Here is a 57671-nt window from a genome sequence, read left to right as displayed (position 1 = left end):
GCGCGGCGCACTTCGCCAATGGCTTCGAAATAGCGCAAAAGGATCACGGTGTCGGCCAGGTAGGTAATGTCCACGGGTGCCTGCATATCGCCCACCAGCCCGTGTTGGGCCACCGTCATGAAGGTGGCAGCGCCTCGGCGATTGAGGTACAGCAACAACTCGTGCATATGCAGGATCAGCGCGTTTTCTTCCGGCATTGCCGCCTGGTAACCGTTAATGCTGTCGATCACCACGGTCTTGATGCCCCGTTCGTCCACGCAACGACGTACACGGTGCGAAAACTCACCGGGGGTCAGTTCGGCGGCGTCTACTTGTTCAATGAACAAATTACCGGTGGCCTGCAAGGCGGCAAGGTCGATGCCCATGTTTTTCATGCGCTCGAACAACAGGCCCAACTCTTCATCAAAGATAAACAGCGCGGCCTTCTCGCCCCGCGCCACGGCGGCAGCGGCGAAGATCATCGAGATAAGCGATTTGCCGGTACCCGCAGGCCCCAGGATCAGGCTGCTGGAGCCGGTCTCGATCCCGCCGCCCAGCAACGCATCCAACTCGCGGATGCCGCTGGTGAGGGTCTGGCGGTTGTAGCCGCCACGGTGTTCGGCGGCCACCAGGCGCGGGAACACATGCACACCGCCCTGCATGATGGTGAAGTCATGGAAGCCACCCCGGTATTTCTGGCCACGGTACTTCACCACGCGCACGCGGCGGCGTTCAGCGCCGTAGTTGGGGGTCAGTTCCTCCAGGCGGATCACGCCATGGGCGACGCTGTGCACGGTTTTATCGAGAGACTCGGTGGTCAGGTCGTCGAGCAGCAAGACAGTCGCGTCATAACGCACGAAGTAGTGTTTGATTGCCAGGATCTGCCGGCGGTAGCGCAAGGAGCTTTGCGCCAACAGACGGATCTCGGAGAGGCTGTCGACGACCACGCGGGTTGGCTTGACCCGTTCCACCACCTCGAAAATCTGTCGCGTCGCTTCGCCCAGTTCCAGGTCGGAGGAATACAGCAAGCTCTGCTGGTGCTCGGCGTTGAGCAGACTCTCCGGCGGGGTCAGTTCGAAGATATGAATATTGTCATCGAGGTCCCAACCATGGGACGTGGCGCCCTGGCGCAACTCACGCTCGGTCTCGGACAGGGTGATATATAACGAGGTCTCACCATTTTTCGCGCCGGCCTGCAAAAAATGTAGCGCAACGGTAGTCTTACCGGTACCCGGTTCGCCTTCCAGCAGGAACAGGTGGCTGCGCGACAGGCCGCCGGCAAGAATGTCGTCAAGACCTTCGATGCCGGTAGCGGCTTTTTCACTCAACAGCTCGTTGGATGTAGACAAGGAGTGCCCTCGGTCACGTTCAAATAGAGGCGCGCGCCGGCTCGGCGTGCGCCATATTCACTTGACCGTAGTGGCTTCTGGCGGTTCAACGTTTCGTAGAATTTGTACAACAAGGGCCTGGGTTTACACGTGTTTAACCTGAACCTACAGACCTTGTTGCAGCGCGGGATCATCCGGATTCTGTTGCTCAAGCTGTGCGAGCAGAACCTGGACGTTCTGCAACTGGCCGCTTTCCTTCCAGTAATTGATCAGCAGCACCCGTGCCTTGCGATTGGCAGGGTGACGCTGGACGACTTCTTCCAGTTGCCGCTGGGCCGCCTCCAGTTCCTGCTGGGCATGCAGGGTGGTGGCGAGGTCGTAGCGATAATCCTGATTGTCCGGTTCCAACTCTACGGCTTTAGACAGACCGAGCAGGGCATAGGGCCTCTCGCCGTGGTGCAACAGCCACATGCCCAAGGCGTGCTGCAGGTAGGCCGACTCAGGGTGCGCCGCCAATTGGCGTGCCAATAACTGGCGGGACTCGTCGGTCTTGCCTTGTTTATCCAGTAACTCTATCTGCGCCACAACGGCTTGCAAGTTGTCCGGTTGCAAGCGCATGGCCTGCTCCAGGGCATTTTGCGCTTCCGGCAACAGAGCGCTGTGGATGTACAGGCGCGCCAGTTGAATCCAACCTTCGGCCGTTTCGGGCTGGGCCTTGAGCTTTTTCACGAACTCATCGAGGACCTGCTGCAATGGCCCGAAGTACAGACCCAGCGTGTCAGGTGACAGGCCCAGCAAGGCATTGGCGGCAGCAAATCGAACTGCTTGTTCGGGGTCGTCGAGCACCGGCCCGAGCAACAACGTGCGCTGGCCGGTCGGCACCAGGCCGACAATGCTGTGAATGGCCGCCTCGCGCACCAGGGGCGACTCGCTGGCCAGGTCTTTGTCCGCCAGCTTCAGGGCTTGCGGGCTGGGGTAGTTGGGCAGTTCTGCATGCAACGCAGCACGGCGCTCGGGGGACAGGTCCGGCCGGCCCAGTTGTTGGTACAACACGCGCGCTGCGCCAGGTTCGCCATTACGCGCCTGTTTCAGGGCCTTGGAGTAACCATGGGCAATGGTGGGCGGTACGGCCACCGGGGTGGCACGGGAGAAATACCAAGTGATCAGCACAATCAACAGCAGGGCGCACAGGCCGACGATGGAGTAACGGCGTGACTTTGACATGCAGGCGTCCGAAAGCGTGGGCAGCAAAGCCGTCAGCTTCGGTCAGACCACGGCAGGTGTCAAACCCGCATCAGGTCAACACGTATTCCACCGGTTCCAATGGCAGTGGCAGATCGGTTTCACCAAGGGCGGCCAATACTTCGCGCTCCAGCGTGCGCAGGAGGGCATTGCAGGGCAGATCGTTTTCGTCAAAGCCGAATGGGTCCTCCAGGTCATCACCGATTTCATCGAGGCCGAAAAACGTGTAGCTGACGATGGCAGTGAACACTGGCGTCAACCAACCCAACGGCTCGGCCATGGCAAACGGCAGCAGGATGCAGAACAGGTAAATAGTGCGATGCAGCAACAAGGTATAGGGAAAGGGCAGCGGCGTGCTCTTGATCCGCTCGCAGGACGCCTGCACCTGGCTGAGGCTGACCAGGCGCGCCTCCAACTGTGTGTAGCGCCATTCGCTGATCACGCCTTGTTCAGCCAATGCGCTAAACCGTGCGCCGACCTGTTGCAGCAGGTTGTCGGGCAGGTTGGGATGGTTGGCCTGGAACTGGCTCCACGGCTTAATGGCCTGGGCTTCATCTTCATGCCGCAGCCGTGCAACCAGGCCATGGGCGAAGCCGCACACGCTTCGCAGCAAACCCGCACGTTCGGCCGGATCCCGCAGCACTTGGGTTTCGCGGATCAACGAGCGCACATCGATGATCATCTGCCCCAGCTGCTTGCGACCCTCCCACCAGCGGTCATAGCAGGCGTTGTTGCGAAAGCTCATGAAAATCGACAGCGACAGCCCGAGCAAGGTGAATGGCGTGGCATTGACCTTGGAGAAATACGCCGGATGCAGGGTTTCCACCAGCACGATCACCGAGGCCAGCAAGGTGACTAACAGGCTGCGCAAGGCGATGCGCTTGGCTATTGACCCCTTGAGGGAAAACAGGATGCCCAGGAGGTTGGGTTTGGGTCGGACTATCATTCAGGGGCGGGCTTCTGTGTCGGTGCAGCCCATCAGGTTAGAAGCACGCACTGCGCCCGTCCAATCGATTGAGCTGACGGGCTGATCGGCGGGGTCGATGACTGGCCAAACCAGTCAGGCAGGTTGAGGGCTTTGACCATTGCCGCAGTGGCGCTCTGGGGCGACTATTTCGACGATTCGGACTGTTAAAGAGAATAACAATGCAGATTGAAAACAAGATCTTCCTGGTCAGTGGCGGTGCCTCGGGCCTCGGCGCGGCCACTGCTGAAATGTTGGTAGCGGCAGGTGCCAAGGTGATGCTGGTGGACCTCAACGCCGATGCCGTGGCGGCCAAGGCCCAGCAGCTGGGTGAGAATGCCCGCAGCGCCGTGGCGGACATCAGCCAGGAAGCGGCCGCCGAAGCCGCCGTGCAGGCCACAGTTGCGGCGTTTGGCGGGTTGCATGGGCTGGTGAACTGCGCCGGTGTGGTGCGTGGCGAGAAAATCCTCGGCAAGGACGGCCCTCACGGGCTGGCCAGCTTCGCCCAGGTGATCAACGTCAACCTGATCGGCAGCTTCAACCTGTTACGCCTGGCGGCCGCCGCCATTGCCGAAACCGAGGCGAATGCCGACGGCGAGCGCGGTGTGATCATCAATACCGCCTCCGTCGCCGCGTTTGACGGGCAGATCGGCCAGGCGGCGTATGCTGCGTCCAAGGGCGCCATCGCCAGCCTCACATTGCCTGCCGCGCGAGAACTGGCGCGGTTTGGTATCCGCGTCATGACCATCGCCCCCGGTATCTTTGAAACGCCGATGATGGCCGGCATGACGGAGCAAGTGCGCGAGTCCCTGGCTGCGGGCGTGCCGTTTCCGCCACGCCTGGGCAAACCCGCCGAATACGCCGCGCTGGTGCGGCACATCATCGAGAACAGCATGCTCAATGGCGAGGTGATCCGTCTCGACGGTGCTTTGCGCATGGCGGCCAAATAAGGAGGAGTTCCCATGACCGACCCCATCGTTATTGTCAGCGCCGTGCGCACGCCCATGGGCGGGTTCCAGGGTGATCTCAAGGGCCTGACAGCGCCGCAGCTGGGTTCCGCCGCCATTCGTGCGGCGGTCGAGCGTGCCGGTATCGCCACCGATGCCGTGGATGAAGTGCTGTTCGGCTGCGTACTGCCCGCTGGCCTCGGCCAGGCACCCGCACGCCAGGCGGCGTTGGGCGCGGGCCTGGACAAGGCCACGCGCTGCACCACCCTCAACAAGATGTGCGGCTCGGGCATGGAAGCCGCGATCCTGGCGCATGATTCGCTGCTGGCCGGCAGCGTTGATGTGGTCATCGCCGGTGGCATGGAAAGCATGTCCAACGCACCGTACCTGCTGGACCGCGCCCGCAGCGGCTACCGCATGGGGCACGGCAAGGTGCTCGACCACATGTTCCTTGACGGTTTGGAAGACGCCTACGACAAGGGCCGCCTGATGGGCACCTTTGCCGAGGACTGCGCGCTGCACAACGGCTTCACCCGCGAGGCCCAGGACGCGTTTGCCATCGCGTCCCTGACCCGTGCGCAAGAGGCGATCTCCCATGGCAACTTTGCCGCCGAGATAGTCCCGGTGCAGGTCACCGTAGGCAAAGAGCAGAAAACCATCCTGCATGACGAACAGCCCCCCAAGGCCAAGCTGGACAAGATCAGCAGCCTGAAGCCGGCGTTCCGCGACGGCGGCACAGTGACGGCGGCCAACGCCAGTTCGATTTCCGATGGTGCGGCAGCCTTGCTGCTGATGCGCCAGTCCGAGGCCCAGAAGCGCGGCCTCAAGCCCTTGGCCGTGATTCATGGGCACGCAGCGTTTGCTGATGAACCGGGATTATTCCCGGTGGCGCCGGTGGGCGCTATCCGCAAGTTGATGACCAAGACCGGCTGGAACGTGGGTGAAGTCGATCTGTTCGAGATCAACGAAGCCTTTGCCGTGGTCAGCCTGGTGACCATGAGCAAGCTGGACATCCCCCACGCCAAGGTCAATATCCACGGCGGCGCCTGTGCCCTGGGGCATCCGATCGGTGCATCGGGTGCGCGGATCCTGGTGACGCTGCTCTCGGCCTTGCGACAGAACGGCCTCAAGCGTGGCGTTGCAGCCATTTGCATCGGCGGTGGTGAAGCCACGGCCATGGCCGTCGAATGCCTGTACTAAGGACTGACCATGTTGCCCAATGAAGAACAACTGCAAATCAGCGACGCGGCCCGGCAATTTGCCCAGGAACGCCTGAAACCCTTTGCCGCCGAATGGGACCGCGAGCACCGCTTTCCCAAGGAAGCCATCGGTGAAATGGCCGAGCTGGGTTTCTTCGGCATGCTGGTGCCGGAACAGTGGGGCGGTTGCGACACCGGCTACCTGGCCTACGCCATGGCCCTGGAAGAAATCGCTGCGGGTGACGGCGCCTGCTCCACCATTATGAGCGTGCACAACTCGGTCGGTTGCGTGCCGATCCTGAAGTTCGGTAACGACCAGCAGAAAGAGCAGTTCCTCAAGCCCCTGGCCAGCGGCGCTATGCTCGGCGCCTTTGCGCTCACCGAACCCCAGGCAGGTTCCGACGCCAGTAGTTTGAAAACCCGTGCGCGTCTGGAAGGTGACCATTACGTACTGAATGGCTGCAAACAGTTCATCACCTCCGGGCAGAACGCCGGGGTGGTGATTGTGTTCGCCGTGACTGACCCGGCGGCGGGCAAACGGGGGATCAGCGCGTTTATCGTGCCGACCGATTCGCCGGGCTACAGCGTGGCACGGGTCGAAGACAAGCTCGGGCAGCATGCGTCCGACACCTGCCAGATCCTGTTCGAGGACGTAAAGGTGCCGGTCGCCAACCGCCTAGGGGAAGAGGGCGAAGGCTACAAGATTGCCCTGGCCAACCTTGAGGGCGGCCGCGTCGGCATCGCCTCGCAAGCGGTGGGCATGGCCCGCGCCGCCTTTGAAGCGGCCCGCGACTATGCCCGCGAGCGTGAAAGCTTCGGCAAGCCGATCATTGAACATCAGGCCGTGGCCTTCCGCCTGGCGGACATGGCCACGCAAATTGCGGTCGCCCGGCAGATGGTGCATTACGCGGCCGCGCTGCGTGACAGCGGCAAGCCGGCCCTGGTGGAAGCCTCGATGGCCAAGCTGTTCGCCTCGGAAATGGCCGAGAAAGTCTGTTCGGCCGCCTTGCAAACCCTGGGCGGTTACGGTTACCTGAGCGACTTCCCGCTGGAGCGGATCTACCGCGACGTGCGGGTCTGCCAGATTTACGAAGGCACCAGCGATATCCAGCGCATGGTCATCTCACGCAACCTCTAAGGAGCCGATACATGAGTTACGAAACCATTTTGCTCGAAGTCCAAGGCCGCGTTGGGCTGATTACCCTCAATCGCCCGCAAGCCTTGAACGCCCTGAACGCGCAGCTGGTCAGTGAATTGAACCAGGCGCTGGATGGCCTGGAAGCCGACCCGCAAATCGGCTGCATTGTGCTGACCGGTTCCAGGAAGGCCTTCGCCGCCGGTGCCGATATCAAGGAAATGGCCGAGCTGACCTACCCGCAGATCTATCTTGACGACCTGTTCAGCGACAGCGACCGCGTCGCCAACCGCCGTAAGCCGATCATTGCCGCGGTGAACGGTTTTGCCTTGGGCGGGGGCTGTGAGCTGGCGTTGATGTGCGACTTCATCCTGGCAGGCGATGGTGCCAAGTTCGGTCAGCCGGAAATCAACCTGGGCGTACTGCCGGGCATGGGTGGCACCCAGCGCCTGACCCGCGCGGTGGGCAAGGCCAAGGCCATGGAAATGTGCCTGACCGGGCGTTTTATCGACGCGGTGGAAGCCGAACGCTGCGGGATTGTCGCGCGCATCGTGCCGGCGGATGAGCTGTTGGAAGAGGCGCTGAAAGTCGCCACTTTGATTGCTGGCAAGTCAGTGCCTATCAGCATGATGGTCAAGGAAAGCGTGAACCGCGCGTTTGAAGTGAGCCTGTCGGAAGGCGTGCGGTTTGAGCGCCGGGTGTTCCATGCAGCATTTGCAACGCAGGATCAGAAGGAAGGCATGGCGGCGTTTGTGGCCAAGCGAGCACCGGACTTTAAAGACAGATAACCCGGTCTCCCACCTGCCACAAACCTGTAGGAGCTGGCAAGCCGGCTCCTACAGGTCGGGTTTACAGTTGGTAGTGCTTGAGCTCCCTGGCAATCACCATCCGCTGAATCTCGCTGGTCCCCTCGTAAATCTGCGTGATCCGCGCATCCCGGTAGTAACGCTCCACCGGATAATCCTCCAAATACCCATAGCCGCCATGAATCTGCATGGCTGACGAGCAGACCTTCTCCGCCATTTCCGAGGCAAACAGCTTGGCCTGGGAGGCTTCCGACAGGCACGGTTTGCCGGCACTGCGCAGTCGCGCAGCGTGCAGGATCAGCAAGCGGGCGGCATTGAGCTGGGTTTGCATGTCGGCCAACAGGTTGGCCACGCTCTGGTGCTCGATGATTGCTTTGTCGAACTGCACGCGATCACGGGCGTAAGCCAACGCCGCCTCAAACGCCGCCCGGGCGATTCCCAGTGCCTGGGCGGCAATGCCGATGCGTCCGCCTTCTAGGTTGGACAGGGCGATCGCCAGGCCTTTGCCACGCTCACCCAGCAGGTTGGCTTCGGGCACTGTGCATTGGTTGAGGGTGACGGCGCAGGTGTCAGAAGCGCGAATGCCCATTTTGTGTTCGGTGCGGTCCACCACGAAGCCTGGTGTTGCGGTGGGCACCAGGAACGCCGAGATGCCTTTCTTGCCCAGTTCAGGGTCGGTGATGGCAAACACGATCGCCACTTTGGCGCGCTTGCCATTGCTGACGAATTGCTTGGCGCCTGTGATCACCCAGTGACCGTCGCGCAGTTCTGCTCGGGTGCGCAGGTTGTGGGCTTCGGAACCGGCCTGGGGCTCGGTCAGGCAAAAGCAGCCAATCGCTTGGCCGCTGGCGAGGTCAGCCAGCCAAGTCTGCTTCTGCGACTCTGTGCCGTAATTGAGGATTGGCCCGCAACCCACTGAATTATGGATACTCATCAGCGCACCGGTGGCGCCGTCGCCAGCGGAGATCTCTTCCACGGCGAGGGCGTAGGCGACGTAATCGACATAGGTGCCGCCCCATTCTTCCGGCACTACCATGCCCAGCAGGCCCAGTTCGCCCATCTTGGCGACCAGGGCATCGTCGATCCAGCCAGCTTTTTCCCAGGCTTGGGCGTAGGGCGCGATTTCACCACGGGCAAAGTCGCGTGCCATGTCGCGGATCATCACCTGTTCTTCAGTATATTCAATATCTTGCATGACTTAGTTCGCAACCTTCTTGAAGTTATGAAAGAAGCTTTCTACATGGCTGAGGGCCAGTCCGTGCAGAGTCGGTGGGTTCCAGCGCGGGGCCTTGTCCTTGTCGATGATCAGCGCACGCACGCCCTCGATCAGGTCGCCGCGTTCGAACCATTGGCGGTCCAGGTGCAGCTCCAGGGCAAAACATTGCTCAAGGGGCAGGCGACGCCCGCGGCGTAGCATTTCAAGGGTGACGGCCATGGCCAGGGGTGAGCGGGTCTGCATCAGGTGGGCGGTGGTCAGGGCCCATTCGTGGCTGTCGGCCACGGTGACTTGTTGCAGTTGTTCAACAATGCTCGGCACATCCGGCAACGCGAAGAAGTGGTCAATGGCGGGGCGCAAGACGGCCAGGGGCGCGTCGGGGAGTTGCTGCACCGCCAGTTTGGCGAGCACACCTTGCAGGTCCTTGAGTGGCGAGTCGTGCCATTGCAGGCGGTCAAGCTTATTGTCCAGGTCGGCAAGCTTGCTGCTCTCAAGATACCAATCCGCCAGCCCGCAGTAGAGCGCATCGGCCGCACGGATCTGCACCCCGGTAACCCCCAGGTAAATCCCCAGCTCACCCGGAATACGCGGCAGGAAGTAGCTGCCGCCCACATCAGGAAAGTAACCGATGGCCACTTCCGGCATTGCCAGGCGGCTGCGCTCGGTGACGACGCGCAAGTCGGCGCCTTGCACCAGGCCCATGCCGCCCCCCAGGACAAACCCGTCCATGAGTGCCAGGACCGGTTTGCGGTAATGGTGGATGGCCAGGTCCAGTGCGTATTCCTCGACGAAGAAGTCCTGGTGCAGGGTGTCGCCATTCTTGAAGCTGTCGTAAAGCGAACGGATGTCGCCGCCGGCACAGAAGGCTTTTTCACCGGCGCCGCGCAGGACCACGGCGTACACCTGCGGGTCATCGGCCCAGGCTTTTAGCTGGGACGCCAGCCTGCGCACCATGTTCAGGGTAATGGCGTTCAAGCCGGCGGGGCGATTGAGGGTGAGGTGGCCGATATGGTTACGGACCTCGGCGAGGACTTCGTCCTGAAGTGTTTCTGCGTGGCTTGCCTCGGATGAAACCTGAGCAGTCATCGATAACTCCCTGCTTTTATTGTTCTTTATCAAGATGTTCGCGGACGAACCATCTCGCGATCGTACCAGTGCAAATTTGCCCAGTACAACCGTCAATCATGCAGGTTGTTTTTGCATTTATGCAGTGAATGGATGAGTGCCTCACGGCACCCGACTGGCCAGTACCTCACCGATGCTGCGGCGTCGGGCGTGGGTTTCTGCGGCGTGGATCAACGCTTCCAGCTCCGTGGGCTCTACATCGTAGAATTGTTCCATTTCGGACAGCGCCAGCTTCAGATCGTCGGCAGTAATCGCTGGGTCTCGAGCGGCCTTGGGGTTGCCCAAGATAGGCGCGGGTGTTTCAACGGCGCCTTTTGGGTAGCGCGTGCGTGTCGCGTTGTTGTAAACCAGCGCGCAGGCCAGCAAGGCGCCGGCACCGAGCAGCACGGCGCCCAATTCATACCAGCCCAGGGCGGCGGAAGCCGGGTCCGCCAACACCAGTGTCATCGCCAATCCGCCGGCTGGCGGATGCAGGCAACGCAGCCAGCACATCAGCACCACCGTCATGCCGGCCGCCAGGCAGGCGCCGCCCAGGGAGGGACCCAGGACGCGGGCCACCAGCAACGCAATCACGCCCGCGCACAGGTAGCTGCCAATGATCGACCAGGGTTGCGCCAGTGCACCGGACGACACGGCGAACAACAACACCGCCGAGGCGCCGAGGGGGCCGAGCAGGTGCAACGCCACCTCCATGCCAAACACTTGGGCACACAGCCAGACGCTGAGGAGGGTGCCCAAGGCCATGCCGATGGCGGCACGGCTCCATTCAGTGGGGCGGGTGTTGATAGCAGCGGGGAACCAGCGAGCGAACATTGAAGGGGGTCCATAAACAGCGGGCAAAAAAAAGGCTTGTCTGGTTGCCCGGAAAAGCCCTTTGAAGGTTCCAACATTTGGGGGAAGGAACCCGTGCAGTGTGCCCACCTTGGAAGAACCGCGCCAATGCATATTGATGCAGGTTGAGTGCAAAAATAATGAATTGAAGGCCGGCGCAGTCTTTAAGGTTGCGGCGGTTTGGCCAAGTGCAGCAGTACGTAAGGGTTGCGGTCAAACTCACCGACCAGGGTGGGCGTGATGCTGCGAAAGCGCGGGTCCTGCAAGCCTTCGTAATCCGCTTGACTCATCACCAGCCAGGCTGGCGCCTGGATGGGCTTCAGCTCGGCCGCTTGCTGAGTGAATAACGGTACTTGGTCGCAGTCGAGGTTGACCATGTATTTGATCGCCTTGGCGTCTTTGCCCAGGCCGTGCAACACCACGGGAGCACGCTGCTGCATCACCTGTTCATGCACCTGCAGGGTAAAGGTGCGTGTGTCATAGACACTGCGTTCCAGCGGTTCGACCACCAGGATATAAGTGGCCCATACCGCCAGTACCGCGGCAAAAGCCGGTCCGACCTGGCGCAGTTGCGACTTGAACAGCGCCAGCAGCGCCACTCCCTGCAGCCCCCCAAGCACGCCGTACACCCAGCCCAAATGACTCAAATGTTCCGGGTAGCGCGGCCGCGCGAAGAGCAATCCGGCGATCAACAGCGTCGGCAACAACGTCCAGATGCCCAGCATCAACCCACGCAACCAGGCAAACAACCGCCCGTGCGCCACTTGGAACGGATACGCCGCAATCATCGCCGCCATGGGCAACATCGGCAGTACATACCGCGCCTTTTTCGCCTGTGGGATCGACAAGCCCAGCATCACCAGCAAGCCTGCGGCAGCGCAGTACCACACCAACTGCAAGGCCGGCCCCGGCGCCCGGCGCCCGCTGATCACCATGGCCAGCAGCACAAGCACGGCCATCGGATACGCCAGGGCATAGTTGCCCAGGGAACTGGTGAAGTAATACAGCACGCCGCTGGAACCTTCGCTGCCATCCATGCGCCCGAGGAACTGCATGCGAATCACGTCCTGCATGAAGCGCTCGCCGCCACTCAGCTTGGCCATCAACAACAGCAAGCCGACACAGGCCACCAGCAACGCCAGCGCAAGCAATCCGAAGCTGAACAGTGGGCGCCATTGGCGGTTGATCAGGTAATAGCTGCACAACACGCCAGTGGGAACGACCAGCCCAATCGGCCCACGCACTGCAAAGCCGACAATCAGCAGCAGGTACAGCCAATGCAGGCGCTTACCTGCACCGAAGTGGTCGTGGGCGTACCCCAGATAGAACACCGCCAGGGCGATTGCGGCCAACATCTGGTCGAGGGACACCGCGCGGGTTTCGCTGATGAAGCTGCTGCTCAGCAACAGCATCGCAATGCTCAACAGTCCCCAGCGCTGGGAGTAAGGGGCCGTCAGGCGATACACCAGGGTGACGATCAACGCCGAGGCAATGGCCGTAGGCAGCCAGGCGGTAAAGCGGGTGACCTCGCCAAACGGCAAAGACACCAGCCACGTCATCAACGTCGAGGTAGCCAGGTAATCCGCGTAAGGCTGGCCATAGGTGGTCGGAAAGAAACCGGGCCCATGACGCAGCATCTCCTGGGCAAACAGCACGAAGCGTGAGTCGAAGCCGATGATTGCCTGATGCCAGTTGCCGGCGATGAACAGCAGCAACGCCAGCAATCCCAAGCCGAGGGATTGACGGCGGATCGCGGGGCTTAACAGGGACGGTTGGGCAGTGTTCACGTCTTAGGCTTCCACGACCTGCGGCAACCATTGCTGCTGCGGAATCGGCAACTGGCAGGAGTCGCCACGGCCGATCGGGTAGTACTGGAAGCCTTTGCGCGCCAGGCGCTCGCCGTCATAGAGGTTGCGGCCGTCGAAGATCACCGGGGTTTTCAGGCGCTGGTGGATCAGGTCGAAGTCCGGCGCCTTGAACTGCTGCCATTCAGTGCAGACGATCAGCGCGTCGGCGCCGCCCAGGGTGGATTCCGGGGTACCCATCAGCATCAGCCGTGGATCGTCGCCATAGATGCGCTGGGTTTCCTGCATGGCTTCCGGATCGAAAGCACGCACGTTGGCGCCAGCCGCCCACAAGGCTTCCATCAACACCCGGCTGGGCGCGTCACGCATGTCGTCGGTGTTCGGCTTGAACGCCAGGCCCCACAGGGCAAAGGTCTTGCCGCGCAGGTTGCCCTTGAAGAATGCATTGATGCGTTCGAATAATTTGCTCTTCTGGCGCTGGTTGATGGCTTCCACGGCTTCCAGCAGGTCGCTGGAGCAGTTGGCTTGCTTGGCGCTGTGGATCAGGGCGCGCATGTCCTTGGGGAAGCACGACCCCCCATAGCCGCAGCCGGGGTAGATGAAGTGGTAACCGATGCGCGAGTCGGCACCGATGCCAAGGCGCACGGCTTCGATGTCTGCGCCCAGGTGCTCGGCCAGCTCGGCGATCTGGTTGATGAAGCTGATCTTGGTGGCCAACATGCAGTTGGCGGCGTATTTGGTCAGCTCGGCGCTGCGCAGGTCCATGAAAATGATGCGGTCATGGTTGCGATTGAAAGGAGCGTACAGGTCGCGCATCACCTCGCGCACGTCTTCGCGCTCGCAGCCGATGATGATACGGTCCGGGCGGCGGCAGTCGGCCACGGCCGAGCCTTCCTTGAGGAATTCCGGGTTGGAGACGATATCGAACTCCAGGTGCCGACCGGCCAAGTGCAGGGCTTTTTCGATATGCGCACGCAGGGTGTCGCCAGTACCGACGGGCACGGTGGATTTTTCCACCAGGATCACCGGTTCCTTGCGATGACGGGCCACGGCATCGCCCACCGACAGCACGTACTTCAAGTCCGCCGAACCGTCTTCGTCCGACGGCGTGCCCACGGCGATAAACAGCACTTCGCCATGCTCGACCGCGAGTTTCTCGTCATGGGTAAAGTGCAGCCGCCCGCTTTCCAGGTTTTCCTTGACCATCGCCGCCAGCCCCGGCTCGAAGATCGTCACATGGCCCTTCTGCAAAGACTCGACCTTGTTCTTGTCAACGTCCATGCAGATGACATCGTGACCGACTTCGGCCAACACAGTGGCCTGCACCAGACCGACGTAACCACTACCAAATACACTGATTTTCATGGGGCATTCCTGGGACTTGTAGCGCTAGCACGACGAGAGTTGATAACCAGCACACCGAGGATGACCAAAGCCACCCCCAGGGTTTTTGAAATGGAGAAGTCTTCGTTGAACACCGGCAGGCTGGCCGCCAGCAGGTACACCAGGGCGTAGCTGATGCTCAACAGTGAATAGGCACGGCCCAGTGGCAGGTGCTTGAGCGCGCCGAGCCAGCAGAGCATCGACAGCGCGTAGGCCAGAATCGCCAGGAGCACCACGCCGAGGGCGTCGAGATTAATCTGGACGCTCAGCCACTGGTTGGGCAGCGGCAAGCGCGTCATGCTCCAGCGCATGCCCAATTGGGCGGCGCTGACCAGGCCGACACTGCCCAGGGCCAGGGCAAACCCTTGAACCCGGCTCATACGTGACGCCCCAGCAGCACGACACCGCCGATCACCAGCGCCACGCCCAACCAGTGACGGCCGTCGATGGGCTCATCAAAGACAAACCGCGCCACCAGTGTGACCAGCACGAAATTCAGGCTGAGCATGGGGTAGGCAATGCCCACCTCAAGGCGCTGCAACACCAGCAGCCACACCAACAGGCCCAGACCCAGGCACATCAGCGCCGACCACAACCACGGCGAACGCAGTTTCAGTGCCCAGCCGTCCGGCAGGTCACGCCAGCTTTCCACGGCGAATTTCTGCGACACCTGGCCCATGCAGGTCAGCAGGCACGCGGCCACTAACAGCAGCAAGGTGATCACGGCGTCACCTGCGGGAAGATCAGGATCACTATATTGCCTTGCTCATAGCGCTGGCCGTCGCTGGGCAACAAAGCGATTTCGGCTCGCTCATCGTCACCTTTGACGCGCATCACCACACCGACCGTGCCTTTTTTACGCGCATCGCTCATCCACTGCTGAACCTGAGGCATATCCACCTTGTGATGCCCGGCATCCGGGTAGGCGAGGCCGTATTTGACTTCACCGACGGTGTTGTAGAGCGTCACGTCCGGCCGTGCCAGGCGCCACGACAAGGCCGATGCGGCGCCGAGGTCATTGCTCAACAGTGCAGTGGCCGGTTGCAGTTCCTGCAGGTGATCGATGATGAATTGGTCGGGGGTCTTGTTGTAAACCACTGAGTGCGGCAGCGCGGCTGGCAACAGGGCGACCATCAGCCAGCTGCCAAGCACTGGCATCGCCCACAAGCGAAGCGGCTGTGCGGCCTGCAGCAGGTTGACCAGGATCCAGCCGAACAGGAATGTGAACACCAGTACCAGGCTGAGTGTTTCCTGACCGTGTTCATACACCGGTTTTTTCAGTTGGAACCAGCTCAGCGCCAGCAGCATCACCACGCCGATGATCAGGTTCAACCAGCCATTGATACGCACTGCGCGGTAACGACCCTGGGCCAGTTTGTCGGCCAGGGTGCTTCCCATCAGCAACGCCAAGGGCAGCAGGCACGGCATGATGTAGGAGGGCAGCTTGCCCTTGGCCAGGCTGAAGAACGCCAGGGGCATCAGCAGCCACAGCAACACAAAGCCGACTTTTGCGCTGCGTTTGTCCTGCCATGCCTGTTTAAGGGTGGACGGCAACAACGCCACCCATGGCAGGCAGAACGCAACCAGCAACGGCAGGTAATACCAGAACGGCTCGGCATGCTGGGCGTCGTCACCGGCAAAGCGCTGGATATGCTCGTGCCAGAAGAAGAAGTGCCAGTAGTCGGGCTCTTGCAGGTGCACAGCCAGCGCCCACGGCAAGCTGATGACAATCGCCACCACCACCGCCACCAGGCCGTAACCGAGCAGCTCGCGGAAACGCTGTTGCCAGATCGCATAGGGCAGGGCGATCAACACCGGGAGCAGCCACGCCAGAAAGCCCTTGGTCATGAAACCCATGCCGCAGGCAAACCCCAACAGCGCCCAGGCGCCGAGTCGTCCATTGCGGGTCGTGCTGTCAAAGCAAAACCACAAGGCCACGCCCGTCAGGTTCACCCAGAACGTGAACTGCGGATCGAGGTTGGCATAACCGCCCAGGGCCGCCACGCTGACAAAACTCATGTACAGCACAGTGCTGATCAGGCTCTTCTGCGGGTCATTCCACAACCGGCGTGACACCAGGTACACCAGCAGGATGCTCAATCCGGTGCTCAACGCCGACGCAAACCGCACGCCGAACAGGTTCTGCCCGAAGATCGCCTGGCCCAGCGCGATCATCCAGTAACCGGCCGCCGGTTTCTCGAAGTAACGGATACCCATGAAGTGCGGCGACGCCCATTTTCCGGTCAGCAGCATTTCCTGGCTGATTTGCGCATAACGGGTTTCATCCGGAATCCACAGGCCGTGGGTGGCCAGCGGCAGCAGGTAAAACACGCCAAACGCCAGCAGGAGCAGGGGCAGGGCCCAACGGCGAATCATGCCTGCTGCACTCCAAGCCAACCCTCGCGACCGGGCAAGGCGCCGCGCACCAGCTGTTGCTGGGGCAGGGTGGTCAGGTCCGCCGGCAACAACTCGCCCAACGGTTTGAAATCGATGCCGCGCTGCCCTGCCTGGGCGAGCAACTGGCGGAATTCATTGGCCATCAGAATCCCTTCTACCTCTGCGTGGATCGTGTAGACGTTGAGCTTCGACTCGGCAAAGCGGTCGAGGATGAACGTATTGAAGTCCTTGGCAGCCACTACCGGCCCGACGACTTCGTCGAAGGTCGGTAGGTCCACCGGAATCTGTGGGGTGCCCGCACTGCCATCGGCCAGGGTGGGACGAAACAGGCTAGTGCCGCGGCAATCGCTGTTGTAGCGAAAGTTGAACCCTTGCTTGGCTTGCACCACGCGTTCATCGGCGCGCCAACCGGCGGCCGCTGAACAGTCAATGCGCTCACCAAGGATGTCGCTCAGGCTCTCCACGCCGCGTCGAATTTGCTCGACCAACTGCGCTTCGCTCCAGCGCCCGGTGTTGGCCTGCCAGCCGTGGTGATCCCAGGCGTGCAGGCCGACCTCATGCCCGGCCGCCTTGGCTTGGCGCATCAGGTGCCCCAGGTCGCGACCGATCGGCTTGCCTGGCCAGGCTGTACCAGCCAGCAGGATATCCAGGCCATACAGCCCGACGGCGTTGGAACGCAGCATCTTCCACAGGAACTGCGGCCGGATGAGGCGCCACAGGTGGCGCCCCATGTTGTCCGGCCCGACACTGAAGAAAAACGTCGCTTTTACCGAGGCTTCGTCCAGGGATTCGAGCAACCGTGGCACACCTTCACGGGTGCCGCGGTAGGTGTCGACGTCGATGCGAAGACCTGCATCCATTACTTTTTGTCCGCGATTTCGAGCATCGCTTCACGCAGGAAGAAATCCAGCGTGTTGCCGATGGTTTCACTCATCTCTACGGTCGGCTCCCAGTTCAGCAGACGCTTGGCGTTTTCGATGCTTGGCTTGCGATGTGCCACGTCCTGGTAACCGGTGCCGTAGAACGCCTTGCTTTCCACGTCACGGAAACCGGCGAACGGCGGGAAGTTGCCACGCAGCGGGTGCGCTTCGAACTGGCGCAGCAGCTCTTCGCCCAATTGGCGGATGCTGGCTTCGTTTTCCGGGTTGCCGATGTTGATGATCTGGCCGTTGCACGCGTCGTTGTCGTTATCAATGATGCGCGCCAGGGCTTCGATACCGTCGGCGATGTCAGTGAAGCAACGTTTCTGCTCACCACCGTCGAACAGACGGATCGGCGTACCTTCCACCAGGTTCAGGATCAGTTGGGTGATCGCACGGGAGCTGCCGATGCGCGCGGAGTCCAGGCGGTCGAGACGCGGGCCCATCCAGTTGAACGGACGGAACAGGGTGAAGTTCAGGCCCTTGGCGCCGTAGGCCCAGATCACGCGGTCGAGCAGTTGTTTGGAGACCGAGTAGATCCAGCGTTGCTTGTTGACCGGGCCGACCACCAGGTTGGAGGTGTCTTCATCGAAGTACTGGTCCTGGCACATGCCATAGACTTCGGAGGTCGACGGGAAGATCACGCGCTTGTTGTACTTGACGCAATAGCGCACCAGCTTGAGGTTTTCCTCGAAGTCCAGCTCGAACACGCGCAGCGGGTTGCGGGTGTATTCGATCGGCGTGGCGATGGCTACCAACGGCAGGACCACGTCGCACTTCTTGATGTGGTACTCGATCCACTCGGTGTGGATGCTGATGTCGCCTTCCACGTAATGGAAGTTCGGGTGGCTGCGCAGGCGCTCGATGGCGTCGGAGCCGATGTCCAGGCCATAGACTTCGTAACGGTCGTCACGCAGCAGACGCTCGGACAGGTGGTTACCGATAAAGCCATTCACGCCCAGGATCAGCACACGGGTACGCCGTGTCTTGCGGCCGGACTCGGCGCCGCGCAGCACGGAACCGTCCACCAGGCCCAATTCGTTGGCCAGGGAAGGACCGGCCAGGTACAGGCCGTTGTCATTGCGTTGGCCGAACTTGATCACCAGGGAGTCTTCACCGCAGGCAATGCGCAGCGGGTTGACGCTGATCACGCGGCCCGGCGCCTGGCCATCGTTGCCCTTGACCACTTCGGCTTGCCACACGATCAGCTTGTGCTCGCCGACCGCGCAGAAAGCGCCCGGATACGGTTGAGTCACGGCGCGAACCAGGTTGAACAATGCTTCAGCCGGTTTTTTCCATTCCAGCTTGCCATCGGCGGCGGTGCGGCGACCGAAGTAAGTGGCCTGGCTTTCGTCCTGGGCGGTCTCCGCCAGCTTGCCTTGAGCCAGTTGCGGCAGGGCGTCACGCAGCAGGTTGCTGGCGGCGTCGCGCAGTTTGGCGTGCAGGGTCAGGCCGGTATCAGTGCGATCGATCACGACTTTCTGTTGGGCCATGATCGCGCCGGCATCGGCACGCTTGACCATGCGGTGCAGGGTTACGCCGGTTTCGCTTTCGCCATTGACCAGCACCCAGTTGGCCGGGGCGCGGCCACGGTATTTGGGCAGCAGCGAGCCGTGAAGATTGAATGCGCCGTTGCGTGCGGTTGCCAGCAATGGCTCGCTCAGCAGGTTGCGGTAGTAGAACGAGAAAATGTAGTCCGGGTTCAGCTTGGCGATGCGCTCGACCCACAGCGGGTGGTTCGCGTCTTCCGGAGCGTGCACTGGAATACCGTTGCGTGCGCACAGTTGAGCAACGGAACCGTAGAAGTTGTTTTCCTTCGGGTCGTCGGCATGGGTGAATACAGCAGCAATTTCGTAACCCGTGTTGAGCAGCGCTTCAAGGCCTGCACAACCAATGTCGTGGTACGCGAATACAACAGCTTTTGAACTCATGATTGGACCTGATCAGCAGAAGAAGTAGAAGTATGGGAAGACACCAGGCCGTCAACGACGACCACGGGAGCCGGTGCTGCCGGTTGGTTGCGCAGCACCTTTTCGATAAAGAAGCGCGGACGGGCGCGCACATCGCTGTACATGCGGCCCAGGTATTCACCCAAGAGGCCCATGCCGATGAACTGGCCACCGGTGAACACGAACAGCACGGCGAACAGTACGAACAAGCCATCACCGGCCCAGTCGGCACCAAAGGCCAGGCGCATGACGATCAACGCCAGGGCAAACAGCATGCCGAGCGCCGCCAGGCTGAAGCCGACGATGGACAGCAGGCGCAGCGGGGTGGTGGTCATGCAGGTCAGCAAGTCGAACATCAGGCTGATCAGGCGCATGGCGCTGTATTTGGATTCGCCATGTTCACGCTCGGCGTGGTGCACCAGGATCTCGGTGGTGTGGCGGGCAAAGCCGTTGGCCAGGATCGGGATAAAGGTGCTGCGCTCGCGGCAGGCCAGCATCGCGTCGACAATGGTGCGGCGGTAGGCGCGCAACATGCAGCCGTAATCGGTCATGGCCACGCCGGTGGAGCGCTGCACGGCCAGGTTGATCAAGCGCGAAGGCCAGCGGCGGAAGGCCGAGTCCTGGCGATTATTGCGTACGGTCGCAACCACGTCGTAACCGAGGGCGGCTTGGTCCACCAGGCGCGGGATTTCTTCGGGCGGGTTTTGCAGGTCGGCGTCAAGGGTGATTACCACCTCGCCCCGGCACTGCTCGAAACCGGCCATGATCGCCGCATGCTGGCCGTAGTTGCGGTTGAGGATCACCGCCACCACGTTGCTGCCGTCTTCAGCCGCAGCGTCTTCCAGCAGTTGGGCCGAATTGTCGCGGCTACCGTCATCCACCAGGATGATTTCGTATTCGTAGGCCAGCTGCTTGCAGGCCGCAGTGGTGCGACGCAGCAATTCAGGCAGGCTCTCTTGTTCGTTGTAGACCGGGATAACGATCGACACGCAATGAATAGGGTAGGGTTTCAAAGATTCATGACCTCGGGGTTAGAGCATCTTGGAGCGTGGAAACAGCAGCAATCATTGGGGCGAACGTCCAGGCCGCAGGTTAAGAAACGGCACCAAAGGTGAAGCGTAATCAATAGGTTAGACGATATAGCGCGGCTTGCCGTGAAGTACTGTGTTTAAGATTAAGCGTAAAAATGTGGAACAGATATGAAAGGCGGATGAAAAACTCGTTTATTTGACAGGTAGACAGCTAGGGTTCAGCTAAGCAACTAACGGGCTGTCGACTTTAGTTAGTGGGCGAAATAAGAACTGTTTGTAGGACGTTTGGTTCAACTTGAGCGCCTACGCTCAGCCAACGAATTTTAGTGAAGAATCTTCTCTGCAATGCGCCCCAAGTGCCGGTAAAGTAAGCCGTCTCTTGCCAGGGTGATCGGATGAATAGCGTGCAGCTTTTACGCGGCCAATTGCGGCCTGCTTTGATGGGATCATTGATGGCGTTGTTGATGAGCGTGGCCAGTGTCACGACAGTCCAGGCCGATGACGGCGTGGCGCTGACCAGCATCGATCAAGTGCCGGACGGCGTGGAAGTGCGCGGCAAGCAGATCGCCGCCTACACCTGGGACGATAAACAAGGCAAGAACCTGCTGGTGCTCGCCGAGCAAGTCAGCGAGCGTGACGACGACGGCACCCAGTCGGGGTTCGTGTATGCGGCGCAATACCTGATCGACGGCAACCGCCCCAAGCGTGTGTGGATGCTCTACGACGACGTGCAGCATTGCGAATTCGACGCCGCCCTGCATTTTGACAGGGCGGCGACCAAGGTCACCGACCTCACCGGCGACGGCATCACCCAGGCTACCGTGGGCTATTCGCGAACCTGCACCAGCGATGTCAGCCCCAACGAATTCAAGCTGATCATGCATGTCGGCAAGTCGCAAAAATTCCGTCTGCGCGGCCTGGACCGCGTGGGGGCTGCCTGGTGGGACGAAGAGGCTGGCGCCTTGCGCGGCATGCCGTTGCCCAAGGATTGCAGCGTGGCCGGACAGCAGGCGCTCGTCAGCCAGTACAAGGAGCAGGGCACCGAGTTGCCGTTGCCGGGTTGTTATGGCGATGAAAAGGATTTTGCCAAGGCCCCTGAGGCTTACTTGACGTTCATGCGTCAACACTGGTTCGCGCTGATGCAGAAGCAGGACAGCGACTGGAGCCAGACCCAGGTCCAGCCGCAGGACCCTACCGAAGATGACGACACGGCCCCGTGATTTTGTGCCTGGGCCGGTCCTGGGTTAGACTCGGCCTTCGCCAATTCACTAAATACCTCGATTAATCAAAGGCTTGTTCGAGGTATTTAATCCAAAGGCTGATCTACCTTGACTGAGTCTATCCGCAACCCGCTGACCCTTTACCTCACCCGCCTGGCACCCTCCAGCCAACTGACCATGCGCTACGTGTTGCAAGACGCGGCCGACCGCCTGGGCTTCGAGGACATTAACCTTGAAGACATCGACTGGCATCTGCTGCAGCCCGAACACGTGATCGCCCTGGTCGCTGCCTTGCGTGAGGACGGCTACGCGCCGAATACCTCATCGTTATATGTCAACGCGGTACGCGGTGTGATGAACGAAGCCTGGCGGCTGAACCTGATCAGCCAGGAACACCTGTTGCGCATGCGCACCGTCAAGGCTGCACCGGGCACGCGCCTGAGCCAGGGCCGCAACCTGCGGCGCAGCCTGATCCGCGAAATGATGGAAGTCTGCGCTGCCGACCCTCGGCCCCAGGGCCTGCGGGATGCCGCGGTGATCGGCATTCTGTATGGCTCCGGCATGCGCAAGTCGGAGTCGGTCAACCTCGACCTGGCGCAGATCAACTTCGAAGAGCGCAGCCTGCGGGTGATCGGCAAGGGTAACAAGGAGTTGATCAAGTACGCGCCGGACTGGGCATTCGCCAAGTTGCAGGCGTGGCTGGCGTTTCGCCGCGAGCAACTCAAGGAAGGCGAGCAGGACGACAGTTTCCTGTTCAACCGCATCCGCCGCGGCAGCCATATCACCCGCGAGCGCATCACCAAGCATGCGATCTACTACATCGCCCGCCAGCGCGGCCAGCAGGTAGGCGTGAAAATCATGCCCCATGACTTCCGCCGCTCGTTCATTACTCGGGTGATTGAAGAACATGACCTGTCGATTGCACAGAAACTGGCGCACCACACCAATATCCAGACCACCGCCAGCTATGACGTGCGTGACGACAACGAGCGGCGGCGAGCGGTGGATCGGTTTGATCTGTAACGTCCGGCATGATGAAGATCAAAATGTGGGAGCGGGCTTGCTCGCGAAGGCGGTTTGTCAGTCAAAGTCCAGTGACTGATACGCCGTATTCGCGAGCAAGCCCGCTCCCACAAGGGTTAGGTGTAAAGGTTAGAGGATAGGCTTGCCGCCCGTGACCGCATAACGCGACCCAGAGATATAGCTGCCTTCATCCGAGGCCAGCAGCACATAGATCGGCGCGACTTCCACCGGTTGGCCCGGACGGCCCAGCGGGGTTTCGCTGCCGAAGTTCTTCACGTCTTCATCGGTCATGGTCGCCACAATCAGCGGCGTCCAGATCGGTCCCGGCGCTACGCTGTTGACGCGAATGCCCTTGCTGCCGAGCAACTGCGCCAGACCACCCGTGAAGTTCGCGATCGCACCCTTGGTGGCGGCGTAGGGCATCAACGTCGGCTTGGGCATGTCCGAGTTGACCGACGATGTATTGATGATCGAACTGCCCGCCTTCATATGCGGCACGGCAGCCTTGCAGATACGAAACATGGCTGTGATGTTGATATCGAAGGTTTTCACCCATTCCTCGTCTGAGATCTCTTCAAGCGTTTCATGGCTCATCTGGAATGCTGCATTGTTGACCAGCACATCGATACGGCCGAATTGCTCGACCGTCTTGTCGACCAGCGACTGGCATACGCTTTTCTGCGCGATATCACCGGGCAGCAACAGGCATTGGCGTCCGGCTTCCTCGACCCAGCGTGCAGTTTCCCTGGCGTCCTCATGTTCATCCAGATAAGCGATAGCCACATCCGCGCCTTCGCGTGCAAAAGCGATCGCAACGGCGCGGCCGATGCCACTGTCGGCGCCGGTGATCAGCGCGATCTTGTTGGCGAGCCGGCCGGAGCCCTTGTAGCTTTGCTCGCCGCAATCCGGGTAAGGGTCCATTTTTTTCTGCGAACCTGGCACGTTCTGAGCTTGCGGCGCGAAGGGTGGGCGAGGGTAGTCAGCCATTTCAATCTCCATAGGTTTCCAAAGGTGCTATGGGATTAGTAGTTTTGCGCCGGACGATAGTTGTAATGGATGCCATTGAAGCCCGACGAGTGGTTGGCTTCAGACTTATGCATACAGGGTATTTCCACGCGTTGATGTTGCCCCATAGGCGCAGTCAAGATTCGAGATCCGAACCTGCTGCGCAGACGGGCAGCGATCAGGAGGAGGGCGGGGCACTGGCCAGGTGAATGGGCAGGCGGCGCAAGGTCCACAGCGTGGTGAGCATCGCTGCGATGGCGCATAGCGCAATGCCTATCAGCATCGGCGCGGGTGTGTGATCGGCGAACACACCGACCACCGTCATTGACAGGGCTGCCGTGATCATCTGGATCGCCCCGAGCAGGGCCGAGGCAGAACCGGCCACCGCGCCATGATCCTCCAACGACAACACACCGGCTGCCGGCAGCAGCAGGCCGAGAAAGCCGAAGCCGATAAACAGCAGCGTCATCATCAAGGCCAGGCTATCGACCCATAGCGTGGTGGCCGCCAGCAAGGCCATGACCGCCGCCACGGCCACCACCGACCAGCGGATCAACGGCGCCAGGCCAAAGCGTGCAGTGAGGCGCGCGGTCAGTTGGCTCATGGCGAAAAACGAGGCGGCATTCAGGGCAAAACCCAGGCTGAACTGGGTCGGCGTCAGGCCGTAATACTCGATGTACACGAACGGTGCGCTGCCGATGAACACGAAGAAGGTCGCCAAGCCAAAACCACACACCACCGACAAACCGATAAAGACCGGGTCGCGCAACAACGCGCCATAGCTGCTGAACGCATTGCCCAGGGTTTTGCCCAATCGACGTTCGGCCGGATGGGTCTCGGGCAGTTGCACGATGGTCATCACCAGGCAGGCCACGGCAACGACGGCCAGCACGGCAAACACTTCACGCCAGCTCCACAACGCGATCACCAGGCTGCCGGCGAGCGGCGCAAGGATCGGCGAGACGCTCATCACCAGCATCAGCAACGCCATGAGCTTCGCCGCTTCATGCCCGGTGTACAAGTCACGCACGATGGCCCGCGGAATCACCATGCCCGCGCACGCACCAAACGCCTGCAGGGCACGAAAGGCAATCAGTGTTTCGATGGTCGGCGCCAGCGCACACCCGACACTTGCCACGGCAAAAATTACCAGGCCTGCGTAAATCGGCGGTTTGCGCCCAAACACGTCACTGATCGGCCCGTAGAACAGCTGGCACACCCCAACGATGACGAAAAACACAGTGAGGCTCATCTGCACCAGCGCGGGTGAGGCATGCAGGCTTGCGCCCAGAGTCGGCAAGGCTGGCAAGTAAATATCGATGGCGAAGGGGCCGACTGCGGTGATCAAACCCAGCAGCAAGGCGAGGTGGGCGATACGTCGAGACATGGGGCAGTTCCGGGCGAAGCAAAGGTCGGTCAGCTTAAGGGATCTGCGCAGATCCGCAAACTTAGGCTTCAATAAGCAGTATGGTTGGCCGATAACATGACCAGCGAGGCTTCTGCGGTTGGGTTCCCAACCGACTGACCAGGCACGGGGATATATCAGCATGACGATCAAACTACGCCTGATGCTGTTGATAGCGACCGGACTGCTTACGGCCTTGATCATGAGCCTGGCCGGCTACCTGGGAAATACTCGGATGGGCACTGCCGTGCAGGACAGCGAGCTCAGCATGACGGCGCTGCGCAACCATATGGAAGCCGACATGATGCACGACGCCCTGCGCGCGGATGTGCTGTCGGCCATGCTGGTGGGCCTGGGTAAAAGTACCAGCACGAAGGCGCAGGTCAGCGATTCGCTCAAGGAACATGCCGAGCACTTTCGCCAGGTGTTGGCGGATAACCTCAAGCTGCCGCTGGACAACACGCTCAAGGCAAACCTGGAAAAAATCAAACCCAGCCTGGACAACTATATAAGTACCGGCGAGCGCATCGTCACCCTGGCGCTGGATGACCCCGACGCCGCTCGGGGCGAACTGGGTACGTTCAACGCTGCCTTCAGCCAGCTTGAAGATCAGATGGCGACGCTCAGTGAGCTGATCGAAAACAACACCCAGCAGGCCAGTGTCGGCACTCGGCAGAGCATCAGCGCCGCCAACTTCACCCTTGGCGTGGTATTGATCGCCAGCCTTATACTGCTGTTGGCCCAGGGCCGCTGGGTCATCCTCAGCATCATGGGACCGCTGCAAACGGCCAGCCGGATTGCCGACAGCATTGCTCATGGCAACTTGAGCGAACCGATTGTCGAACCCGTGCGCAAAGATGAAGCCAGTGCATTGATTCGCAGCCTCGCCACCATGCAACGGGATTTGCGCGGCATGATCGACGTGGTGCGCAGCAACGCCCATGGCGTCAATACCACGAGCGAGCAACTGAGCCACGGCTGTCATGAAGTGGCTGGCAGCAGCCAGCAACAAAGCGCGGCGGCAAGCGCCATGGCCGCTGCCGCGAGTGAAATGACCGCGAGCATTGAGGAAATCACTCGGCATGCCGAGCGAGCATTGGCCATGGCCAACCAGGCTGAAACACTGGCCAAGGACGGTGGCCAGGTGATTCATCAGGTGGTCAGCGACATGGACGGCATTGCCCGCTCCGCGCAACAGTCCGCCCAGGTAATCCGCACGCTGGACAAGGAGTCCGAGGCGATTTACAGCATTATCCAGGTGATCAAGGGAATCGCCGACCAGACCAATTTGCTGGCCCTGAATGCCGCGATCGAGGCCGCCCGTGCCGGTGAACAGGGGCGCGGTTTCGCCGTGGTCGCCGATGAAGTACGCAACCTCGCCGGGCGCACCAGTGCCTCGACCCAGGAAATTGCCAGCATGGTAGGGCGTATCCAGCAAAGCACGCGCGAAGCCGTCGCCAGCATGGAGGAGGGCGTTGCTCAGGTCGATAAGGGCATGGCGGTGACCGCTGATGTGGAGCGCTCAATTCGTGAGATTCTCCAGGCCACCTTGAATACCACCGAGATGGTCAACGATATCTCCCGAACCATCGGGGAGCAGAGCCTGGCCAGCAATGAAATTGCCCATCAGGTGGAGATGATTGCGCAGATGTCGGAGAGTAACAGTCGCGTAATCGGCCAGACGGCGTCGACGACGGACGAATTGTCTAGCTTGGCAGGCCAGCTGTCACAGTCCGTCGATCGATTCAGGCTCTAACTTATTGATTTAACTCAACTAAATAGTCATTTAGTTGAGTTGGATATCGGGCAGGGGCTCAGGACCGGGAGAGGGCAGACGTGCGTCGTTCGGCGATGCGCTCGACCGTTTGCATATGCTGCGTACCCCATTGGCACAACCCGCCCAGCGCCGTAGCCAAGGACTGGCCAAAGGGCGTGAGGGAGTACTCGACCTTCGGCGGTATCTCGTGAAAGTCCACACGAGCAATGATCTCGTCGCGCTCCAACTCCTTGAGTTGCTGAATCAACACTTTGTCAGTCACGCCGCCAATCGCGCGCCTTAATTCGCCATATCGATGAACATTCTGCGCCAGGTTGAACAGAACCAGGGGTTTCCATTTGCCGCCAATCACGGCCAGCGCAGCTTCCAGGCCACAGTTGAATGAGTTGTTAGCCATGATGATGAAGGCTCCGAGGGGGTACTTACTAAAAGGTGCATACTATTCAAAAGAATAGCGCAGATCTACAGTTGGGCCTCAACCTTATTCATTGGAGCTCACCATGAGCAGGCTCAACGGCAAAATTGCAGTAGTTACCGGCGGCAACAGCGGCATCGGCCTGGCAACCGCCATTCGCTTTGCAACTGAAGGCGCGCAGGTCGTGATCGTAGGACGTCGGCAGGATGAACTGGACAAGGCCCTTGCACTGATTGGCCATGAGGCCATCGCCATCCAGGGTGACATTTCAAAACTCGACGACCTGGCGCGCATTTTCACTCAAATCAAAGCCGACAAGGGCCGCGTTGACGTGCTGTTCGCCAACGCGGGCCTGGGGGATTTCCAGCCGATCGGATCGATCACCGAGGAATCGTTTGACCGGACATTCGGCATCAACGTCAAAGGCACGCTGTTCACCGTGCAAAACGCGTTGCCACTGATGCACGCTGGCAGCTCAGTGATCCTGACCGGTTCAACCACCGGCACCATGGGCACACCGGCATTCAGCGTGTACAGCGCCACCAAGGCTGCGCTGCGTAATTTCGCCAGAAGCTGGGCGCTCGATCTGAAAGGCAGCGGCATTCGCGTCAACGTGCTGTCACCAGGCCCGATCTCGACACCAGGCCTGGACCTGGCGCTGTCAGGCACGGGACAAAAGGAAGCCATCATCGACGACATGACGGCGCAGGTTCCGTTGGGTCGTATCGGCAAGCCGGAAGAAGTCGCAGCCGCCGCATTGTTCCTGGCGTCGGATGAGAGCAGCTTCATGACGGGCAGTGAAATGTTTGTCGATGGTGGCTTTGCTCAGGTTTGAGCAAGACAGGGGTTTTGCCTGCTGAAATCTCACGGGCACTGCCCCTGAATACGCAATGCGACATTACGCATAATGTATATTATGTTAAACCAGGTGCTATGTCAGATATGTTCATAAGCCACGTAAGTCATTGATTCGACCAATTCGTATTTGACGTCTACTCTCTCAACGGGCCATGTGTTTCGTGTTCATGGCGAGTCCTTGAATGAGGTGGCTGTCGATGAAACTGATTCAATGCAGGTTCTCTTCAGGTCAACGACTACCGCTGCTTGTACAAGCTGGTGATGCGACGCCGTTGCCCATACTGATTCCGTTCATCTACGTCCAACTCAAACTCAGGCACCGCGCTTACAACACGGCTGCGGCGCACCTGCGCGCGATCCAGGCTTTCTACGCCTATGCCAAAAGCCGAGATCTGGATATCGATGAGGCCATATTGGCCTGCCACTTTGAGGCGATTCTGGCTTTGCTGGACGGTTACGCTATTTGGCTCCAAAGTGGCCGTCATGCCGATAATCTGATCGCCCGAATCGGCAAAGCTGGCACTGTACTTTTTCAGCAGATCAGTTCACGAACACGTGATCAATACCTGCGCCTGCTGAAGAAATACCTGTCTTGGTGCGTCACCCGTTACATCCCGCGCGCCCGTCAGAGTTCAGCCACACAGGCTGACATCAACGTGGTATTTGCCGATGTTGCCGACGTCATTGAGCGGCGCTTTGAGAGCCATATCATCAATGCTCGTCCCGATCGCACTCGATACCGCAGCCTGACAGATACGCAACTACAGATCGTTCGCACACTGATTCGCCCTGGCGCTGCGGCGAATCCGTTCCCGGAACGTTTGCAACTGCGTAACTGGCTATTGATTGAATTGCTCTTGGAGACCGGAATCCGTCGCGGAGAGCTTCTGAAGCTCTACACCACGGATATCAATAAAGGTTCTCAGCACGCCTATGTCAGCATCAATGATCGCGAACATGATCCCCGCGACCCGCGCGTTGAAGAGCCTGCGCTCAAAACACATGGGCGGACCGTAGGCATCTCCGCACAGTTGTATGAGGTCTACGAGCGCTATATCCAGCGCGACCGGCGCCCTCTGCGTGACGGTAAACCGATGAAATTGCTGTATCGCTATTTGTTCATCTCGGATCGTGGCCGCCCGCTGTCGATCCGCGGGTTGTCTAACGTTCTTGATCGGCTGTTTCTGACCATTGAGCTGGCTCATCCAGGGAGGCACTTTCGCTTTATCTCTCCTAGAGGGATCTGCAAAGCCCGGCAACGATCGGGCTTTTGCCTTTTTGCTTTTTAGCTCCAACGCAGCCGTGGTTATTAATCCCTCAAACCCTCAACGACTAAGGAGTTCTTGCGGCTAAGAACAGCTCTGAGCAGGGGGTATGGATTGACTATTGGTCATCTGCGCGTAGAACCATAGGGTGGTTACAGGGATCTTGGGATCGCACCCCTCTTCTGATGCAAGTCAGATGGCCCAGTGCCAGGTGACAGAGTCCTGCCCCGTCGAATGCATGCAGTCGACGGCTGAGAATCCCGCCTAGAGCGGGATTCGTCGTTTGTGGTACGTCTGAGCAAGGTGTCTAAAGAGCCCGGGGCGATTCAATCCGGACGTCAAGCCCGTGTGTGAAAACCCAGATACTCATTACTACTGGGATGAATGGCACCCGACCCGCAAAGTCCACACCCTGGCCGCCGAGGCAATGCTTGAAACGCTAAAGGCTAGCCGTTGAGGTACTCTATCGGGTCATAGCTGGTGAGCGCGCTCAGAGCTGTGCGCGCAAATCATTATCAAGGCAGTTACGCGGACATCATTGACCTTATCGCTGGGATCAGAAGGTGTGTTCGCCGGATGATTGCCTTGCCGCAATACTACGCGGACGCCCATTGAGGATGGATCACGCCGCTAACCATTGCAGTAGAGCATCAGCTGACATCGGGCGCGCGCAGAGATAGCCTTGACCAATCCGCACCCCCTTCTGCGCCAGACAATGCCGCTGTTCTTCCGTTTCTATGCCTTCAACAACCAATCGCATGCCTGATTCTCTAGCCAGCATGACAGTTGCACGCGCGACGCTGCGGTGCATTGATGATCGGAGAAGTTGCTGCGTAAATTCACCGGCCAGCTTGATTTCATCGAATGGTAGTTGGCACAGGCGAAACAACGAAGAATGGCCAGTCCCATAATCGTCGAGCGAGAGGCGCACACCAAGCTGGCGAAGGCGGATGGCGTTCTGCACACATATTTCATCCGCAACCGCTGGGCCGTCCTCGGTAATTTCAAGTGTTACCGACGAAAGAGGCAAAGGATGTTTTTTCAGGCGCGTCATCAGATGGCTGACCAGCTCTGGATTAGCTAACTGCATCAGACTGAGATTGAAGGCAACGCCTAATTCACGCCCGCCAGCATGCAATTGAATTTGCCCTGCCAAACCTTGATCAAGAAGTTCGCACAGCAGGTCATCGAGCAACTGCTCGCGGATCATCGTTGGAATGAACGCTGCCGGTGCCAGCAATCCGAGTTCTGGATGCCGCCAACGGGCGAGAACCTCTAGGGAATCGACAGCATTATTGCTCAATTGGAATTTCGGTTGAACGTACGCCTTAAACTCCCCTAATAGAAGTCCTCTACGGATCTCTGAGGCATCGACCGTATCTGCTTTGGCTGGTGTAGTTAGACGTCGCCCGCTGCTGACGGCGCTTTGTAAAGAGAGTGCAGTGTGCATGGGACAAAACCTAGTTTGAATCATGCGTAAAGGGTATGTGAATGGCCCAGCGCAGCCTTTAGGGCGGATCTGAAATCAGCCCAAGAAACGTCTCGAATATATCAACCATATTTTCATGTACTGCTTCATATCGTGCGCAGCGTCTTGCTGATGCTGTCCAGGCAGTCGAGCAGGGAGAGCCCTGTCTTTTGCAAGGCCTCACTAAATCCTTGCGCGGCATACTCCTCAATCTCTACACAAAGCGCGAGCAGCGTCTTGTCATTAAGTAGATAAGCCGTACCCTTAAGCTTGTGGGCGATACGTTTCATGGCAAGATCATCCCCCGTTTCCAAAGCGTGGCGCAATGCATCGCTTTCATTTTGATTGCTCAGACTGACTTGCTCAGCCATCCTCGCACGAATGTCGCTCCTCCATGATGGTCGTTCGCGGGTGGATGTCTGGCTGTGTCCAAGTTTGGGGATCATTTGATTGAGTACTGCCAGATTCGTCGGCTTGGCCAGTACGCGATCCATTCCTGCCCTCTCGCAGTCACGCTGCACACCAGGCTGCGCATCGGCTGTCAGACCAATGATCTGGCACGGTTTCACCCCCCTGCCCTGCTCCAACCGGCGGATGGCGCGAGTCAATTCAACGCCATCCATTTCCGGCATATTGCAATCGGTAATGACGATATCGATGTCGTGTTCGCTCCAGGCTGCAAGCCCCTCAAGGCCGTTACTGGCCGTCAGCGGACGATGGCCTAGATAACTAATCTGCTGAACCAACAAGTACTGGCTGGGCAAGTGATCCTCGACGATCAGAACAGTGAGCAACTCATCCGCCACGCGAACAACTGCTGTGCTCGAACGAGGTAACGCCGCCGCATCCACGATTACTCGCTCAAGCTCTAGCGTAAAAATCATCGTGGTGCCTTTACCCACATTGCTTTCCACCTGCAAAGTGCATTGCATCAGTTGACAAAGAGCTTGGCTGATCGCCAAACCGAGTCCCGCGCCGGAGTTGGCGTCACTGACCGCACCCTCCGCCAAATAAAATGGCTTGAACACCTCATCCAGATGGGCCGCCGGTATTCCCGCTCCGGTATCGCTGACACTGATGCGAAAGTTCAGTGTTGAAGGCTTACTGGCGTGTACTGAACACCGCAGGTCGATGCCGCCGTTGCAGGTGAACTTGATGGCGTTGCTCAACAGGTTGGAAACGATCTGCTTGATCTTCACCGCATCTGCCCAAACCTGCTCCACCGCCCGTGCATCGATGTCCAGTGTCAGGCGCAAATGCTTCTGTCGTGCGAGCCCGGAAAAAACATTGCCTACCGACTCCAGCAACGCCTTCATATTTGTGGGCTCTGGCGTCAGAACCAGCTTGCCCGACTCGATGCGTGAAATATCAAGTATGTCGCCAATCAATGCGAGCAGACCTATCGCCGACTCATAGGCAATGTGCAGCGACTGGTCATTGAGTTGAGTGTCGCTCTTGCGTGTCAGCACCAATTCCAGCATGCCGATGATTGCATTGAGGGGTGTACGAATTTCATGACTCATGGTCGCCAGAAATACGGTTTTTGCGCGGCTGGCCCGATCTGCCGATTCTTTGGCAACCTGAAGCTCGTCCAGCAGTATTTGCCGTTGTTGTAGATCAAAACGCTTGCGCCGAATGCGCCGACGTTGAGCCACTATCAATAATCCTGCGACAACGAGCAACACTCCCAGCGCCTCAAAAGAGTGCCGAACATACGACGCGATGCCCTCCCAGTATCTATCGTCAGTCGCCGAGTTGGCCCGCCACCGGCCAATAATCTGTAGGTACATGCGCGGCGAGATGTCCAGCATCGCCTTGTCCAGAATGGAGATGAACAAAGCCTGATCCTGCGGTGCAGCGAACACGATCCGGGCATCAGAGCCAGTGAAGACGCCGCCAATCTTAAGGCTGTTTTCATATTTGTATGACAGGTAATAACGAGCCACATTGGCTGGCGCCAGTACCATATCGGCGTTCCCTTCACGCACAAGTTTAAAAGCCTCACCCATGGTTTCGGTCTTTTTGAAAACCAGATTCGGATACTCAGTGTCGAGCACTCGGGGGGCGATATATCCGTTCGCGATCGCAACAACTGGTAGGGTTTGCGCGTCGGATTCGTGATTTTTCGCGCCCTGACGCTGCACGAACAGATAAGGTGCAGATGTCAGCGGGCGAGTATGCAGATAAGGCCATGAGGGCGGTGGAAGTTCCGGTAGAATACTCAGGGTAACTTCCCCTTGCCTGAGAAGTTTATTCGCCTCACTGATAGAGCTGACGCGCTGGATCTCGAAATGAATCCCGGCCTTGCGCCGAATGATATCGAGGATGTCCGAGGCGATTCCATTAAAGCGCCCGCGACTGTTGAAAAAGGCATAGGGCGCCAAATCTTCACTAATCGCCAGCCTTACAGTAGTGGAATTATCCAGCCACTCTCGTTCAGCAGCTGTCAGCCGATTGCGAAACTCATTGGGATTGCACTCTTCGATATCGCCCCAAAAGTGCTGGGCGTCAATGATTCTGCAGCGGGTCAGCCCTCCAAGTGCACGATCGAGCATTCCCTTCAATAGATTGTCGCCAGGATTAAGGCCGAAACCCACCTCGATATCAGGCAACGTTGCGCTTTGGTTGAGCACTAACTGGCTACTGAATAACTGGCTGGACAGGTAATGAGTGGCTAACGTATCCCCGAGAAAGACATCGTTTTCTCCGGTCATTACTGATGCCATCGCCTGAAACTCCGATGGATAATGTTGAAATCGTCCTCGGCCGCCTATTTTTATATACAGCTCCAGAACCATTGGATTGGATACAGCAATCCGCGTCTGCCCATCAGTGGAACTGTATTCACGTAAATCGCCGGCCTCTGAAAACAGCGCCAGCTCCGTCAGGATGTAAGGAGCGCTAAGACTCAATTGTTGATTTTTCGCCATCAACCGACTGACATTGTTGACCATGTCGATTGTGCCGTCACGCAAAGCTGCATACATGGCGTCCCGCGTTGCATAGGATCGTAACCGAATGGGCACACCCAGCTCTCGCTGCAGCGCAGCCATATAATCGGCCATCAGTCCTTCGAACTGCTGATTTTCGGCGAATATACGATATGGCGGCAGCGGTTCTTCAGAAACCCCGACTACCAGAAATTTCTTCTGCACCAGCCATTGTCGCTCGGGTTCGGAAAGCGTGATTTTCATATCATTGAAGGATTGGCGGGCGACAGGCTGCAGATCCCGCGCTTGCGGCATACTGCTCCAGAGGCAAAGCAGGAGCAGGATAATCGGAACGGAGTTGCGCATACGCGGGCCTGAATTCACGGCGAGAAATCAAATAAAATTGTGACGACGCGCAATGTCAGCCAACTCGATCACAGAGGCCACGCCAAGCTTGCTCTGAATATTGATCTTGTGACCGCTCACAGTCTTGTTGCTCAAGTTGAGACGGGTGGCAATTTCACTATTGGAAAAGCCCTCGACGAGCATTTTGAATATCTGCAATTCCCTGTCGGTAAGGTCTTCTAAATCCGCCTTCGTCTGGACGTTGCCAAGCAGTGGCATAGCGTCTTTCGGGAAAAAGATGTAGCCATCCGCGATTGTCTCGACAGCTTTTACCAGTTTGCCAATAGACTCATTTTTGCTGACAAAACCACTCGCACCGGCTTGTAGACACCGCGAGGCATAGTTTTCCTTTGCCTGCGAGGTATACACAAGAACACGTGTATCAAGCTTATCCCGCCTGATCCGTTTGAGTACGGTCAGGCCATCTAGCCTCTCCAGTCCGATATCCAGAATGACGATGTCAGGGCTCAACGACTCAATCATCCGAACAGCGTCTGCACCATCAGCGGTCTCTCCTACTGGTACGAAGCCGATGGTCGCCAGCGCCTGGCGAATGGCATGACAAATAAGAGGGTGATCATCGACGATCAGGACTTTTTTACTCATGGATTCACCGATGTGAGATTCATATTCCGATTTTAGCTAGGAATGCTTTCGTCACAATGATATCGCCCTATGATAGTCATCACACTACTGTCCTGTCGCACTTCCTACCTTCCAGGTTATTCCTGATAGCAAACAAGACGTTTCTTGTGCCTAGCGAGCGCGCAGCTGCTTAGACTTCGCTCATTTGCAGACGATTTCGACGAGGCTGAACGATCAACAGAGTGGCGTTGATCGGTAAGCGCTTTGACGGCTTGCTCGAGTTTTCCCGCCAGTTAAACGACTTGGGCATTTTTCACATGACACTTCGAAAAACCTCGACAGAAATTGTCGAGCTTCTTGAGGCCGGAAAGCGCTTCAATACGCTGCTCTTCGATAATTTCGAAATGCCCAGAGACAGCTACTGCCTGCGCTCTATCGCGTGCTATCGGACGGTGGAGCTGATCATCATCACCGCTGATGTAAATTTTCAACAACGCCGTGAAATACATGAATGGGCGAAAAAACGCCCCCTGCCATCATTGCAGGTTTTACCACTGCCTGTTCGCGGGGAAGATTTCAAGCGAGTGATGAATATCCACTCTATCGCCCAGGAGAAAGCGTTCTGATCTTAAAATGTGCTGAAGGCAATCCCGTCAGAACACCCCAAGGCCGAGCGTGGCTGTCCCTAACAATGCGCTATTGATCAGCAGGTCGAATAGATCAATAGCATGTTGGTTCGAAGCTAGTAGCTTGCAGACCGCTAGAAGCTCTTTTCAGAAGTGGCACGCGCTTCCAACCAACGCGCTCTACCGAGCTCAAGTGCGCACTTGATCACCGCCGCACTCCGCGGGTCATGGCCCAGCCCTCTGACGAACTCCCTCTCCAGCTTGATCTCGTTAAAAGGCAATTGGCACAAACGCACAGCCTATAAGCAACACTAGAGGGAGGATACATCCAGAAAGCTTGAACAACGACACAGGGCATTAGCCTTGTGTCGATATAGATAGCGGCCAGGCTGCAAGGGTGCAGCCTGGTCGTTCGGTACTAAGTCACGCGCTCACTCACCACTGGTAACCTACGCCAACGCCCATACCCGCATCACCTTGGGTACTAGTAATAGCCTGAAGTTTGCCGACCCAATGGCCATTCTTGGAGATGGTCGACACACCAAACGAGACTGCCGATTGCCCACGATAATTGGCTGCACCGATAGACATCATGCTCGCTCCAGGTGAGTAGGGCTGTGGCAAGCTCGCCATGGCCATGGCACCGGCGATTCCAGCGCTCAAGGTGTCGTCCTGCTTCTTCAGGTCACGCTTGAGTTCGGAGTAACGCTGGTCAGTGTAGGCGTTAACGTTGTTAGTGATGTTCGACACGCTTTTATTGAGCTGATCGAAGTTTACCGCATCAGTGCCCTGAGTTGCGGCCGCCACATTAGTAATCTGCCGTTCATTGCCCTTCGTACCCACCGAAACACTGTTATTACGATCTGCCATCGAGTTGGCGCCCAGGGCCGTACTGTTGCTGCCCGTGGCACTGGCACCGTTACCCACGGCCACGGAGTTGGCCCCGGACGCCTTGGCATTGGTGCCGACTGCTGCGCTGTTATTGCCGGAAGCAACCGAGCCTGCACCACCGGCTACAGCATTGTTACCGGTGGCAGAAGGTTTGGCGCCGGCACTTGTGTTGTTCACCTGGAACATGCCGTCGATGCCGTTCTGCACCTTGGTGACGTTGCTCTCTACCTGGGTGACTCGGTTATCCACGGCTGTGATGGCACCCGTAACATTCCCGAGGTTGGTGTTCACGGTTTTCAGCGAATCGTCGGTGTACTGCTTAGACACGGCTACGGCGCCATCGAGTTGGCGCACGTTGACGGCATCGGTCTCCAGCCGACCATCGGCAACGTTGCTGATCGTGCGGGTCTGGCCTGTGGCGGCATTGCCCACCGAAACCGTACCCACACTGGTGTTGCTGGCACTGGAGTATTTGCCTGCGTAGTTCTCGGCACCGCGGCCGTTGTCGCTGGCACCTTGGCCGACGGATACGCTGCCGTCGGCACTCGCCCTGGCGCCGTTGCCCATCGCCACCGCACCGACGCCGCTTGCTTGCGCACCATTACCTGAGGCCACCGCCCTGCCCCCCGAGGCATTTGCATTGCCACCGATGGCGAGAGAGTCGGCGCCACTGGCCACCGAATCAGGTTGAGTGGAGTTGGCGTGGAAATACTTCACCCCACCGCCGTTGGTAATGTTGTTGATGTTGCCCTCAATGGTGGTGACCCGCCCGCCGAGGTTAGTGATGCTTAGGGTATTCTGTGTCACCCGGTCACCGACGGAGGTGAGTTGGGCCACATTCACCGCATCGTTCAGTGCGGATCCGCCCGCCACGCCGGTGATTTTGCGATCACCCAGGGCAGTACCAATACCCAATTCGCCAACCGACGTCTGCGGAGCGCTGAGGCCATAAGCGGTGTAGCCACTTTGGGCCCCGGTCGTGGTAACTGAGCTTGAGCCGAGCGCAATGCTGGTAGCCTGACTGGCCACGGCGCCAGCGCCGAGTGCCAATGACTGTTCCCCCCGAGCCTCAGCCTGGGAACCGATGGCAATACCGGAGACGAGCAATACCTGGCTGTTACGCCCCACCGCGATACCGCCAGTAGCAGCCTGACCGACGGTGGCCTGGTTACCGATACCGATACCTTTATCGCCATTGACCACGGTGGCCGGGCCTACGGCAATCGATTCCTGCCCCAGCGACAGCGAGTCTTGCGCGTTGGTAACGTTAGCGTGGAAATACATCGTACCGGTGGTGCTGATCGAGCCAATCGCGCCGGTCAGTTGGCGCAACGTCACGGCATCCTGGGAGCTAGTACCGTCCGCTACGTTCGTGAGCTGCCGGTACTGGCCGGATTTACCCAGCGACACGGCCCCCAACAAGGTCGCATCGGACGTGTCGTAGCGAATGGCACCAATGCCCACCGGAATCAAACCGGCTGAGGGCGCGATGGCACGGTCAGAGATCGAGCCCTGCCCCAGCGCTACACCGCCCAGCACTTGTACGCTGCTTAGGTTACCAAGGGCGACGCTACCTGTGGCATTCGCCGAAGCACCTGCACCTGCAGCCAGAGATTGCGCGGCACCGGACACTGATTGCGGACCAATCGCCACGCTATCAATGCCCGTCGCGGTGCTATCGGCCAAGGTTGAATTAGCGTGGAAATACTTGATACCAGAGCCGCTTACGATGTTGTTGAGCGTAGTGCCGACGCCATTGACTGCCGTGTTGGTCGCGAACAATTGACTGCCGTTGACGGCGTCGGTACTGGTGCCATTAACCTGACCAGCCGCGACATTAGTGATCTGCCGTTCGCTGCCAGTGGTGCCCAGGCTGAGGACACCTATCGGTGCGCCGCCGGCGTAGGTGTAAACCTTGCCGTTGATGGTGGCGCCAGTGGTGACGGAGGCAGCTGCGGTAGAGGCGCCGCTGCCGAGCGCGATGCTATTGGCGGTGCTGACATTGGCGCCATTACCTACCGCGATCCCTTTGACTGCAGTGACAATGGTCCCAGGACCGAGCGCTAACGAATTGTCGGAATGCGCCAACGCGCTAGTGCCAAAGGCCGCTGCGTTGAGACCTAACGCTTCGGAGTTGTAACCCACAGCAGTGGAGTTATCACCATTGGCCCACGAATCACGCCCGATCGAAACCGCCCGCAGGCCAAAGGCCTGAGTATTGCTGGCACCAATGGCAATGGCATCCGAGCCGCTTGCTGTAGGCTTAAAGCTGCTGTTTGCCGATCCCCTACTACCGATCGCAATGCTGCCGGCGCCCGCCGCCAAGGTATTGCCGACTGAGATTGATCGTATGCCTGTCGCTGAAGAATTGGCGCCCAGAGCTGAGCTATCCGCAGCCGCGGCCGAGGCATTGTTGCCGACTGCGATGGATGTGGCGCCGCTGGAGACCGCCAATGGACCTACCGCCACACTGCCGGAGCCGATTGCACTTAAGTCGGCAGAGGTCGAGTTGGAATGGAAATACTTTACTCCCGTACCGCTGTTCACGATGCTGTTGAGCGTGATACCGATGCGGCTGCCTGCTGTGGTGGTGTCGAACAATTGGCTGCCGTTGACGGCATCGGTACTGGTGCCCGTGACGTTGCCCACCGCCACGTAGGTGGCCTGTCGCTCGCTGCCCGGAACGCCGACGCCGAGCAACCCACCAGTCGCAGGCGACGCGCCTGCACGGTTGTATGTTACGTCATTGGTTATGGCATTCGCGGTAGGCGCCGACGCCGCTACGGTGGAGTTGTTGCTTAGAACAACGGCGCCATCCAACCGCTTAGGTATCGCGACTGTGCCAGTACTGGGCGTCAGTGCTCGGAAACCTAGCCCGGTAATGCCGTTACCAGTCGCCGTACTCGAAAGCTCAAATGCTGATGTCCACGTGCCCGCTAACGAGTCAAAGCCATACACGGAGGCCCCCTCTCCAGCTCCCTGGTCATCAGTGCCGCTAACGGAAACAGCACTTTGTCCGTTACCACTGGCGTTGCATCCTAAGACGGGGTTAGCCGTTGTCCCGACAGCAGTTACTTGATCCATTAAGGCTATGCCTGATGAAGCGCAGTTCGTAGAAGCATAAGTAGCGGCCTCGGCCCCTAGAAAGCCACCAGCCACAAGGAAAGCTAAAGCCAACTTGGAAATGATGCACTCTTTTACTGGTACTGCTTTTTTATTTTCTTCCCGACGTCTACTCAGCACAAGGAAGTCGAACGAACGATATAAGTGAGTAATAAAAGCTTTTATTCCTTCCATTTTACGCACCCTCTTCTGTTTTCTCCAATAAACCTTGCACATCCTGCAAGGCAGTCCATTATTGAGAGCTATACGCAATCGTTCCTCGTATGATATTTTAGTGCTGCGCGTGAAAATCTTATAATGCGCACGGGCTCTCATTAGATTTACGGCCTTGAATAGAACTCATACCGATAAGCTAAGTTGACTGGGCGTTGGCGATATATCATTAGTACTACGGGTGGTAGAATTACGCTTGCCGCCTGTCGCCATCCCTTCAAAATCGAAAAATCTCCGGGTACAGAAAAGTAATCTCGTCATGCCAAAAGATTTTTCAGGGGCGACAACTCTTTACTGCACGATTTCTCGACAGCCGGAATTCTTTCGCCCGCTAAGGTCATATTCAATAGCCGCCGGCAACCTTGGATACTGCTGTAGCCTGTATCAGTCCAGTAATACTATTAGGGCTGGAAACGAATTGAGCGATTATAGTAGCCCCCCACCTTTAAGGGATTGACCACTAATACCGTTAAATATTGAAGCTCTCCACCACCCAAAAAGCGATTTTTTTGATGAAGACGAATCTGGACCGGGTTGCAACACCCCCCCCTTCTGGAGCCATGTAGACACGAACTGGCGACGCAAGCGGAGCCTATCTTACGAGCAGGCCAGACAGCCCTGAAGGTCTCTTATAGGGGTGTCGACTATGGCTGAAATCTCTCCCTCTAATATGTGACTGAATTAGGTAGATATCTAGGATTCCGTGAGGAACCTAATAATGAAAATTACTGATCAATCGAGAAACCTAAAATTTATACATACACAGCGCTACAAAAACAATCCAACTAATTGTCAGCACGAACGTAAATACACTCCACTGCCACCCCATACCTAGCTCCTATATTTTTGGCCTGCCTACATTCATACGGATTAAGACTAGGAGTTTCTGTAGGATTTTTCCTAAGCTCGCGTACATCTGGTGATCTAATGAAACCGGACAACCATTTGAAAACGAAAGCCACTCATCGGGTTGATCTAATCCGCATTACATCGCTGGATTAGTCAACTCCAGAAGCGGCGCAAGGGCGTTACTCAACAGAAAAGTCTCAAACAACGAAATGAGGTCCGACAGGCTTAATATGTCGCGCTCTTCATCCAAGCGCCGCATTTGGGCTCGCAGCCGTAAAATCTCGCTTATGGCTTCAAGCAGTTCGCTGGCCTGTTCTCGGTTTTGTAAGGCGTCACGGATTTAACTTACTTGCGGAGGCTGTGGGTTGAAACACCGAGGCGCTCGGCTGTTTCCGCACGGAGTATCTGCGCTCAATGACTTGTCTTACTGGTTCGGCCTTGAATTCCTGCGTGGGTCATTGGGAGCCGCACGAGCGCGCAGCTGCTCAGACTTCGCTTTTTTGCAGACGAATTCGACGATGCAGAACAATCAAATCAGAATGACGGTGATCGTTAAACGCTTTGACGGCTTGCCCGAATTTTCCCGCCAGTTAAACGCCTTGGAAATTTTTCACACGACGCTTCGAAGAACCTCGATATGAAATTGTCGAGCTGCTTGAAGCCTGAGAGCGATTCAATACACTGATCCGTGCGCACACTAGGTTATTAGAGCCAACGCTAGGAGCACGGGTTGAGCTGTGACTGAGTAGAGAAGAACCTGACGAATGCGCGCGCCACATAGTCAGCGGCCAAGTGTCCGAAAAAAGTAGCATGCGGGTATTGGCTGCGGCGAGTCGATCTGGTCCATAAAGCCTTTGATGAACGCAATATCGGGAACACCAGGCAGCTTTTTAATCACTCGGGTCGGTGGTTCTCCTTCGGCGTCTGGCAGCGGTATGGGCAACCCGTCGTAAATCAACGCGTGGTGCACGCTCGGGGAGTTATGGCAGAACGCTTCAAGGTCGAGCGTGGGAGTCCCTACAAATGCGCTGTTGATGAGAAGCAGATCGAAGGGATCAATGGTATGTTCGATCATCAACAGTAACTCCTCCAACGAGGAGACAGGTGCTACTCGATGGTAGCCACAGTGATTGAGCATCCGCTCGATGTTCAAGCGTTGAAGTTGGTCGTGATCGGCAATCAATATGCGGAAAGAGCGTGTGGGCATTCTTATATCCTTCTAAACCAGTTCAGCAGGCTGCCAGGCGCGCTTTCCAGTGGAGGCGCGCTTTTCCAACCAAGTCAAAAAACTTTGCCCGGTCATGGGTCTTGCAAAAAAATAGCCCTGCCCCTGAACACAACCTAACTCCAGCAACTGCTGATATTGCTCTTGTTTTTCGATACCCTCGATGACTACCGACATGCCAAGCGCTCTGCCTAGCTCAAGTGTGCACTTGATCACCGCCGTACTCCGCGGGTCATGGCCCAGCCCTCTGAGGAACTCCCTATCCAGCTTGATCTCGTTAAAAGGCAATTGGCACAAACGCTGTAGGGAGGAAAAACCCACGCCGAAGTCATCGATGGATAACCGGCAGCCCATCATACGTAACCGCAAGAGGCTTTCCAGACAAGTAGCCGACGCTTCGAGCAAGCCGCTTTCAGTCAATTCAAATGTCAGGATAGAAGCCGGTAGCCCGAAGCTGCACAAGATGCCTCGAATGATGGACACCAGCTCAGGATTGGAGAGCTGAACCGGTTCCAGGTTGAACGCAATATTCAACACATACCCGCGGTTAGAGGCCTCACGTGCCAGCGCCATGCCGTGCTTGATCTGGCTGAATAACAACTCATTCAGCAACCCGCAACTTTCAATGGCAGGCATGAAGACCGCCGGTAAAACCACGCCTTGGGTCGGATGATTCCACCGAGTAAGCGCCTCGACGCCGATGACATCACCATTAAGCAAATTGACTTTGGGCTGGAAATACGTCTCCATTTGTTGACGACTCATAGCCGACCGGACTTCGCTGGTTTGCGCTACCTCCAAGGATTTGAAACTCGTTGGTCCAATTCTAGGATCGCTCAAGTGTTTGAGCAAAAGCTCGCTTAAGGCTTCGCCGCGCAGTGGTTTTTCCAAGTCTCCCAACAGGGGTAATCCCAGTAGTTTCACCAGTTGCCGCGCGGCTTCGCGCATGTCCTTCGCCAAGGTACTGCTAAGTATTACCGTGCCCACTAGGCCGGCTCGGGCTACGCGATGCAGGAACTCCAGGCCATCTATGCCTTCCATTCGAAGGTCACATACAACAATGTCCACGGGGCCTACCCGCTGTAGCGTCTCAAGAGCCTGATCACCATTGGATGCACTAAACACCTCCTGACAGCCAAGCTCCTTCAACAGGTTGACGGTGACAATTTGCTGGAAAAGCTGGCCCTCAAGCACCAGCACTCGCAGGGGTAACACTTGCATCACTGATTCTCCACAATTTGGTTGCAAATCGAACGGTCGATAAGTCCTTATTGCTGGCGGTAGTCAATGACTACTCCAATGAGGCTCATGGACCTCAACCACTGCCTTGGGGGAACAGCCGTGTTCATGTCATCCCTTACGGAGGTTCATTAACGTTGCCGTGCAAATCAATTGCACTTTGCATTGCTGGTACTTGTAGCTACACCGTCAATGAAAGATGGGATCATTCCGTTGAGGCTTTGGTGGAAGAGTGTTCTTTTTGATTGTCGTGCCAAATTATCCGGGGATTTTCCTCACCACAATGTAGGAAATTTCCCTGAGAAAAATTCAAATCAGAGACCTTGGGGCGTGATCAGAGAGTCGATCAGTCGATGGGTTGGGCTATCCGGAGAGTCAACACCTGCGTCAACGCCTCCATTGCTTGGTACAGGGCATCCACTGATTCAGTCAAGCGTGTTGGATCCTGCGCGTCGCAATCTATCCGCAGCTGCTCGCAACACTGGATCAAGCGTTTTGCCTTGACGATGCGTGCACCACCCTTGACCCGATGCGCCAAATCAGCAAGCCCGGAGAGGTCATTCTGGCTGAAAAGCTTGAGCAGCCGTACTTGATCCTCTTCGTTACTGCTGAGCAGATCTTGCAACAGGCTGCGGATCGACGTTTGATCGCCGTAGGTCAGTTGTTCAAGGCTGACTAGGTCGATTTCGTCATCATAGGCGGCGACCTCTTCGTTATCGGGCTGCGGCTCGAATAACGACTCAACCCTCGATAGGCGTGCCGCCAAATCCTTCATGCTGATGGGTTTGAACAGGCAGTCGTCCATGCCCGCTTCAATACAACGGTCGACCTCATCGGGTTGTGCGTTGGCGGTGAAGCCAAGGATCAGACAGGGTGGTTTCTGCGAGTTTGCCTCATCATCGCGGATCGCTTTGGCGAGTTCATAGCCGTTCATCACTGGCATATTGCAGTCGGTAATCACCACATCAAAGGACTGGCTGCGCCAAGTACGCAATCCATGAGCGCCATCCTGTTCGTCTTTGACGCTGTGCCCCAGATAACTTAACTGTTGCAGCAGTAACAAACGATTGGCTGGATAATCATCCACCACAAGGATCTTCAGTGCACAGCTTGGCAACGGCTCGGTGCGCTCGGGCTGGCTGTGGGGCAACGGTTTTAGGACAGGCAGCGTCAAAACAACTTCCGTTTGCGTGCCCAAGCCCTGCACACTGCTCAGGTTTAACTCACCATCCATCATAGTGCACAACGTTCGGCTGATAGCTAGACCCAGCCCCGAACCACCGACCGTCAAATGGCTATGGTTGCCAACCTGGCTGAAGGGGGCAAACAGTTTCAATTGGTCTTCCGCGCTTATACCGACTCCGGTGTCGCGAACTCGTAACCTAATGCTCAATTGCTGGTGATCTTCATCGAACGTTGCCTTGACGCTGACTAGTACCTCGCCTTTTTCGGTAAATTTGATTGCATTGCTCAGCAAGTTCGCCAGCACTTGCTTGAAACGCACTGGGTCGATCAGTACGTCGCGGTCAGCCTGCTCATCGAAGTCCAGAAATAGCGGCAGATGCTTCAGGCGCGCACTGGCACTCTGCACCCGCACTACTGCGTCCACCAACTCTCTAAAAGCAGCCCGTTGCGGGGACAACGTAAAACGCCCGGATTCAATACGCGCCACATCTAAAATATCGCCGATTAACTCCAGCAACCCGCGTGCAGCGCTGGCGGCTACTTTGATGGCAAAACGATCAAGAATGCCCTGGTCGGCTTTTTTCATCGCCAATTCGAGCATGCCCACCACTGCGTTTATAGGCGTTCGCAGCTCATGGCTCATAGTGGCCAAGAACGTTGTCTTCGCTCTGTTGGCGCCGTCGGCTTCCTGCTTGGCCTCCTTGAGCTCCCGGAGCAGTCGCTCTCGCTCGCTGATATCGATCCAACCTGCAATGATTCCTTTGACTTCACCGGTACTGTCACGAAATGGCAGGATCCAATGATAAGCGTCAATTGTTTGCCCGTCGGCCAGCACCAATTGACGATCCTGAATCTGCTCCTGGCCGGCCTCCATGACCTCATGGTATTGCTGCTCGAATGCACGGCTGTCTGATGACTTGATGCCCACGTGAGCAGTGAGCGTAGTGCCGATCACTTGCTCACGGGTACGCCCAACCGCCTTGAGGTAGCGGGTGTTGCACAGCAGCATTCTGGTCTGTCGGTCTCGAACGTAAATGGGGTGCGGCAAGCCGTCGATCAGCACGCGAAGGAAGTCCATCTGTTCTTTAAGGGCGTACTCGGCGGCGGCACGTCGCTGAATCAGACGGCGCAGGTAAATGATCCACCCTCCAGCCGCAAGCAGCAGGCCTATCGCTACTGCTAACCATTTGAAAAAGGCACGCTGGCTGGCCTGCGTGCCGTGGTTGTCCAGCATTACTTCACCGCGCCAGCGATCAAAAATGTCGTCGAGTTCTTCGCGGGATAAACTGCGTAGTGTTTTCTCGAGGATCGAGTAAAGCTCCAGCGACCTACGATCAGTCGCCAATCTTAATTGAGCGAGAGGCTCACCCATCGTTTGCGTGATACGCAAACGATCACGGTAGAAAGTGGAGATCATATAGCGCGACCCCAGCATGATACTAATGGCGGCATCTGCTTTGTTCTGCGCAACCATCTCCATCATGTCGGCACGGCTACCCTCCTGTATCAGGGTAACGCTCGGGTAGTGCTTGGGCACATAGGTTGCCCAATAGCTGCCAGGGTTGACTACCAAGCGCTTGCCCTCCATGTCTTCCAAACTACGAGGCTGGCCCTCACCTACCCGGCTGACCAACACATCGGGGTTAGACATGTACGGCCGAGTGTAGAGCAATTCACCCATTCGCTCGGCGTGCTGGAACGTCGGAGCCAGATCAGCCCGCCCTTTCACTAACAGGTCCGCCTGCTCATCAAGGTTATTTACGCGTACCACCTCAAACTTTAAATTGGTGCGCTGGCTGATTTTCTCCAGCAAATCTGCGTTGAGGCCACGGAAGAGGTCATGTTGATCAAAAAAGGTAAACGGTGGATTGCCGTCGATCACCGCCACCCGCAACCAGGGATGCTCTGCCAGCCAATGCTGCTCTCGTAAACTCAGGCCAAGATCAAGGCTCTGACCAGTTGAGGCGCGCAGCCTCCAACGCCGGGCAATCGATTGTTTTTCGGCAGCGGGAATCGCATTCAGCGCCTGGTCGATCACTTCCAACAACTGCTTGTTGTCAGCATTCAAGACAAAACCGACACCGCTGACCTTTTTATCAACTGATGGACCCAGGTGCAGATCGGTGTAGAAGTTTCGTCGAACTAGATAGCTGGAAGTGATCTCAGAGCCCACGAATGCATCCGCCTGACCAAAGGCAACTGCACTGATGCCCTCCAGCGCCGAGGGATAGACAACAATTTTTGCCTTCGGGTAAAGCGCCTGGATTGTGGAAGGCTCAGCGTAGAGCTTGGACATTGCCAACCGCTGACCGGCGAACTCTTGCCGGGAATCACTGGTGGAACCGTGGCTCGTTGCCACAACCATTTGATCGAACATGTAGGGACGCGACATGATCAAGCCGGGCTGCGCGGACTCAACGCTGCGCGCCGCGCACAACAGGTCGAGTTCGCCAAGCCTGAGCGCCTGCAATGCCTGATCCCGGCTATCATAACGTCGGATCTGGACATCAATGCCCAGCGACTCAGTCAGCAGCCCGACATAATCGGCCGTCACTCCTTCGAAATCATTAGAGTCGGAGGAGACCACCACGGGCGCCGGATCGCTGAGTGCGACACCAATAACCAGAACCTTTTTATTGCGTAACCACCGCCAGTCCTTGGTCGGCAGTTCAACATCGAAATCAGCGGCAGGTTCGCGCGCTCGCAAGGTCAATGGCTCAAAGACCTGCTCGGCGGCATGGGGCAGTCCCAACACTCCCATCCAGAGAGAAAAAATGAAGTAATACGATAGCCGACTCATTCAGATCAATTGATGTCGTTTAGCAAAGTCGGCCAGGTAAACCACCGACTTAACCTTGAGCTTTTCAATTAACCGAGTTTTATAGGTGCTGATCGTCTTGTTACTCAACAGCATAGCGTCACCGATTTCCTTGTTACTGTAACCACGGGCAAGCTGCTGAAGAATTGCCAGTTCACGATTAGACAGCTGTTGGATCAACTCATGCTCGGATACCAGGTTATCGCCTGGGCGCACCGAGCTGTTGGAGAGCACCGGAAAATAGCTGAAGCCCTCGCGTATCACTTTCACTGCACGCATGAGCTCCTCAAGATCATCGCTCTTGGAGACGTAGCCAGACGCACCAGTGGCCATGCAGCGATGGGCATAAAAGGTCGGGTCCAGCGAAGTCAGTACGAGAATTTTGATCTGCATTTCCAAGGCGCAGATACGACTGATGACTTGCAGACCATCGAGCAGTGGCATCGAAATATCCAACACAATCAAATCCGGTACATGCTTGCGAGCCAGATAAACCGCTTCGACACCATTCTCGGCCTCAGCAACCACTGTCACTTGCCCAGCGTTGAGGAGCATTTTTACAGAGGAGCGGATAAACGGATGGTCGTCAACGATCAGTACTTTGAACATACGAACCTCTTTTTTCATCAGCATAATGAGCAGCATCAGAGAGATAGGTACATCAAGCTCTTAAACTAGCTCAGGTTCACGTCGAGAAAACACCAGCCTGAATTATTTTGATGACTTACTAGCACCCGCCTGATGTTGACTCTCTTGGTAGCGCTCGAGCCAACTACAGAAGTCGAGCTCGGACATCGGGACCGCCAAGTGAAAACCTTGGCCAAAATTGCAGCCCAAGTCAATCAGGGTATCGAGCACCGATTGGTTTCCGACGCCTTCAATAATCAGATCTATCTGCAATGCTCGGGTTAACGCGAGACTGCCGGCGACCACAGATCGATTACCAGGATTGGTTAGGTCTTGAACGAACACCCCATCAAGCTTGATCTGGCTTAAGGGGAGTTGCGCTAGTAGCCTTAGCGAAAAAAAACCCAGGCCAAAGTCATCGATCGACAACCCACACCCAACCTCATGCAAACGTAAAAGGTTTGCCAAGGCCGGCGCCGGCAGATCCAGAAGGCTGCTCTCAGCGACTTCGAACGTCAGGGCCGAACCTGGCAAATCATAACTATGCAGACATTGAATGGTGTAGTCGACCAGTTCATTTCCAACCAATTGGGAGGCCGTCAGGTTGAATGACATTCCCAACTCAATGCCTTGGGCGCGCAACCGCATCATTAAAGCAATGCCTTGGTCGAGTAGTTGCTTGAACATCTGATCAATCAGGTTATAAGCCAGAACAGCGCCCATTAGCTCACGAGGCAATAACATCCCTCGCGTAGGGTGACGCCAACACACCAGCGCCTCAACGCCTAGTAGTCGTTGCTCTACGAGATTGAACTTGGGCTGGTACAAGGCTTCGAATTCGCCAACATCCAAGCCATGCCGCACCTGATCTTCAGGTATCAACTCAGGCACCGACAGATCGCGCGTCGACAGCGCTTGGTGGCGAAGCTTGAAATTTACCAGCAGCCTCTGCAAATCCTGCATGTCCAACGGTTTTTCCAGAATGCCCAGCAACTCCAGACCATACAGCGTCTTCATCTGCCTCACGGTACGATAGAGTTCGGCCTGTAACTCACTATAGGCCACCAATGTCTGGACGTTTCCCCGCTCTGCAGCCACTTTTAGAAACTCGGAGTGGTTGATCGAACCATCGGCCAGGTCGAAAAAAACAATATCGATCTTACGCAGTTGTTTCAGCAGGCCAATTGCCTGCTCAGCATCGCTTGCCGATTGCACATGGCCGATCCCCAGATTGCCGAGGGCCTTCACGAGCACGGCGCGCTGAAAAGCGTGGTGTTCAATGACCACTACGCTGTCAGGACTCATATTTTTCACCCGGTTCTACTTAACGAAAAGTTGCATGTCCACGCGCTGGGCTCAGCGCTCCCGCATGGCCTCCTGGGCCTTATTGAACGGCTTGATTAGATAGTCCAGCACGGTTTTCGAGCCTGTCTTGATATCCACCGTTGCAATCATCCCCGGAACAATCGCGAAGCTCTTTCCTGACTTATTAATAAGCTCATTCGAGTCCGTGCGAATAAACACTCGGTAGTAGTAATTTTCTGGCCTGACCTTGTCCTGGATTGTGTCCGGAGAAATCGTTACTACCTTGCCGTCCAGCCCGCCATAGATCGAGTAGTCATACGCGGTAAGTTTCACCTTGGCGGCCTGGTCCGGATGAATGAAGGCAATATCCCTGGGTGAAATGCGCGTCTCGATCAGCAACTGATCATCTAGCGGCACGATCTGCATCAATTTACCGTTAGGCGAAATGACACCGCCAATGGTTGTCACCTCGATACCCTTGACGATGCCTCGAACAGGCGACAGGACGGTCAGGCGCGTTAACGAATCTTCCCGCCCACGAATAACCGAACTCAACGAGCTTACCTCGGAGCGCGCCTTGGCCAACTCTTCTCCCGCCTGTACCTGATAGGAAGAGCGCAGTTCGGTAGCCTTGAGTTGCAGCTCGCTGCGCTGACGTTGCAAGCGGATCACTTCGACGTTGCTGGCGGCGCCGGTCCTGGCCAGTGATTGGGTGATTTTCAGCTCACGCTCGACCAACCTGAGCGAGTCGTTTACGCCGGCCAGAGATTCCTTGAGCCGGCTGATACGTTCCTGATGCAGCCTGGTTTCGCGCTTGATCAGCTCGGGGTAGCCCTGCAGTTCATCAGGAAAGCTCAGCGGTTTACCGTCCACTTCTGCCTGCAACCGTGTGGCGCTCGCTAGAACAGCCCGATAGCGTGCAGCGCCCTCCTCAACATTCGATTGGGATTTTGTCGGGTCTAGCTGGGCCAACACTTGCCCCTGCTCCACCAAGTCACCTTCAGCAACGTGAAGTTCTGCCAAGATGCCGCCTTCCAGTGATTGAATGACCTGCTCGTGGGAGCTGGGAATCACCTTGCCGTCGCCCTTGGACACCTCATCGAGTTCGGCAAACAGGGCCCAGGCACCTAGAATCATCATAATCAATACCAGGCTGCCGATGATCCGTGTCGAGTGATGCAGCGCAATGTCATCGGCAGGATCCATGGCCTCCAGCGGTTTTTTATTGCGGATAAGAGCACGCAACCGCGACAGTTTTTCGTGAACATCAGCCATGCTGGGCGGCTCCCGTAGAGTGAGTAGCACTGAGTCGGCGGATCGCTTCATCCTTGGTTTCATCCAGCACGACCTTGCCGTCGTCAACGACAATGATTCGCTCGACCAGATCCAGCAACGCCGGACGATGGGTTGCGATCAGCAAAGTTTTGCCCTGTGCCCACTGGTCGAGGTTTTCCAGGAACAGTCGCTCTGCGCCTTCATCCAGTGAAGAGGTCGGCTCGTCCAACAACAGCACGTTGGGCTGGCGCAACAGCAAGCGGGCCAGCAACAGCGATTGTTTCTGGCCGCCGGAGAGCCCAAGTCCCCCTTCCAGGATCAAATGATCCAGGCCCGTCGGCAGCTTTTTGATGAATGCATCGGCGCCGGTCAAGGCCAGTGCCGAGAGCATCTCCTCATCGGCGGCTAACGGCGCGCCCAGCTTCAGGTTCTCGCGGATAGTGCCGTGAAAGAGATGGGAGTCCTGGGTCAACAAGGCCACATCCCGGCGCAGGTCCGCCGGGTCCAGGTGTTGCAGCGCCACGCCATCCAGGCTGACCAGGCCGGAGCGTGAATCCACCCCCCCGACCAGTGCCTGCAGCAGCGTGGACTTGCCTGCGCCGTTGCGGCCCAGTACGGCAATGCGTTCGCCGGCACGAATGTTCAATTGGCTGACGTGCAGCACCGGGCGGTCTTCGCCATAGGCAAATACCGCCTGGTCGAGCACATAGTCGCCATATAGATGGGCGCGGTGGACTTTGTGGCTGTGTTCGGGATGGTCGGTGGGCAAACGCATGAGCTTGTCCAAGCCTGCCAATGCAGTCTTGGCCTGCTGCCAGCGAATGATCACTTGGGTCAACTGGGCCATTGGCGCCATCATGCGCGAGCCCAGAATCGAGGCCGCGACCAGTGAGCCAGTTGTCAGATCGCCAGTCATCACCATCGGCGCGCCACAGAAAATCACTACCGCAAATACGAGGGTCTGTATCGAATTCGACCAATATTGCAAACGATGGGTAAATGCCTTTAACCGCAGGTTCGCCGATGCGGTGGCTGTGTTGTAATGGTTCCAGCTCTGCTGACACTTTTGCTCGGCTTGCAGCGCCTTGACATCCTCCATGCCCTGGATGGTTTCCACCAACAAGGCATTGCGCAGGCTGGACTCACGCAGCGCTTCGTTCGCCAGACTCCCTAGTTTGGCTTGGGACAACAGGCCGGGAGTGACCATCAACACTAGCGCGCAGAGTGGCACCAGCACCAGCGGGCCAACCAGCAGCCAGAATACGCCCAGGAACAACAGGAAGAACGGCAGGTCCGCCAGCGCCGTGATGGTGCTGGAGGTGATCAGTTCGCGAATCTGTTCCAGCTCTCGAACCTGGGAAATGAAGGTACCGGTGGACCGCGGACGGGCCGAGTTGCGCAACCGAATGGCATGGCCAAAGACCTTGTCCGACAGACGCGTGTCCGCACGTTTACCCAGCAAGTCAGTGACATGGGAGCGGGCGTTGCGGATGGTGAAATCAATACCGGCCGCCAACAGTACCCCGATGAACAGGACATACAAGGTCGGCATGGAACCGGCAGGAATCACCCGGTCATAGGTCTGCATGGAAAACAGCACCCCGGCCAAGCCCATCAGGTTGGCAACCAACGAGGCGAACAGCACATAGCGATACGACTTCAAGTCCCGCAGGACGATGGCCTTGAACCAGCTTTTGTCATACGGTTTGATGTAATCATCTACTCGTACGTCGGCACGATTTCCCACAGGGCGCAGCAGAATGACTCGGCGGCACTGCTCCAGCAGCTCCTGGCGCGACAACACCGTGGCCAGGCCATGGTCGCCGCTGAGCCGGACTTGTAGCAGATCTTCGGCGCGCAAGCTTTCGATCAGCGCCAACTGGCCGTCGACCAATTGCACCAGCAAGGGTAACCGCCATTGAGTCAGGTCCTCGGCCTGCAACTCGTCGTCAATCTTGACCGACAACCCCAGGTGCTTGGCAATAGCGTACAACTGGTCATCGGAATGCACACCGCCCTGCCAGGCTGCTGCCAGCCGGGCGTCCTCGGGCGAGAAGCTGAGGTTGTAATGATCGGCGACCAATAACAGCATCTCCAACCAGGGCGGGGAAACAGCTTGCGGACTTGCTTGCTGTGGCTCTTGAACACGGCGATTCATGGTAAACGCTCCCGGTAGGTGTCATCACTGGGAGCACCAAATGACTGACTGAGATGACCTGCGCTATACAGGCAGTTAATCTGTAAACGACGCAGGCTATTGAGTGTGGTCTGCTGCTCGACCCGCGATAAATAGGCCTCTTGCTCGGCATTGAGCAAATCCAGCAGCGGCCGTGTTCCCAGCTCGAGGTATTGCTGGCGGTAAAGCACGCGGGTTTCATCGATCGTGCGTTCGCGTACAGTCTGGGCACCGAGGCTGGCATGCAACTTCAGCACCTGGCTTTGCGACTGCTGCATTTCCTGGCGTGCCCGTAATCGGGCTGTATCAAGCCCCGCCAAGGAGGACGCCAGGGCTCGCTCGCTAGCAGCCTTGCCCGCCGTGATCGCGTTCCCTTGATAGATCGGCATGCTCGCGTTGAGAAACACGCTGTAGCGGCTGCGGTCCTGGCCTGTCCCGGGGTTGCCATCCAACTGATGGCTGAATGTCGGCTCCAGGGACAGCGTCGGCAGTGCGGCTGCCTTGGCGGAGGCCACTTCGGCCCGGGCGCGAACCACGCGCGCCTGGGCGGCCTGTACCTCGGGATTGTCTTGCATGTTGGCGCCGAGCTGCTGGCACGAGTGCTCCAGTTCTCGCGGAAAATGGTCGGAAACGCCTTCGATCCGGGGGTGCCCGGTCAGGCTCGATAACGTGGCAAATGCCCGCGCCAGATTAGCCTGATGCTGGAACCCGGTGACCTTGGCGGCTTCAATACGCGAAACGGTCTGCACGTAATCCGAACGGTTACTGGCGCCCATGTCGAGACGTTGGCGAGCCAGATCGGAGACTTTTTCCAGGCTGTTTATCTGGTCTCGGGTGATCGCAATCAATCGCTGGTAATACTGACCATCAAGGAATGCCAGCGCGGTATTCATTGCCACCTGCTCGACACTCAGGCGCACGCCTGCCTCGCGCTCGGTTACGCCGGCCAGGCTGGCTTCGACGGCGCTGGATACCTTGCCGAAGTCGTACAGCATCTGCGAGGCACTGACGTCCAATACCTGGGCGCTGTGACCGCCAGGCACACCACTTTGATAACCGGTGCGCACGCCGCCACCGATCCTGGGGTAATACCCGGCCCGTGCCACTTCAACCCGCTGCTGTTGTTCATTGACCCCTTCCCGGGCCCGCAGGATATCCGGGTATGACGTCATGGCCTGGCGCACGGCTGCACGCATGTCCAGCTCCGCAGTGCCCGCAGTGGGTAAATTGCTCACGCTCACTTGGGGAGCGGAGGATGGAAGAAACTGCCCAGCTTCAATCAATGAAACCAAAGATGGCGCGGGGACCGTTTCTTGGACTTGGCTGTTCTTGATCGGTTGCACGGCAGGCGCAACGTAATCTTGGGGTTGGCCATGCACCGAAGGTGCATTGACCTGTGCGGCCACGCCGCCCGAACTGAACGATAACGTTATCGTCAGGCAGGCAATATCGCGCCGGGGATGGAATATCCGGAACATAATTTACACTCAGGAAAAATAACCCTGGGCCATACAGCCCAGGGTTCTGTCATTGCGACTTAAACGACGGAAACACCGCTCTCGATCCAGAGGTCTTTCTTCGACGTTTCATCTACGTAATGCACGTACTCATGTCCATCTAGTGGCGCCTTGAGTCCGTCGGATTTCCAAGAGTCCGGCAAATCCAGGGTCGAGACTGAGGTCGACTTCGATACCGTGCCATCGGCTTGCAAGACGTCATTCAACGTCAGCGTCAATTTGGTCTTGGTCGGATCGTCTTTGAGTTGCAGGCTGACCAGTTTTTTGACATCCAGGGTTGCCCCTTGACCCACATTGAGTGAAGGGAGTGCAGCCTTGCTGTGGACGTCTGCATCAATCTGGCTTTTAGAATGCGCAGGTTGTGCTGCCAGATCAGGTGCTGGGTCCATGCCAGCCGGCGCTTTGTAGAGTTCGGCGACTAGCTTGGAGTCTACAATCTTCACCTGAAGGGTGGAGGTTACCGTCTCGCCGTTCGTATGCTGTACCTGATAAGAGAACGTTTCAATTTCATTCAAGCCCGTCAGGCTGAGTTTGGGCGTGTACGTGTATTCTCCGTTAGCCGCGATTTTCAAATCACCATATTTACCGACAATGGTCTCCTGAAAAGTTGATGGCATGGATTTACCATCGACACTGACAATGCTGGTCTCTTCATTGGTGATCAAATCACCGGAGACGGAATAGGCTTTGATATCAATGTGGAATGTTGATGTGAATTTGGTTCCCCCGGCGGTCCTTGCCTCGTACGAAAAGGACTCGGTTCGATCCGAAGGGGTAGTCTTAGTGTTCTGTCTGTAGGTCGCATGACCATCGACTCCGATACTCAGTTCACCAAACTGCCCTTTCACCACCGTGCGTACTTCATTGACCACTTCCGTATCATTAACCTTTGTCAACTTTGCGCCTGCCGGCAGCTTCAAGTCACTCCTTATCAAGCTGTTGGCAAAGCCACCAATGAGCGACGTATGAACGATTTTGGTGTTAAAAACTGTGGCGCCGACACCAGCAACGTTGTAGTTGAGGACCGTCACTCGGTACTCACCCGGCGTTTCATATGTCGAGGTGAATCCCGCCCTGCCGCCGCCGATCGGTACGACTGACAAATTGCTCAGCCCACCTGTGCTGCTACTGGTGACTTCAACCCATTTTCCATTGACCAGCTTCTCCAATTTCACACTGTTGTAGTTAACAACATCAACGTTTACGGGGGCGGAACCACTGACCGTAACCTCGACCTTCTCATTCTCACTGACAACAAACTTATAAGTCTCTGAAATAGGTAAAACCCGACCTAACCCCAAAAGATCGTCACTAAAAAAATTAAGAAATGAGCTCAGGACCGAACTGCCAGCAGTGATGAGGGTGGCGGATTCGCTCCGCTCTAACTTTGTGATGTTTGAGTCAATGAATTGGCTAACGGTGACTTCTTTGTGTTCCACCACCAATTGATGAGGCGCCGTTACCGACGCAGACCCTATGGAGGTGGACTGGTTATCCTGGGACGCTGAAGTCACCTGCAGAACTGCACCACCCATCTGAACTTTTACAGGCACCTTATAGTTGCCGTCGGCATCGACGAGCTGTTCGCCCAAGATCTCGCCGCCAGCATTTTTCACCACTACCTTGGTATGTGGCGTGGCCTTACCAGAAACAAGCTTGCCATCGGCACTGATCATCGCGCTTAGCGGGGCCTGAATTTTCTCGCCCGCCACCTGAGGCGCAATCAGCTCTGTGGGCAACGACTCTTTGCCCGCCAGCTCAGCCACAACTTTGATTTTGCTGCCTGTAGGCTGCTTGACAATGGTTCCCGCAAACGTACCGTCCTTGCCAACTCCAATTGGTCCGGCCAGCAGTTTACCGCTGGCGTCCCTGACCGAAACGTTCGCACCCGGCTGGGTCTTGCCGCTTATCTGGGTGCCGGTGGCATCCAGGTGGGCTTCCGGCTGAGGTAGTCGCTCGACCTCGGTGGCCGGTGTTTTCACGTAGGCAGGCGCAGACTCCACGCCCTGCCTCTGTGCCGTCACGGCCAAGGTAGTGTCAGCGGGCTGTTTCGCGATGTTGACCACAAAGGTGCCATCCTGCTGAACGACGCCAGAACCGATCTCTTTGCCCTTGACATCCTTGACGCGGATGGTCTCGCCCGTGATGCCCTTGCCCGTAACCTGGGTCCCGGCTTCGTCGATCAGCACCTCGGTTGGCGTATTGGAGGCGATGCGCGGCGTCATAACAGATTCAGAAGCAGACACCTTGTCGTTGCTCTGAAGTGCGACATTCAACAGTTTCCCGCCTGGCTGCAGAGGGATAGTGACGCCGAAGATACCGTCTGGCCCAACGATGCCTTTGGCGATCACGGTTTTGTCATCCGCCGACTTGATCAGCGCGATGGTATTGGGCGTGCCCTTTCCCTGCACCTTGGTGCCGCTAGGGTCCACACTCAAATCGAACGGTTTTGCGGGCGTCTCACCGATGTTCAGGGGTACCAGCAACAACGCTGGCTCCGAGACCTTGCCGGCCTTGACTGCGCTGATGGCCAGCGTTCCACCACCTTTCTGCGGCGGAATATTGGCTGAAAACATGCCATCGGGACCGGACTTGAACGTGCCGAGTTCCTGATGGGTATCAAGGTTGATAATCTTGGAACTTTCACCCGGCTTGACTTTGCCCAGCACGCGAGTGCCGCTCGGGTTGATACTCAGCTCAGTCGGAGGCAATGGCAGATCCGTATCAATGAACGGTGTCACGACGGAAACCTTAGGTGATGAGTTTGCCCCGTTGTACGCTGTCACGCTCAAGATGGCCCCGGTCTTCTGGGAGATGCTTAAGGCAATCTCTACAGAACCAGTCTTGGTGACTACGCCACTGCCCAACTCCTTGCCACTGGCGTCCAATACCTTGATGATTTCGCCGGGCTTGCCCTTGACCGTTACTGCGCTCCCGGTGTGGTTGATCACAGCGTCACGTGGCGCCAGCACGGGTACTGCAAGGGTCGCAGGCGCTGAATGTGCGCCGCCCAGGCTAAGCGTTGCGTTGAGGCTTTCACCGCTCACACCGGAAGGCAGTTGCACATTGCCCTTGCCATTTGCATCCAGTAGTACATCAACGATAGTGCCGTCTGGATTCTTGATATGCACGATACCGCTGGGCTTACCTTCTACACTTACCTGCCCCTTGACCGCATCGACAATACCGAACCTCGGCGCCAGTAGGGGCACCTCAAGCTTCGTGGCTGGCGACGTCATACCTTCTGTTTTGGCAACCACGCCAACTTTCCCACCTCCTAGAGCATGGGGCAGTTTGAGTGTGACGTGGCCTTGTGCATTCAGCAGCACCGGCGCACCGACCGGTTTTCCATCTTTATCCTGCAACTGCACACTGACGTTCGGCTTACCGGTGACCGACAGCTCACCCTTGACCGCATCCAATACCAGAACTGGCTTGAGCAGCGGAACGACCAGGTCCTCGCTGAGAGGCGATTTAACCCCTTTAAAAGTTTGGACAGCCTGCAGCGTTTGCGCACTAGACTCGGTCGGAATGGAAATCGCCCCCTTGCCTTGGGCATCCAACTTGACAGACAGGCCCACCGGCTTGCCACCCTTATCCTGCAACTGCACAACGGCCCCTGCTTTGCCTTGGACCGCCGTCATACCGTTTTGCGGATCAACTGCGCCCAATACAACTTTGAGCAAAGGAATATCAGTCCGTGCGGTCGGTGACTCTTTCTGACCATACTTGATCGATACGCTGACTGATTCTCCGCGTAATGATGGAGTAAGTAACATGCTACCCTTGCCATCACTGCCTAGCGTGAGACGCTCAACAACCTCGCCCGCCGGATTCTTGACCTCTACCTTCGCATCCGGCTTACCGGCTATTTCCAAGAGTGTGCCGTCTTTGTTGAAAGACAATTTGGGCTCCAACAGCGGAACCTCAACTTTGGTAGTCGGCGACTGCTTGTCACCGTCCTTGATCAACACGCCGACCTGTTGACC

Annotated in this window: 40 protein-coding genes and 3 pseudogenes (1 of these 43 running past the window's edge); 12 read left to right on the top strand and 31 right to left on the bottom strand. The window is 57.5% G+C overall.

Annotation, left to right across the window (positions count from 1 at the left end; genetic code table 11):
- The 3 genes from BMZ57_RS17930 to BMZ57_RS17920 form a co-directional block, all read right to left on the bottom strand.
- A protein-coding gene (locus BMZ57_RS17930) for an ATPase domain-containing protein (protein WP_021493131.1) crosses the window boundary here: on the bottom strand, nucleotides 1-1328 show its 5' portion. The gene continues 172 nt to the left of window position 1, outside the view; only the first 1328 of its 1500 coding nucleotides appear in the window; the start codon lies at nucleotides 1326-1328; the stop codon falls past the left edge of the window.
- A gap of 144 nt (nucleotides 1329-1472) precedes the next feature.
- Nucleotides 1473-2531: a tetratricopeptide repeat protein gene (locus BMZ57_RS17925; RefSeq protein ID WP_021493132.1), complete on the bottom strand. Its 1059-nt coding sequence runs from the start codon at nucleotides 2529-2531 to the stop codon at nucleotides 1473-1475.
- A gap of 70 nt (nucleotides 2532-2601) precedes the next feature.
- Nucleotides 2602-3495: a bestrophin family protein gene (locus BMZ57_RS17920; RefSeq protein ID WP_010210406.1), complete on the bottom strand. Its 894-nt coding sequence runs from the start codon at nucleotides 3493-3495 to the stop codon at nucleotides 2602-2604.
- 200 nt (nucleotides 3496-3695) lie between these two features.
- On the opposite strand from BMZ57_RS17920, the gene BMZ57_RS17915 reads away from it, so the two are divergent.
- The 4 genes from BMZ57_RS17915 to BMZ57_RS17900 are packed head-to-tail and all read left to right on the top strand — an operon-like array spanning nucleotide 3696 to nucleotide 7582.
- Nucleotides 3696-4463, top strand: a complete 768-nt coding sequence (locus tag BMZ57_RS17915; RefSeq protein WP_010210408.1) for an SDR family NAD(P)-dependent oxidoreductase — start codon at nucleotides 3696-3698, stop codon at nucleotides 4461-4463.
- 12 nt (nucleotides 4464-4475) lie between these two features.
- The gene (locus BMZ57_RS17910; protein ID WP_021493133.1) at nucleotides 4476-5660 is read left to right on the top strand and encodes an acetyl-CoA C-acyltransferase; all 1185 of its coding nucleotides are present in this window, start codon (nucleotides 4476-4478) and stop codon (nucleotides 5658-5660) included.
- A gap of 9 nt (nucleotides 5661-5669) precedes the next feature.
- Complete coding sequence (locus BMZ57_RS17905) at nucleotides 5670-6797, top strand: acyl-CoA dehydrogenase (protein ID WP_021493134.1); 1128 nt, start codon at nucleotides 5670-5672, stop codon at nucleotides 6795-6797.
- Nucleotides 6798-6808: 11 nt separating this feature from the next.
- Complete coding sequence (locus BMZ57_RS17900; protein ID WP_010210412.1) at nucleotides 6809-7582, top strand: enoyl-CoA hydratase; 774 nt, start codon at nucleotides 6809-6811, stop codon at nucleotides 7580-7582.
- A gap of 61 nt (nucleotides 7583-7643) precedes the next feature.
- Here the strand turns inward: BMZ57_RS17900 and BMZ57_RS17895 are convergent, their stop codons facing one another.
- The 11 genes from BMZ57_RS17895 to arnC form a co-directional block, all read right to left on the bottom strand.
- Complete coding sequence (locus BMZ57_RS17895; RefSeq protein WP_021493135.1) at nucleotides 7644-8795, bottom strand: acyl-CoA dehydrogenase family protein; 1152 nt, start codon at nucleotides 8793-8795, stop codon at nucleotides 7644-7646.
- Nucleotides 8796-8798: 3 nt separating this feature from the next.
- Nucleotides 8799-9902 carry an enoyl-CoA hydratase/isomerase family protein gene (locus BMZ57_RS17890; protein WP_010210414.1) on the bottom strand — a complete coding sequence of 368 codons (1104 nt, stop codon included), beginning with the start codon at nucleotides 9900-9902 and terminating at the stop codon, nucleotides 8799-8801.
- Between the two features lie 141 nt (nucleotides 9903-10043).
- Nucleotides 10044-10754 carry an HPP family protein gene (locus tag BMZ57_RS17885; RefSeq protein WP_010210415.1) on the bottom strand — a complete coding sequence of 237 codons (711 nt, stop codon included), beginning with the start codon at nucleotides 10752-10754 and terminating at the stop codon, nucleotides 10044-10046.
- Nucleotides 10755-10936: 182 nt separating this feature from the next.
- On the bottom strand, nucleotides 10937-12559 hold the full coding sequence (locus tag BMZ57_RS17880; RefSeq protein ID WP_010210416.1) for an ArnT family glycosyltransferase: 1623 nt from the start codon (nucleotides 12557-12559) through the stop codon (nucleotides 10937-10939).
- A gap of 3 nt (nucleotides 12560-12562) precedes the next feature.
- The gene (locus tag BMZ57_RS17875; RefSeq protein WP_010210417.1) at nucleotides 12563-13942 is read right to left on the bottom strand and encodes a UDP-glucose dehydrogenase family protein; all 1380 of its coding nucleotides are present in this window, start codon (nucleotides 13940-13942) and stop codon (nucleotides 12563-12565) included.
- Complete coding sequence (arnF, locus tag BMZ57_RS17870; RefSeq protein ID WP_069673037.1) at nucleotides 13939-14340, bottom strand: 4-amino-4-deoxy-L-arabinose-phosphoundecaprenol flippase subunit ArnF; 402 nt, start codon at nucleotides 14338-14340, stop codon at nucleotides 13939-13941. Before arnF ends, BMZ57_RS17875 begins: the two co-directional genes overlap by 4 nt.
- Nucleotides 14337-14684, bottom strand: coding sequence for a 4-amino-4-deoxy-L-arabinose-phosphoundecaprenol flippase subunit ArnE (gene arnE / locus BMZ57_RS17865; protein ID WP_010210422.1), 348 nt, complete (start codon nucleotides 14682-14684; stop codon nucleotides 14337-14339). The genes arnF and arnE overlap by 4 nt, the downstream gene beginning before the upstream one ends.
- Entirely contained in the window at nucleotides 14681-16336 is a 1656-nt protein-coding gene (gene arnT, locus BMZ57_RS17860) for a lipid IV(A) 4-amino-4-deoxy-L-arabinosyltransferase (protein ID WP_069673038.1), read from the bottom strand. Before arnT ends, arnE begins: the two co-directional genes overlap by 4 nt.
- Entirely contained in the window at nucleotides 16333-17217 is an 885-nt protein-coding gene (gene arnD, locus BMZ57_RS17855) for a 4-deoxy-4-formamido-L-arabinose-phosphoundecaprenol deformylase (RefSeq protein WP_042572391.1), read from the bottom strand. The genes arnT and arnD overlap by 4 nt, the downstream gene beginning before the upstream one ends.
- Nucleotides 17217-19208 (bottom strand): bifunctional UDP-4-amino-4-deoxy-L-arabinose formyltransferase/UDP-glucuronic acid oxidase ArnA, encoded by a 1992-nt coding sequence (gene arnA / locus BMZ57_RS17850; RefSeq protein WP_069673039.1) that lies wholly within the window; start codon nucleotides 19206-19208, stop codon nucleotides 17217-17219. The genes arnD and arnA overlap by 1 nt, the downstream gene beginning before the upstream one ends.
- Nucleotides 19205-20239, bottom strand: coding sequence for an undecaprenyl-phosphate 4-deoxy-4-formamido-L-arabinose transferase (gene arnC / locus BMZ57_RS17845; RefSeq protein ID WP_042572393.1), 1035 nt, complete (start codon nucleotides 20237-20239; stop codon nucleotides 19205-19207). Before arnC ends, arnA begins: the two co-directional genes overlap by 4 nt.
- Nucleotides 20240-20652: 413 nt before the next feature.
- Between arnC and BMZ57_RS17840 the strand changes: the two genes are divergently transcribed.
- Complete coding sequence (locus tag BMZ57_RS17840) at nucleotides 20653-21477, top strand: M949_RS01915 family surface polysaccharide biosynthesis protein (protein WP_031291350.1); 825 nt, start codon at nucleotides 20653-20655, stop codon at nucleotides 21475-21477.
- A 108-nt stretch (nucleotides 21478-21585) separates the two neighbouring features.
- Nucleotides 21586-22500 (top strand): site-specific integrase, encoded by a 915-nt coding sequence (locus BMZ57_RS17835; protein ID WP_021493142.1) that lies wholly within the window; start codon nucleotides 21586-21588, stop codon nucleotides 22498-22500.
- A gap of 129 nt (nucleotides 22501-22629) precedes the next feature.
- On the opposite strand, the gene BMZ57_RS17830 is transcribed toward BMZ57_RS17835, so the two are convergent.
- Together BMZ57_RS17830 and BMZ57_RS17825 are read right to left on the bottom strand one after the other, a co-directional pair.
- Nucleotides 22630-23487: an SDR family oxidoreductase gene (locus BMZ57_RS17830; RefSeq protein ID WP_010210431.1), complete on the bottom strand. Its 858-nt coding sequence runs from the start codon at nucleotides 23485-23487 to the stop codon at nucleotides 22630-22632.
- Nucleotides 23488-23683: 196 nt separating this feature from the next.
- Entirely contained in the window at nucleotides 23684-24892 is a 1209-nt protein-coding gene (locus BMZ57_RS17825) for a multidrug effflux MFS transporter (protein WP_010210432.1), read from the bottom strand.
- Between the two features lie 160 nt (nucleotides 24893-25052).
- Here BMZ57_RS17825 and BMZ57_RS30220 point away from each other — a divergent pair.
- Together BMZ57_RS30220 and BMZ57_RS30215 are read left to right on the top strand one after the other, a co-directional pair.
- A pseudogene (locus tag BMZ57_RS30220) lies at nucleotides 25053-25808 on the top strand (MCP four helix bundle domain-containing protein); the annotation flags it as partial.
- On the top strand, nucleotides 25803-26666 hold the full coding sequence (locus BMZ57_RS30215; protein WP_413469201.1) for a methyl-accepting chemotaxis protein: 864 nt from the start codon (nucleotides 25803-25805) through the stop codon (nucleotides 26664-26666). The pseudogene BMZ57_RS30220 and the gene BMZ57_RS30215, both read left to right, overlap by 6 nt.
- A gap of 58 nt (nucleotides 26667-26724) precedes the next feature.
- Here BMZ57_RS30215 and BMZ57_RS17815 read toward each other — a convergent pair whose 3' ends face one another.
- On the bottom strand, nucleotides 26725-27084 hold the full coding sequence (locus BMZ57_RS17815) for a winged helix-turn-helix transcriptional regulator (RefSeq protein WP_044287208.1): 360 nt from the start codon (nucleotides 27082-27084) through the stop codon (nucleotides 26725-26727).
- 103 nt (nucleotides 27085-27187) lie between these two features.
- Here BMZ57_RS17815 and BMZ57_RS17810 point away from each other — a divergent pair, with 103 nt between their 5' ends.
- The 3 genes and pseudogenes from BMZ57_RS17810 to BMZ57_RS29835 all read left to right on the top strand — a co-directional run.
- Nucleotides 27188-27937 (top strand): glucose 1-dehydrogenase, encoded by a 750-nt coding sequence (locus BMZ57_RS17810; RefSeq protein WP_010210437.1) that lies wholly within the window; start codon nucleotides 27188-27190, stop codon nucleotides 27935-27937.
- Nucleotides 27938-28157: 220 nt separating this feature from the next.
- On the top strand, nucleotides 28158-29249 hold the full coding sequence (locus BMZ57_RS17805; protein ID WP_254668488.1) for a tyrosine-type recombinase/integrase: 1092 nt from the start codon (nucleotides 28158-28160) through the stop codon (nucleotides 29247-29249).
- A 307-nt stretch (nucleotides 29250-29556) separates the two neighbouring features.
- A pseudogene (locus BMZ57_RS29835) lies at nucleotides 29557-29682 on the top strand (GDSL family lipase); the annotation flags it as partial.
- Between the two features lie 165 nt (nucleotides 29683-29847).
- Here the strand turns inward: BMZ57_RS29835 and BMZ57_RS17800 are convergent.
- From BMZ57_RS17800 to BMZ57_RS17790, 3 genes are all read right to left on the bottom strand, one after another.
- Nucleotides 29848-30675 (bottom strand): EAL domain-containing protein, encoded by an 828-nt coding sequence (locus BMZ57_RS17800; RefSeq protein WP_069673040.1) that lies wholly within the window; start codon nucleotides 30673-30675, stop codon nucleotides 29848-29850.
- Nucleotides 30676-30800: 125 nt separating this feature from the next.
- A complete protein-coding gene (locus BMZ57_RS17795) occupies nucleotides 30801-33989 on the bottom strand; it encodes an ATP-binding protein (RefSeq protein WP_254668489.1) in 3189 nt (1062 codons plus the stop codon).
- Between the two features lie 27 nt (nucleotides 33990-34016).
- Nucleotides 34017-34634 (bottom strand): response regulator transcription factor, encoded by a 618-nt coding sequence (locus tag BMZ57_RS17790; protein ID WP_069673042.1) that lies wholly within the window; start codon nucleotides 34632-34634, stop codon nucleotides 34017-34019.
- A 221-nt stretch (nucleotides 34635-34855) separates the two neighbouring features.
- Here BMZ57_RS17790 and BMZ57_RS17785 point away from each other — a divergent pair, with 221 nt between their 5' ends.
- On the top strand, nucleotides 34856-35239 hold the full coding sequence (locus BMZ57_RS17785; RefSeq protein ID WP_069673043.1) for a hypothetical protein: 384 nt from the start codon (nucleotides 34856-34858) through the stop codon (nucleotides 35237-35239).
- A gap of 435 nt (nucleotides 35240-35674) precedes the next feature.
- Here BMZ57_RS17785 and BMZ57_RS30010 read toward each other — a convergent pair whose 3' ends face one another.
- From BMZ57_RS30010 to BMZ57_RS29555, 11 genes and pseudogenes are all read right to left on the bottom strand, one after another.
- Nucleotides 35675-39427, bottom strand: a complete 3753-nt coding sequence (locus BMZ57_RS30010) for a YadA family autotransporter adhesin (protein ID WP_175439663.1) — start codon at nucleotides 39425-39427, stop codon at nucleotides 35675-35677.
- 1114 nt (nucleotides 39428-40541) lie between these two features.
- A pseudogene (locus tag BMZ57_RS29820) lies at nucleotides 40542-40731 on the bottom strand (IS3 family transposase); the annotation flags it as partial.
- Between the two features lie 365 nt (nucleotides 40732-41096).
- Nucleotides 41097-41522, bottom strand: coding sequence for an ANTAR domain-containing protein (locus BMZ57_RS17765; protein WP_069673045.1), 426 nt, complete (start codon nucleotides 41520-41522; stop codon nucleotides 41097-41099).
- A 12-nt stretch (nucleotides 41523-41534) separates the two neighbouring features.
- Nucleotides 41535-42761, bottom strand: coding sequence for an EAL domain-containing response regulator (locus BMZ57_RS17760; protein ID WP_069673046.1), 1227 nt, complete (start codon nucleotides 42759-42761; stop codon nucleotides 41535-41537).
- Nucleotides 42762-43125: 364 nt separating this feature from the next.
- Nucleotides 43126-46725, bottom strand: a complete 3600-nt coding sequence (locus tag BMZ57_RS17755) for a transporter substrate-binding domain-containing protein (RefSeq protein ID WP_437436598.1) — start codon at nucleotides 46723-46725, stop codon at nucleotides 43126-43128.
- Nucleotides 46726-46764: 39 nt separating this feature from the next.
- Nucleotides 46765-47391 carry a response regulator transcription factor gene (locus BMZ57_RS17750; RefSeq protein WP_069673109.1) on the bottom strand — a complete coding sequence of 209 codons (627 nt, stop codon included), beginning with the start codon at nucleotides 47389-47391 and terminating at the stop codon, nucleotides 46765-46767.
- Between the two features lie 102 nt (nucleotides 47392-47493).
- On the bottom strand, nucleotides 47494-48714 hold the full coding sequence (locus BMZ57_RS17745) for an EAL domain-containing response regulator (protein ID WP_069673048.1): 1221 nt from the start codon (nucleotides 48712-48714) through the stop codon (nucleotides 47494-47496).
- 51 nt (nucleotides 48715-48765) lie between these two features.
- Nucleotides 48766-49989: an HlyD family type I secretion periplasmic adaptor subunit gene (locus tag BMZ57_RS17740; RefSeq protein WP_083266254.1), complete on the bottom strand. Its 1224-nt coding sequence runs from the start codon at nucleotides 49987-49989 to the stop codon at nucleotides 48766-48768.
- On the bottom strand, nucleotides 49982-52147 hold the full coding sequence (locus tag BMZ57_RS17735; RefSeq protein ID WP_069673049.1) for a type I secretion system permease/ATPase: 2166 nt from the start codon (nucleotides 52145-52147) through the stop codon (nucleotides 49982-49984). Before BMZ57_RS17735 ends, BMZ57_RS17740 begins: the two co-directional genes overlap by 8 nt.
- A complete protein-coding gene (locus BMZ57_RS17730; protein WP_175439665.1) occupies nucleotides 52144-53361 on the bottom strand; it encodes a TolC family outer membrane protein in 1218 nt (405 codons plus the stop codon). The genes BMZ57_RS17735 and BMZ57_RS17730 overlap by 4 nt, the downstream gene beginning before the upstream one ends.
- A 341-nt stretch (nucleotides 53362-53702) precedes the next feature.
- Complete coding sequence (locus BMZ57_RS29555) at nucleotides 53703-57653, bottom strand: Ig-like domain-containing protein (protein ID WP_217649217.1); 3951 nt, start codon at nucleotides 57651-57653, stop codon at nucleotides 53703-53705.
- Nucleotides 57654-57671: the final 18 nt, after the last annotated feature.

It is taken from the genome of Pseudomonas simiae, assembly GCF_900111895.1.
In the GTDB taxonomy this organism is placed as follows: domain Bacteria; phylum Pseudomonadota; class Gammaproteobacteria; order Pseudomonadales; family Pseudomonadaceae; genus Aquipseudomonas; species Aquipseudomonas simiae.
Note: the sequence above shows the minus strand (reverse complement) of the source record. Positions and strands in the feature narration are given on the sequence as shown.

Bases quoted from the DNA above. Each gene is read 5' to 3' on its own strand.
- BMZ57_RS17925 (WP_021493132.1), bottom strand. From the start codon at position 2,531: ATGTCAAAGTCACGCCGTTACTCCATCGTCGGCCTGTGCGCCCTGCTG.
- BMZ57_RS17920 (WP_010210406.1), bottom strand. From the start codon at position 3,495: ATGATAGTCCGACCCAAACCCAACCTCCTGGGCATCCTGTTTTCCCTC.
- BMZ57_RS17915 (WP_010210408.1), top strand. From the start codon at position 3,696: ATGCAGATTGAAAACAAGATCTTCCTGGTCAGTGGCGGTGCCTCGGGC.
- BMZ57_RS17910 (WP_021493133.1), top strand. From the start codon at position 4,476: ATGACCGACCCCATCGTTATTGTCAGCGCCGTGCGCACGCCCATGGGC.
- BMZ57_RS17905 (WP_021493134.1), top strand. From the start codon at position 5,670: ATGTTGCCCAATGAAGAACAACTGCAAATCAGCGACGCGGCCCGGCAA.
- BMZ57_RS17900 (WP_010210412.1), top strand. From the start codon at position 6,809: ATGAGTTACGAAACCATTTTGCTCGAAGTCCAAGGCCGCGTTGGGCTG.
- BMZ57_RS17895 (WP_021493135.1), bottom strand. From the start codon at position 8,795: ATGCAAGATATTGAATATACTGAAGAACAGGTGATGATCCGCGACATG.
- BMZ57_RS17890 (WP_010210414.1), bottom strand. From the start codon at position 9,902: ATGACTGCTCAGGTTTCATCCGAGGCAAGCCACGCAGAAACACTTCAG.
- BMZ57_RS17885 (WP_010210415.1), bottom strand. From the start codon at position 10,754: ATGTTCGCTCGCTGGTTCCCCGCTGCTATCAACACCCGCCCCACTGAA.
- BMZ57_RS17875 (WP_010210417.1), bottom strand. From the start codon at position 13,942: ATGAAAATCAGTGTATTTGGTAGTGGTTACGTCGGTCTGGTGCAGGCC.
- arnF (WP_069673037.1), bottom strand. From the start codon at position 14,340: ATGAGCCGGGTTCAAGGGTTTGCCCTGGCCCTGGGCAGTGTCGGCCTG.
- arnT (WP_069673038.1), bottom strand. From the start codon at position 16,336: ATGATTCGCCGTTGGGCCCTGCCCCTGCTCCTGCTGGCGTTTGGCGTG.
- arnD (WP_042572391.1), bottom strand. From the start codon at position 17,217: ATGGATGCAGGTCTTCGCATCGACGTCGACACCTACCGCGGCACCCGT.
- arnA (WP_069673039.1), bottom strand. From the start codon at position 19,208: ATGAGTTCAAAAGCTGTTGTATTCGCGTACCACGACATTGGTTGTGCA.
- BMZ57_RS17840 (WP_031291350.1), top strand. From the start codon at position 20,653: ATGAATAGCGTGCAGCTTTTACGCGGCCAATTGCGGCCTGCTTTGATG.
- BMZ57_RS17830 (WP_010210431.1), bottom strand. From the start codon at position 23,487: ATGGCTGACTACCCTCGCCCACCCTTCGCGCCGCAAGCTCAGAACGTG.
- BMZ57_RS17825 (WP_010210432.1), bottom strand. From the start codon at position 24,892: ATGTCTCGACGTATCGCCCACCTCGCCTTGCTGCTGGGTTTGATCACC.
- BMZ57_RS30215 (WP_413469201.1), top strand. From the start codon at position 25,803: ATGCAACGGGATTTGCGCGGCATGATCGACGTGGTGCGCAGCAACGCC.
- BMZ57_RS17815 (WP_044287208.1), bottom strand. From the start codon at position 27,084: ATGGCTAACAACTCATTCAACTGTGGCCTGGAAGCTGCGCTGGCCGTG.
- BMZ57_RS17810 (WP_010210437.1), top strand. From the start codon at position 27,188: ATGAGCAGGCTCAACGGCAAAATTGCAGTAGTTACCGGCGGCAACAGC.
- BMZ57_RS17805 (WP_254668488.1), top strand. From the start codon at position 28,158: ATGAAACTGATTCAATGCAGGTTCTCTTCAGGTCAACGACTACCGCTG.
- BMZ57_RS17800 (WP_069673040.1), bottom strand. From the start codon at position 30,675: ATGCACACTGCACTCTCTTTACAAAGCGCCGTCAGCAGCGGGCGACGT.
- BMZ57_RS17795 (WP_254668489.1), bottom strand. From the start codon at position 33,989: ATGCGCAACTCCGTTCCGATTATCCTGCTCCTGCTTTGCCTCTGGAGC.
- BMZ57_RS17790 (WP_069673042.1), bottom strand. From the start codon at position 34,634: ATGAGTAAAAAAGTCCTGATCGTCGATGATCACCCTCTTATTTGTCAT.
- BMZ57_RS30010 (WP_175439663.1), bottom strand. From the start codon at position 39,427: ATGGAAGGAATAAAAGCTTTTATTACTCACTTATATCGTTCGTTCGAC.
- BMZ57_RS17765 (WP_069673045.1), bottom strand. From the start codon at position 41,522: ATGCCCACACGCTCTTTCCGCATATTGATTGCCGATCACGACCAACTT.
- BMZ57_RS17760 (WP_069673046.1), bottom strand. From the start codon at position 42,761: ATGCAAGTGTTACCCCTGCGAGTGCTGGTGCTTGAGGGCCAGCTTTTC.
- BMZ57_RS17755 (WP_437436598.1), bottom strand. From the start codon at position 46,725: ATGGGAGTGTTGGGACTGCCCCATGCCGCCGAGCAGGTCTTTGAGCCA.
- BMZ57_RS17750 (WP_069673109.1), bottom strand. From the start codon at position 47,391: ATGTTCAAAGTACTGATCGTTGACGACCATCCGTTTATCCGCTCCTCT.
- BMZ57_RS17745 (WP_069673048.1), bottom strand. From the start codon at position 48,714: ATGAGTCCTGACAGCGTAGTGGTCATTGAACACCACGCTTTTCAGCGC.
- BMZ57_RS17740 (WP_083266254.1), bottom strand. From the start codon at position 49,989: ATGGCTGATGTTCACGAAAAACTGTCGCGGTTGCGTGCTCTTATCCGC.
- BMZ57_RS17735 (WP_069673049.1), bottom strand. From the start codon at position 52,147: ATGAATCGCCGTGTTCAAGAGCCACAGCAAGCAAGTCCGCAAGCTGTT.
- BMZ57_RS17730 (WP_175439665.1), bottom strand. From the start codon at position 53,361: ATGCGTGCAGCCGTGCGCCAGGCCATGACGTCATACCCGGATATCCTG.